Below are 56,866 nucleotides of genomic sequence, written 5' to 3'. Positions count from 1 at the left end.
GCGGGTGGCTGTTTTCCCGTTGCGTTTTTTGGACGCGTAATCTTTGCGTGCAGCCATGGGTTATACCTGCTCCAATGCAGTGTGGATAAGCGGGTGCAGGGGTGCGGTCGCTGTGTTCATTGGGCGTCAGGATACCGGGTTGTTTGTTACGGGAACATCCTGCATACAGCGGAGGCAGCCGGAAGGTGCGTTGCGTATGCGGAGTGTGTAAAGCGGACTCATTATCCCCGGATCGATGGGAATTGTTAAGCCCCTGAGGAGGGGCGGGAGTGGTTGTTGCCAACCACTCCCGCAGGTGTTTGATTCAGACGGAGAAACGCCCCAGCAGTTGCTGCTGTTGCTGGGCGAAGTTGAGCAGTTCGCTGCTGCCGCTGGCGGCTTTATCCGCACCCTGGGCGGTTTCTGCGGCGGCGGTGTTGATCTCGGTGAGAGTCTGGCTCACTTCCTCGACGGCGGAGGTTTGTTGCTGTGCCGCTTCGGCGATCTGGGTATTCAGTTCGCGGATGTAGGCGATGGCATTGTTCATCGCATCCAGCGCTTCCTGCGAAGTGTTAGCGTGTTCCACACACTTCTGGGCCTGTGAATAACTGTCGTTCATCACATGGACCACGCGACCGATGCTGGACTGCATGTTGTCCACCATGGTCTGAATCTCCTGAACGGAGTTCTGGGTGCGGCTGGCCAGTTCGCGCACCTCGTCGGCTACCACGGCAAAACCACGGCCATGCTCACCGGCACGGGCGGCTTCGATCGCTGCGTTCAGTGCCAGCAGGTTGGTGCGTTCGGCGATGTTCTCGATGGTGGTCAGGATCGATTCGATCTCATTGCTGAAACCGGCCAGTTCGTTGCTGGCGCTCTTAGCCTGATCAATCCCTTTTGCCTGGGTTTCGATACTGGTGAGTGTGTTGGAGACCTGCAGATTCACGTTCTTGGTCAGGTCTTCACACTGGCGCACGGCTTCCAGGGTGGTGTTGCTGTGACCGGCGACTTCGGAAACACTGCTTTCCAGCTGAGTGGCTGCCGCCGCCGTCAGATCCAGCTGGGAACTCTGGCTATTCATGGAAGCGGTAGTCTGCTGGCTGATGGTCGCGTTCTGCTGGGCCACATCCGACAGACGTTTGGAGCCGGTGGAGATCTGTTCGAGGATCTCTTTCAGACCCAGGGTTACTGCGTTCAGCGAGGTGCCCAGATCACCAAATTCATCCTTACGCTCCTGATCAAAGCTAACGCGCAGGTCACCCTGCTGCAGCTGTGCCAGGCGGGTGCGGATCTCGTCCAGTGGGCGGCGCAGGGTGTTGATGGTAAACAGGGCGACCATTACCGCAACCACAATGGAGCCGGCCATCAGACCCAGAATCAGCGTGCGGCTGAAGGCGATGGTTTCGTTGGCATCGCTACGTGCGGCTTCGGCGCGGCTGCGAGCGTTCTGGATAAAGCTATCCACGGCGCCGCGGGTCTCGTTGATCAGTGCCGCAGTACGTACCAGATCCTGATCCAGGCGTTTGCCCACGGCTACACGACCGCGGTAGAAGGCCACCAGGCCGCTGTCGCCGTAGAGGTTTTTGTCCAGGTCATCCACCAGCGTCTGTACCTGGCTGGCTTTCTGTTCCTTAGCGACAAACTTCTCATGAGATTTGATCAGGTCACCCTTGGTGCCTTCCAGATCGGTGTTCAGCGCTGGCAGGTCGCGGGTGCGCTGATAGTTGATCAGCTGGAATTTATGGGCACTCAGCGCACGGGTCATCATACGTGCCTGGATCATGCCGTCGAAGTTATCGCTACGGCTTAGGTAACGCTGGGTCCACGAGGTCAGCGCATCGCTCAGACCCTGAAACTTGATCTGGGCTTCGACGATGCGGCGGTCGAGGATAAGGCGCTCTTTCTGCTCTTTGATTACGCTGCTCGCAACTTGGGAGAACTCCTGGCTCAGACTTTCAATCTGCTCGAAGGAGCTGCGCAGTTCCGGATCCTGTTCGATCATCGGGCGCATCTGCTGCAGGTCTTCGTTGAAGCGGGTCATCTGCGCTTCGAACACCTTGCGTTGCTGGTTCAACTGCTTCGCGCTCTGCTGGGCGAGGGCGTTGTACAGCGCCTGGTTGGCTTCCTGCAGGTTGACCATCTGCTCAAAGCTGGCCGACAACGTTGGCAGTGCCTCGTCCGTGACGTTGTATAGACGTTCATAGATGTTGTTGTTGCTCAGTAGCCCGCCACTGCCAACAACGGCGATAAACAGCACCATTACGGCGAAACCCAGAGCGATCTTCTGGGTAATACTCAGCCTCATAGTCTTCCTCGTCATTTTATTATTCTACTTTTGGGTAGAGCCAAGCATAGTTACAGTTTTGAAAAAATGTAAACTAAAGCGTTAAGGACTTACCCCTATCTATGCTCTATCGGTCAATAGGCTGAAAGGTTTAGCGGTCGGCTGATTAAAAAGTATCAACCGGGTCAACGTCGATCGACCAACGTACCTGACGGGCTTCTTTGGAGAGTTCCAGATAGTAGGTCAGGCTATCCAGCAACTGGTGCAAATGACGGCGATTGTCGCCCTGAACCAGCAGTTGCGCCCGATGCATACCTGCCCGCTTCTCCATCGGTGACGGGAACGGTCCCAGCCAGCGCACACCTGCTGGCAGCAGGATGTCACTCTCCAGCTGTTCGCGAATGGCGCGCAAAAATGCTTCGGCACGGCCGTTGCCGTTCGCCTCTGCGCGTACTAACGCGTAGTGGGTGAATGGCGGCAGCTGGGCCTGCTGGCGTTGAATCAACTCCTGCTGGGCAAAGGCGTAATAACCCACCTGAACCAGGTGTTGCAGGGTCGGGTGGTCGGCATGGTGGGTTTGCATGATCACTGTGCCGGGGTGATTCGCCCGACCTGCGCGGCCGGCCACCTGCAGAATCAACTGCGCGGTGCGCTCCATCCCCCTGAAGTCTGCACTAAACAGGCCGCTGTCTGCATTCAAAATTGCGACAAGGGTTACTTTGGGGAAGTGGTGCCCCTTGGCGAGCATCTGGGTGCCGACCAGAATACAGGGCTCGCCGGTGTGGATCTGTTGCATCATCTGCGCCATGGCGTCCTTGCGCTGGGTGGTATCGCGGTCGATACGCAGCACGGGCACGTCTGGGAACAGTTTCTGCAGCGTGTCTTCGGTACGTTCAGTACCCGCACCTACCGGCTTGAGCTGATCGCTGCCGCAGTTGCCACAGCGGGCCGGGATCGGTGTCTGCTTGTCGCAATGGTGACAGTGCAAGTGGGGTGGCGAGCGGTGCAGGGTCATATGCGCATCGCAGCGGTTGCAGTCGGCGATCCAGCCGCAGTCGTGACAGCTCAGCGCGGGGGAAAAACCACGCCGGTTGATAAACACCAGCACTTGGGTGCCCTGTTCCAGGGTATGGCGAATACGTTGCACCAGAGGTGTGGATAATCCCGCCTGTAGTGGAATATTGCGTGTGTCTAGTAGCTCGAACGTCGGTGCCTTGGCATTGCCCGCACGTTGGGTGACACGCATCCATTGATAGCGACCCTGTTGGGCGTTGTGCAGTGTCTCCAAGGATGGCGTGGCGCTGCCCAGTACTACAGCTACATCTTCCTTCTGGGCACGGAAGACGGCCAGATCGCGTGCTGAGTAGCGATAGCCGTCCTGCTGCTTGAAGGATGGGTCGTGCTCTTCGTCGACAATGATGATGCCTGGGTCCTTCATCGGCGTGAAAATCGCCGAGCGGGTGCCGATGATGATACGGGCTTCACCTTCACGGGCATCCAGCCAGGCATCGAGTCGCTGGCGGTCGGTCATATTGGAGTGCAGGGCAACCACCGGCACGTTAAAGCGCTGCTTAAAGCGGGTCACCGTCTGTGGGGTCAGGCCGATCTCGGGCACCAAGACCAACGCCTGTTTGCCCATCCCCAGCTGGCGCTCAATCGCCTGCAGGTAGATCTCGGTTTTTCCGGAGCCGGTGATGCCTTCCAGCAGGATCGGTGCGAAGCCGGAGCTGTCGTTGATCTCATCCAGTGCGCCCTGCTGCTGTTCGTTCAGGGTAAGTGGTGCTTCGTGCAGCAGGTCTTTGGTGCGTTCTGCATTCGCCCGGTGAGGGTGGTGGATAAACCGCTCGGCCAGCCCTTTCTCTTCCAGCGGGCGCAAATATTCCGTCTTATAACCTTCGGCACGGATCGCATCGTTGCTGATGCCGTGGGGATGTTTGATCAGCAACGCTAACAGTGCCTGTTGTTTCTTGGCACGGGAGCCGGCGTCCTCGGGAACCACGCCTTCGCAGGCCCGCCACAGGTGTTCATGCAGGTATTCACAGGCGTTGCCCTTACGCAGCATCACCGGCAGGGCTTGAGCCAGGGCATCGCCAATCGGGTGTTGATAATAGCTGGCCGCCCAGCGCGCCAGATCAAACAGGTGCTGTGGCAAAGGTGGGGTTTGATCGAGCAGCTCCAGTGCCGCCTTGAGTTTGTGTTCCGGAAACTCGGAGTGATCACTCACCTCGATCAACAGGCCAACCAACTGGCGGTTGCCAAACGGTACCCGTAAACGCACACCGGGCTTTAAAAACGTGCAGTCGATACCGGCCGGTGGCAGGTAATCGAACAGGCGGCGCATAGGGGTTGGCAGGGCAAGTCTGAGAACGACCATTGGATCAGTTTTCCCGGTAATGGAGGCGCTGGAATAGACGGCTTAGTCTAGGGGCTTTTGGGGTAAGAATAAATGGTGTGGAAGATTGCGGAGGGTGTTGAGTGTGCGTATAATGCGCGGCCTACTCTCAGCGTAGACCGTGTGTTTACGCTAAAATAACCGGTGCGGTGCTTGGCAAATGTTGACCAAGTGGCGGCACGCCAATTGAGGTTTTTGACAATGAAAGCTGGTATCCACCCAGAATACAAAGATATTTCTGCAACTTGCTCCTGCGGTAACGTAGTGAAAACTCGTTCTACCCTGGGTCAGGACATGCACCTGGACGTATGCTCCGCTTGCCACCCGTTCTACACTGGTAAGCAGAAAGAAGCGACTACTGGTGGTCGTGTTGACCGCTTCAACAAGCGCTTCGGTGCTCGCTCTCTCAAGAAGTAATCAATGCTTCGAGCAAGTTCGAAAAAGGCACTCCACTGGGGTGCCTTTTTGTTTTTGGGCGCGTTGCCTGTTCAGGCTGCCTGTCCGCCACCGACCAATGTAAAGACGGTCCAGGTGGAAAAAGTCTTCGACGGGGATACCGTCCGTCTTCATAGCGGTACGTCGGTACGGCTGATCGGTGTGAATACACCCGAGATGCGCTACGACACCGGCAATCCGGAACCGGGCGCCAAAGAGGCGACCGACTTTCTGGTTCAGCGTGCCGCTCAAATTACCCAATTGCAGCAAGGTGTCGATCCGCGTGATCGATACGGCCGTACGCTGGCACATCTCTATTTCTCAAGCGGCAAGAATGTTGAAGAGGCATTGCTGGAACGCGGCCTTGGCTTCTTTATTTCCATTCCACCCAATACCCAGCTGAGTGGCTGTTTGCGCCAGGCTGAAAACCGGGCTCGTAACGCGCTACGCGGGATCTGGTCCGGGCAACGCTGGCCAGTTGCAGTACAGGCCTTACCGGCGGGGCATACTGGCTTTTCGTTACTGTATGGTGAAATTACCAAGGTCAGCAAAGGGCGTCGTGCCTGGTATGTGGAACTGGATGATCGTGTGGTGTTGCGTATCGATACCAAGGTGCTGGCTCTATTTGATGATGCTGAGCGTATCCGATTACGACCTAAGGACAGGGTCGAAGTGCGTGGTTGGTTGGTGGACCGGAGCGGCAGTAAATCTGTACGTAAAAAAGGCTACAAGCCTTTGATTATCAACATTTCCCACCCGGATCACCTGCGGTTCTTGGCCGACTAATCAAAAAGTCCAATTGTTTATTTATTGACGACAGGTGTAGACCCACTGGTTGTGGGGCTGTGGCCTTTTCTATATGATTCTGAGTTCGTCTTTTGTTAACTATTTGGAACAGCAGCCATGTCTCAAGATATGAAACAAGCCGCACTCGATTATCACGAGTTCCCGCGTCCGGGAAAGATCAGCGTGGAGTTGTCCACTTCTGCTGAATCTGCACGTGATTTGGCGCTGGCATACAGCCCAGGTGTGGCTGAGCCGGTGCGTGAAATCGCTAAGGACCCTGAAAATGCCTACCGTTACACCGCTAAGGGTAACCTGGTAGCAGTCATTTCCAACGGTTCCGCGATTCTGGGTCTGGGTGACCTGGGCCCTCTGGCTTCCAAGCCAGTTATGGAAGGTAAGTCTTTGCTGTTCAAGAAGTTTGCCGGTCTGGATTCCATCGATATCGAAGTTGATGCAGAAAGCCCACAGGCTTTCATCGATACGGTTGCTCGTATTGCTGAAACTTTCGGTGGTATCAACCTGGAAGACATCAAAGCACCTGAGTGTTTTGAAATTGAGCGCGCTCTGATCGAGCGTTGCAACATCCCTGTATTCCACGACGACCAGCACGGTACCGCTATCGTAACCGCGGCTGGCATGATCAACGCGCTGGAAATCGCAGGTAAAGAACTGTCTGAAGCAAGCATTGTTTGCCTGGGCGCTGGTGCAGCGGCTAACGCATGCATGAAGCTGCTGGTAAACATGGGTGCGAAAGTAGAAAACATCTACATGCTGGACCGTAAGGGTGTGATCCACTCTGGTCGTGACGATCTGACACCAGAAAAAGCAGCATTTGCTACTGAAACTGAGAAGCGTACTCTGGATGATGCAATCGACGGTGCTGACGTATTCGTTGGTCTGTCTGGTCCTAACCTGCTGTCTGCTGAGCAGCTGGCTAAAATGGCGCCAAGCCCGGTTGTATTTGCATGTGCAAACCCGGATCCAGAGATCCGTCCTGAGCTGGCTCACGAGACCCGTGATGATGTCATCATGGCGACCGGCCGTTCTGACTTCCCGAACCAGGTAAACAACGTACTGGGCTTCCCGTTCATCTTCCGTGGTGCAATGGATGTTCGTGCATCTGCGATCAACGAAGAGATGAAAGCAGCTGCTGTACGTGCGATCGCTGAGCTGGCGAAAGAGCCTGTTACTCAGGAAGTACTGACCGCGTACGGCCTGGATTCCCTGGAATTCGGTCGTGAGTACATTATCCCTAAGCCAACCGATACTCGCCTGCTGGGTGCTGTATCCGGTGCGGTTGCTCAGGCTGCAATCGACAGCGGTGTAGCGCGTCTGCCTCTGCCAGACCACTACCCACTGGGTACTGCAGCTGACCTGACATAAGTCAGGGGCGGATAAAAGAAAGCCCGGCTTCGGCCGGGCTTTTTTGTGCCTGAAAAACGGGCCGAAAAAAGCCAGCATGACGCTGGCTTTTGGTATCAATTATCGGTATGAACGTTAGAAGATATCTTCTGTCCCGCCGCCGCTTCCGCTTTGAGAGCTCTCAGCCTGAGCGGCCATCTCGGTTGGAGCGTCGTCTTCGCGGAAGTACTCAAACAGTGCGCTTTTCTGCCCTGGGGTCGCCAGCAGGCCGGTTTTGGGGTCGATCTTCACACTGACAATCCCTTCCGGTGGCACCGGGGCGCTCTCTGGTTGGTCTTTCAGGGCAATCCGCATGTAGTCGATCCAGATCGGCAGCGCTGCCGTTCCACCAAACTCGCGGCGACCTAGGGTTTCCGGCTGGTCAAAGCCCACCCAGACCGTGGTGGTCAGATTGCTATTAAAGCCGGAGAACCAGGCGTCTTTCTGATCGTTGGTGGTGCCGGTTTTGCCCGCCAGGTCGTTACGCTTGAGCACCAGCGCGCGACGGCCGGTGCCGCGTTTGATCACGTCCTGCATCATGTTGTAGATCAGGTAGGCGGACTGCTCGTCCACTTTGCGCTCTGCCAGTGGCAGGTTGGTTACCTGCATGCCCTGTGGAATCGCCGCAGGCGGCTGTTCCGGATCTACGTACTGGCAGTTCTCACAAATAGTGGCCGGTTTGGCTGCGAAGATCACATTGCCTTCGCTGTCTTCGATGCGCTTGATAAAGTAAGGCTTGATACCGTAACCGCCGTTTGCCAGGGTGGCGTAACCCTGTGCAACCTGCAGCGGGGTCATATCGGCACTGCCCAGTGACAAGGATAGGTTGTGCGGCAGCTTATCTTTGTCGAAGCCGAAGTTTTCCAGGTACTGTACTGTGTTACGTACGCCGATCTGGCGAAGTATCCGAATCGATACCAGGTTGCGGGACTTGTACAGCGCTTCACGCAGGCGGGTAGGGCCGTAGAACTTCTTACTGTAGTTCTCCGGACGCCAGTTGGCTTCCAGTTGGTCGTCGTGGAACACCACCGGGGCGTCGTTGATCAGTGTGGCCGGTGTAAAGCCGTTCGCCAGCGCAGCCGTATAGATAAACGGCTTGATATTGGAACCCGGCTGGCGGATGGCCTGGGTCACGCGGTTGAACTTGTTGTGGTGGAAGTTGAACCCACCCACCAGTGATATAATTGCCCCGTCGTTCGGGTCAACCGAGATCAGGCCACCCTGTACTTCCGGAATCTGGGTCAGGTGCCAAATCTGTTGTCGCTGTTCGGTGTCGGCAGATTTATTCTTGTCCTTTGCGGTGTCAGCAGTGCGCAGCTGGATGCGTACCACGTCACCAACCTTGAAGGCGTCAGCGGCTGTCTTCAGCTTGCCTCCCATACGGTTCGCCGACTTGTATTCGCGTGCCCAGTTAATCTGTTCCCAGTTTAAGGTCGCTTTCTCGCCGGTCTTGCGCAGGACTTCGATGCTCTTGTTCTGCAGGGCGACGATGACAGCCGGTTCAATGTCACTGACATTGCCAATCTTGGTCAGGGTTTTCAGTAGCTGCTCTTCATCCTGAAGCTCGGCTTCGCTGAACTGTTTTTCCGGGCCGCGGTAGCCGTGGCGTTCCGTGTAGGACAGCAGGCCCTTCTGCAGCGCTGCGTTTGCGGTAGCCTGGAGATCGGACTTAACGGTGGTGAAAACACGATAGCCTTCGGTATACAGGTCGTCGCCGTACTTCTCGTACAGGTCACTACGCACCATCTCAGCGATGTACTGGGCATCAACCTCGATATCAGCGCCGTGGCGTTTTGCGGTCAGCTCTTCAGTGCGGGCTTCCTCGTACTCCTGATCATTGATCATGCTCAGGCTGTGCATACGGCCGAGAATCCAGTTGCGACGAGTCAGGGCGCGGTCCGGGTTGGAGATCGGGTTGTTGGCAGACGGTGCTTTAGGCAGGCCCGCGATCATCGCCAGCTGGGCAATGGTCAGTTTATCCAGGTTCTCGCCGTAGTAAGTGTTGGCCGCCGCCTGAATGCCGTAGGAGCGGTGGCCAAGGTAGATCTTGTTGACGTAAAGCTCGAAGATCTCTTCTTTGCTCAGCTCCTGCTCGATGCGCAGGGCCAGCAGGATTTCACGGAATTTACGGGTGAAGGTACGCTCGCGGGTCAGGAAGAAGTTCTTGGCCAGCTGCATGGTGATGGTGGAGCCACCACTCTTGATTTTACCCGTGGTGGCCAGTTGCACGGCGGCACGCGTCAGGCCCTTGATGTCGATCCCCATGTGCTCGAAGAAGCGACTGTCTTCAGCCGCCAGCAGGGCATTTACAAACTGCGGTGGGATCTGGTCATAAGTGACCGGGGTACGCTTCTTTTCACCGTATTCGGCAATCAGCTTCTCGTCGGCGCTGTAGATACGCAACGGTGTCTGGAATTTAACATCGCGCAGGGTGCTAACCTCTGGCAGGTCTGCAGAGTAGTGTTTGTAGGCCACAAAGCCGACGGCAGCGCCAATAATAACGCCTACAAAGCCGAGTATTGCCAGGTACTTAAACAGTTTTTTTATCACGCGCATGCTACTGTATTTTCAAGAAATTGCGTTGTCTGCCGCTTATTATACTGGTACTGGTTGATCACTCTAGCGACAAATTGATTTATTTCAGTCAATTTGTAGTTAAGTGTAATTAAAATAGAAGGTTCGCTGATCTTTCGTATTGCAGAAGGTATGCTACGCTTTCATACGCTTGTTTGCCGCCTGGATACGACTTGGACGGTGGCTGTTGGCAACATTGTGATCCGAAACGAAACGTTCAGTTCAATGAATTCTGGCAAGGATAAGGATTGACCTAGTGTTTGCTCTTTTTGGAAAAAAAGATTCCGGTCTGATCGGGGTGGATATCGGGTCCTCCTTCGTCAAGCTGGTCGCCCTTACAAACCAGTCTGGCCAATTTACGCTGGATGGTTATGCTGTCGTACCGGTACCGCCTGCAGCGGTGATTGACGGTAATGTACAGGATGTGGGGCAGGTTGCCGACGCAGTCGAACGCGCTGCCAAAGTGGCAGGCACGTCACTGAAAAAAGTGGTTGTAGCCGTTCCTTCCTCCGCTGTTATCACCAAAACCCTCGCCATCAGCGACTCCTTTTCCGAAATCGAACTTGAAGAGCAGGTTAAGCTCGAAGCCGACCAGTTTATCCCTTACCCGCTGGATGAAGTTGCGATCGATTTTGAGGTAAAAGGCGCCTCCCAGCACAACACCGACTTCAACGATATTCTGGTGGTTGCCTGTCGACGCAGTGATGTGGAACTGCGCGAAGATGCAGTTACCGGGGCTGGCCTGAAGTGTGAAGTCGTGGATGTAGACACCTATGCGGTTGAGCGGGCTTTCGCGCAATTGGAAGCAGGCACAGAGTCTCAAGAAAGTGACGAACTGGTCGGTATCGTTGATATCGGCGCGGCGACTCTGACGTTGAACGTGTTCCGTAACGGTCAGATCGTTTACAACCGGGAGCAGGCGTTCGGCGGAAACGAACTCACCAACAGTATTCACCAGCACTTTGGTATTCCACTGGGTGAAGTGGAACAGAAACTGCGCCAGGGTGAATTGAATGCTGAAATCCAGCAGCTGTTTGTGCTGCCGTTTCGCGGCACTATCGCGCAGCAGGTTTCCCGTGCGTTGCAGTTTTTCTACTCCTCCGGTGTACACAGCGAATTGAACCGTTTGTACCTGATGGGCGGCACTGCAGCCATCAAAGAATTGGCACAGCAGATTGAGCAGGAGATCGGGGTTACAACACTGACCGCTGATCCATTCCAGCAGATGAAGATCAACAGCAAGATCAGTCGGGAGCGCCTGTCCGCAGACGCGTCATCGCTGGTAAAAGCCTGTGGTCTGGCAATGCGACCGGTTGAGGGCTAACGCATGGCACTGATTAACCTCCGGCCCTGGCGTGAAGCGCGTAAAGCCGCGCAGCAGAAACAGTTTGTCACCAATGTGGCCGCAGCGGCAATTTTTGCAGCGGTGGTGGTTTTGGGCATCGGCTATTACGTAGATATGCAGATTGAGCGCCAGGAAGCGCGCAACAAATATCTGCAATCCGAGATCGCCAAACTGGATATCCTGCGTAAGGAAATTCAGGAGCTGGATACCAAGCGTACCCGCCTGCTTGATCGACTGCAGGCGATCCACGAACTGCAGGGCAATCGTCCGGTCATCGTACGTAACTTTGATGAGCTGGTGCGGGTCTTGCCGGACGGTATTCACTACACCTCGTTGACTCGTCGTGAGAGTGTGGTGAGCGTGACCGGGCTGGCGAAGGACAACACTGAAGTATCCACGCTGATGCGTAAGCTGGATCAGTCCGACTGGTTTGGCGAGCCGAACCTGAGCCAAGTGGATAGCCAGGACGGTATGAAAAACTTCCGTCTCACCGTAAATCTTGAAAAGCCAGGGGCAGAGGAGGCTGAGCAGTGAATCGGGACAGCCTGAAGAACGCCTTTAAAGGTTTTGATCCAAACAACCTGGATCTGGCGACCGCAGGTAGCTGGCCAATCGGCGTCAAGATCATTACCTACCTGATCGTATTTGCGGCGATCACGGCTGCCGGTTTCCACTTCTACGTGACCGACAAAAACAACCAGCTTGAGCGTACGCAGCGTAAAGAAACCGAGCTGAAGCAGATGTACACCATGAAGGCGCGTGATGTTGCAAACCTTGATGCGTTGCGCAAGCAGATGGCGGATGTGGAAGAGCGCTTTGCCGAAATGTTGCGTCAGTTGCCGACCCAGAACGAGGTGCCGGGTCTGCTGGATGACATCACCCGAATCGGTCGTGAAAGCGGGCTGGATATCGAGCTGATCGAACTGCAGCCTGAGAAAAAGAATAAGTTCTACATCGAGCTGCCGATCAAGATTACTGTGGGTGGTACGTACCACCAGATGGGGCAGTTCGTGAGTGGGGTGGCAGCGATTCCACGTATCGTAACCCTGCACGACTACAAGATTATCCCAGCGGAGAATGGGCGTTTGACCATGAACATCAACGCGCGCACATACCGCTACGATGATACTCAATAGGTGAGCGCAGTATGTTGATTAGGATATTCACTGTCACGATTTTGAGTATGCTGGCCTCCGGTTGTATGGTCTGGGTGGAAGACAAGACCGATCTGGAACGCTTCGTGAGTAAAGAGCGTGCCCGCCCGGCTGGACGCATCGAGCCTTTGCCGGAATACAAACCCTACGAGAGTTTCGTTTACGAAGGCGCCAGTCTGCGCGAACCGTTTGTCGCTCTGCAGCCGATGCAGGCGGTAGGCACCCTGGCGGAAGAGAAACCGGAAGAAAAAAATGCCCTGAAGCCGGACAGCGGTCGGGCGAAAGGGGATCTCGAAGAGTTTTCTCTGGATGATCTGGTGATGGTGGGGACCATCAGTCGCCGTGGCAAAAACACCCTTTGGGCGTTGGTGAGAGATACCGAACGGGCGGTGCACCGGGTGAGTGTGGGTGACTACATGGGCCTGGATCACGGTCAGATTGTAGCAATAGACGAACGAAAAATTGAGCTGGTGGAGATCGTCTCCAACGGTCGTGGCGGATGGATGAAACGCCCTCGCGTAGTTGCTCTGGATGAGCGTGGCTCAGTAGCGAAGAAGAGATAAAGGATCAGGTTGTGGCTAGGTTAATTGTTGAAAATCGGATGCTGAAAAGCGGTTGCGGCCCGTTGGCTGGCTTCTTTCTTTCGCTGCTGATGCTCTGCATCGCGCCACTCGCTTCGGCGGAGATGCTGCTGAAAGACGCTAGGTTTGTTGCATTGCCGGGCAAAAAGGTGGAGTTGCGTTTTGACTTTGATGCCCCGCCACCGCTACCGAAAAGTTACCAGATAGATCAGCCAGCGCGTATTGTGATGGACCTGTTTGGTGTTACCAGCGACCTGGAGAACAAGAACCTGGCGGTTGCCACTGGCGTCGTAGACAGTGTCAGCTTCGCCCAAGTTGAAGGCCGTCTGCGTATCGTGACCAGTTTGTATGAGTCGGCAGGCTACCGTGCCTTTACTGACCAGAACAGTCTGTTTGTTGTGATCGGAGAGGGGGATGCCACGGTTACCGAAAAGCGTAAGCCGAGCAAACTGGAGCAGGCAAAACTGGCGGCAAATCCGAACCAGCCGCTGGAGCCGGAATCCACCCGCATTACCGGTATCGACTTCAAGCGTGTTGAAGAGGGGATGGGGCGCGTGGTAATCAGCCTGTCTGATGACAAAGCCGGTGTGGATATCCAGGAAGAGGGCAACAACGTTGTGGTTAACCTGCTGGGTGCCAGCCTCTCCCGTGCGCTGGAGCAGCGTGTGGATGTGCAGGACTTTGCCACTCCGGTGATGTTTATCGACTCGATGGGCGCAGGTGAAAACACCACCGTACTGGTGAAACCGGGTGCTGAACCCTACAACTACCTGGCGTACCAGACGGGTACTCAGCTGGTGCTGGACTTTAAGCCGGTGACCAGCGAAGAGGCGGAAGAGCGCCAGAAAGAACTGTTCCCGTATAGCGGCGAGCCGATCGACCTGAACTTCCAGGACGTTGAACTGCGCTCCGTATTACAGATCATCGCTGAAGTGGCTGAGCTGAACCTGGTAGTCAGCGACGAAGTCGACGGCAATATCACCCTGCGTCTGAAGAACGTGCCTTGGGATCAGGCGTTGGATATTGTACTGCGCACGGAAGGTCTGGATAAGCGTATCCTCGGCAACGTGCTACTGGTCGCCAAGGCGGATGAGATTGCCAAGCGTGAAGAGCAGGAGCTGGAGAACAGCAAAAAGATCGAAGAGCTGGCGCCACTGCAGACCCAGTACATCCAGGTGGATTTCCGTAAAGCATCCGAAATGAAAACCCACTTGGAAGACGCCAAGCTGATCACCCCGGAGCGTGGCTTTGTGATGGCGGATGACGAAACCAACGTCCTGATGGTGCGTGACACCGAAAAAGCACTGGCCGAAATCCGCAAAACACTGCGCAAATTCGACGTGGAAGTGCAGCAGGTGTTGATTGAGGCGCGTCTGGTAACCGCACGTTCCTCTGTAACTAAGGACCTTGGGGTAAAATGGGGCTTCGGTTACGACAATAACGATGACAACGGTTTTAAACTGAGCAGCGATATCGGTAATGTGGTAGCTGGCGGCAGTGTCGGCCCAACCGCTTCCAGTCTGGCGGTGGATCTGGGCGCGACCGTGACCAACCCGACCTCAATCGCCATCGGCATCAAGCCGGGCAGCAGCTCACTGCTGGCACTGGAGCTTTCCGCTCTGCAGAGTGACGGCCAGGCGGAGATCATCTCCCAGCCGAAGATCGTGACCATGAACGGTAAGACTGCGAGCATCGAATCCGGCCGTGAGATTGCCTTCCAGACAGTGGAAGACCGTGAGGTGAAGATCGAATTTAAGGACGTAGTGCTGCGCCTCGAAGTGACCCCACGGATTAATCCGGGCGACCGAATTGCGATGGATCTGCTGATCAAGCAGGACTCTCTGGGAGAAACCACCTTTAACGGTCAAATCACCATTGATAACAACGAGTTAGAGACTGCGGTAGTGGTACCCGACGGTCAAACCATCGTGTTGGGCGGCGTGTTCCAGAACACCACATCCGAAACTATTAACAAAACGCCACTGCTAGGCGACCTTCCGGTACTTGGCAATCTTTTCAAGAACAAAGAGAATACAGGGGTAAAAACGGAACTCCTGATCTTTATTACGCCAAAACTGATTCGGGAGTCCCTGACTATCAACTAACGGGCTGACCGAATTGAATATCTTTCTCGTGGGGCCTATGGGCGCAGGTAAAAGCACCATAGGCCGTTTGCTTTCTCAGGAACTGAAAATGACCTACATCGATTCCGATCGGGAGATTGAGGAGCGCGCAGGCGCTGATATCCCGTGGATCTTCGATGTGGAGGGTGAAGACGGGTTCCGGGATCGCGAAGAAGCCGTGATCGGCGAACTGTGTCAGCGTGACAATATTGTGCTGGCCACTGGCGGCGGTGCTGTGCAGCGTGATGCCAACCGCGCCAACCTGCAGGGTGGGGGGTATGTCGTTTACCTCTTTACCTCGGTTGAACAGCAACTGGAGCGTACTGCGCGGGACAAAAACCGCCCGCTGCTACAAACAGAGAACCCCAAGCAGGTGCTCACCGATCTGCTGGCGCGACGCGACCCGCTGTATCGGGACGTGTGCGACCTGTTGGTACGCACTGACAAGCGCCATCCCCGTTCCGTTGTGACCGAAATTATCCGAAACTACCAGCAGCGTGTTTAAGTGCTGCCCTATCGAGCCAAATCCACCTATGAGCGAAGCAATGAAAACACTGAACGTTGATCTTGGTGATCGAAGCTACCCGATCTTTATCGGCGAAGGTTTGCTGGATCAGGGGCTGATGCGTGAGCACATCCGCGGCAAGCAGGTGATGATCGTCTCCAACGAAACGGTGGCTCCGCTTTATCTGGAACGTCTGCAGGCCAGCCTGGGTGATGCTTATCAGGTGGATACGGTTATCCTGCCGGATGGTGAGCAGTACAAAAACCTGGATCAGATCAACACGATCTTTGATCAGCTGTTGACCTGTCGCCACAACCGTACCACCACGCTGATTGCATTGGGGGGCGGTGTGATTGGTGACATGACCGGTTTCGCGGCAGCGTGTTACCAGCGTGGTGTGGACTTTGTGCAGGTGCCGACTACCTTGCTGTCCCAGGTAGATTCCTCTGTCGGGGGTAAGACCGGTGTAAACCACCCGCGGGGTAAAAATATGATAGGTGCCTTCCATCAGCCGCGTTGCGTGGTGATCGATACCCAGGTGTTGAATACGCTGCCTGAGCGAGAGCTGGCTGCGGGCCTGGCCGAGGTGATTAAGTACGGCCTGATCTATGACGCGGATTTCCTGAGCTGGCTGGAAGACAGCATGGATGCGCTTAATGCCCGTGCACCACAGGAGATGATTCAGGCGATTTTCCGCTCCTGTGAGGTGAAAGCTGAAGTGGTGGCACAGGATGAGAAAGAATCCGGTATCCGCGCACTGTTGAACCTGGGCCATACCTTTGGCCATGCGATTGAAGCACACCAGGGCTACGGTCAGTGGTTGCACGGTGAAGCGGTGGGGGCAGGCACCATGATGGCGGCTGACCTGTCGCAGCGTCTGGGCTGGATCTCCCAGGCGGATGTGGACCGCGTGCGCACAATTCTGGAGGCGGCCAAGTTGCCGGTGATTGCACCGGACAACATGAGCGAAGACGACTTCAAGAACCTGATGGCTGTGGATAAAAAAGTGATTGATGGCCAACTGCGCCTGGTCCTGCTGAAACAGCTGGGTGAAGCAGTGGTGACGGCTGACTTCCCGGCTGCACTGCTGGAAGAAACGCTGGCAGCCGGTGAGCAGCTAGGCCGCGCTGGCGACGCCTGAGGATCAATTCTGTGAGTGACGGACAGGCCGCAATTTCCACGCTGAGCAGCACCGCCTATTTTGAGCCGGAGTCACGCCTGCAGCTGGTTGATAAAGTCCGTCACCTGATCCGCTTTTCCGATTTTCTCCTGTTGCTGACCGGTGAAAACGGTGTGGGTAAAACGACCCTGTTGAAGCAGATCTCCCCCTCTACCGCAGATAACAGTGTTCACGCCTGCCTGATTTCGGTGGTGGATGACCTGCCACTGGGCACCCTGTTGTCTGGCCTCTTGGCCCAGCTACCGAGCCACGGCAATTTTATCGACAGCGATCAGGGCAAGCTGGAAGCACTGAATGAGCAGATCAAGGTGACCCGCGATCATGGTCAGCGCCTGCTTATTATGGTGGATGATGCCGATCGGTTATCCGACGAAGCGCTGGATCTGCTGATCAATCTGCAGCTCGCGCACGATAATAATGACGGTACCGCACCCCAGTTGTTGCTGGTGGGGCAACCGGAACTGGCTGAACGCCTGGAAAGCAGTCGTTGGCTGGACGCGTTGGCAGGCCGTTACCATCAGCTGCCACTGGAACCGTTTGCCGATGAAGAGATGAAGGAGTTCATCCTGCAGGCGGTGGCGGGTGCACGCATGATGTCTGATAAAGATATCAAAGCGATGGTTAAACGCTCCGGGGGCTATCCAGGGCTACTGAACGGCGATGCTCCGGCGAAAGCCAAGCCGAAGAAAAAACCAAAAGCCAACAACGCCGATAAAGCGCCGAAGGAACTGCCGCCTGCGGCAAAAGAAGAATCTACCGGGCGCCGGGCATTTCCACTCCCTCCTCTGCATATGGGGGGGATTGTGCTGCTGCTGATTATGATTACCGTTGCGGCGGCCTGGACCTTTGCGCCGGATGAGGAGCCTACGGTCACGGTTGATGAAGGCAGCAAGCGGGTTCAGGTGCCGCTACATCTCTCGATTCCCGGTCAGTCTCAAACGCCGAAGGTGTCCGAACTGGACAAACGCCTGGCCGAGCAGGAAGCACGTCTGAAGCAGCCTGCTGTGCCGGATGAGGTTGTGCCGAAACCTCAACCAGAGCCGGTGATAACCGTTCAGGAAGAGAAACCTCAAGTTGAGGCGCCGATCGAGGCCAAGGTTACAACACCATCACAGGTGCCCGAACAAGCGGTTGCATCGATTACGGCGCCGCCGGATACAGGCGCTCCGGCGCCTTCTAAAACTGAGGTGAAATCGGCTGTGGCAACCCCGGTCACACCTGCCAGCGCGAAGGTGGAGCTTCCGCCTGAACAAAAGCCTGTTGATCCGATTGTTGCAACTCCAAAGGTTGCTCCCCAGGAGAAAACGGTAGCGCAAACAGCAGTAGCTCCGGTCTCCTCAGAGGAGAAGGCACCAGAACCGGAAGTGGTTGCGATAGCTGCCCCGAAACCTGCAACAGAAACAACGCCGCAGGTTGTGGATCGTTCCGAGCCGGTCCAGAAACCGGTCGAAGCAGCTCCCGCAAAGTCCGAGCAAAAGCCTGAAAGTGTGTTGGCGGAAGGTCAGGTGCCGCGCAGTGCCCGAATCCTTGCCGATGAGAAGCTACTGCTGGCTGAACCGGCTGGCAATTATACCCTGCAGTTGCTGGGCGCTCGTGAGAAGTCCAGCACAGAACGTTTCCTGAAAGCCTACCCTGATCAGGACGGTCTGCGGGTCTTTGCCACCCTGTTTAAAGGTAAGCCGTGGTATGTGGTTGTGTACGGCTCGTATACTGATCGAAAGCAGGCGACAAACGCGGTTTCAGGTCTCCCGCAAGGGCTCAAAAAGCTGCGCCCATGGGCGCGAAGCATGAAAGGTATTCATAGCGACATCCGCAAACGTTAGTCCTTTATAAACAACTACTTGCCTGTTTTTTGGGATGGTTTTTACGGCCATTTCGAGCCCTCCTGCTTGTCTAAAATTTGTTCTTCTAGAGCTTCGTGTGTAAAATGGCTTCCCCTTTTTGTCTGCACTGCGCAACTGCAGCATAAGGGGCATTACGTAAGATATTGATTATAAAGAATTTTGAGTGAGGGCTTATGAGCAAGGGTCTTTATCGCCCCGGCGAGTTTAAGGATAACTGTGGCTTTGGCCTTATGGCACATATGCAGGGTCAGCCTAGCCACGATCTGCTGGAGAAAGCGATTGAAGCACTGGCCTGCATGACTCACCGAGGCGGTATCGCTGCTGACGGTAAGACAGGTGACGGTTGTGGCCTGTTGATGCAGAAACCTGACGGTTTCCTGCGCACCGTAGCAAAAGAAGAGCTGAATACCGAACTGGGTGAACAGTACGCTGTAGGCATGGTTTTCCTGCCACGTGACGCCGCGTCCGCTCAGACAGCTCGCGATGCTGTAAATGCAGCGCTGGAAGCTGAAGGTCTGGGGGTAACAGGTTGGCGTGTGGTTCCAACTGATGATAGTTGTCTGGGGCCTATCGCCAAAGACACCTTGCCTCAGATTGAGCAGGTATTTATCGCAGACGGTGGCAAAACCGAGCGCGAATTTGGTATTAGCCTGTATGTTGCTCGTCGTAAGGCAGAGATCGCGATGTCTGCCGACGAAGATTTCTACATTGCCAGTCTGTCCGACAAGGTCATCTCCTACAAAGGCCTGACCATGCCGGTTGACCTGCCAGTGTTCTTTAAAGATCTGGCAGACCCACGTCTGGAAACCGCGGTGTGTACTTACCACCAGCGTTTCTCTACCAACACTGCACCACGCTGGCCGCTGGCTCAGCCGTTCCGCTTCCTGGCGCACAACGGTGAGATCAACACGGTTGAAGGTAACCGTAACTGGGCGAAAGCGCGTGCGAGCAAGTTCAAGACCGAGCTGCTGCCAAATCTGGATGAACTGCAGCCGATCGTAAACACCACCGGTTCTGACTCCTCTTCCATGGATAACATGCTGGAGTTCCTGCTGGTCGGTGGCGTGGATATCTACCGTGCGGTACGTATGATCGTGCCACCTGCTTGGCAGAACGTAGATACCATGGACTCTGAACTGCGTGCATTCTACGACTACAACTCCATGCACATGGAGCCGTGGGACGGTCCTGCCGGTATGGTAATGACCGACGGTCGTTACGCCGTATGTATGCTTGACCGTAACGGCCTGCGTCCGTCCCGTTGGGTGATGACCAAGCAGGGTTACATCTGTACTGCATCCGAGATCGGTGTATTCGATTATCAGCCAGAAGATATTGTGGCACAGGGCCGTGTAGGTCCAGGCCAGATCCTGGCTATCGATACGTCCAGCGGTGAAGTGCTGCACACCGAAGATGTGGACAACCGCCTGAAGAAGGCGCAGCCATACAAGAAATGGCTGAAAGAAAATGCCATGCGTCTGGAACAGACCATGAACCTGACTGAGGAGTCCCGCTCCTTCCGTGACATGTCTCCGGAAGAAGTGAAGACCCACATGAAGATGTTCCAGGTGACGTTCGAAGAGCGTGACCAGGTCCTGCGTCCACTGGGTGAAACCGGTATGGAAGCTGTAGGTTCCATGGGTGACGACAAACCAATGGCGGTGCTGTCCAGCCGTGTACGTTCGGTTTACGACTACTTCCGTCAGCAGTTTGCGCAGGTAACCAACCCGCCAATCGATCCGCTGCGTGAAGCGATCGTTATGTCTCTGGAAACCTGTATCGGTGCCGAGCAGAACGTCTTCGAAGAAACGCCTCAGCACGCCCGTCGAGTGATCCTGACCACGCCGGTACTGTCTGCTAGCAAGTTCCGTCGTCTGCGTGACAACGACGTAGAAGGGTTTGACGTTGAGATCATCGATCTGAACTACAACCCGAACGATATCTCTCTGGAAGACGCGATCGTAGCGATCGCTGACAAGGCAGAGCAGGCTGTACGCAACGGCAAAGTGATCCTGGTGCTGTCCGACTCCGCAATCGCCCGTGATTGCCTGCCGGTACATGCTGCGATGGCAACCGGTGCGGTACACCACCGTCTGGTTGAGAAGGGTCTGCGCTGTGACTCCAATATCGTTGTTGAGTCCGGTACCGTGCGTGACCCTCACCACTTCGCTGTACTGTTCGGTTTCGGTGCGACCGCGGTGTATCCATACCTGGCGTACCGTGTCCTGAATGACCTGTGTGCAAGCGGCGAACTGCCGATGGAGCCGCTGGATTCCCACGAGAACTACCGTAAAGGTATCAACAAAGGCCTGATGAAGATCCTGTCCAAGATGGGTATCTCCACTATCGCCTCCTACCGTGGTGCACAGCTGTTCGAAGCGATCGGTCTGAGCAGCGAGATCGTTGATCTCTGCTTCAAGGGCGTAAGCAGCCGTATCGAAGGTGCGCGCTTTGAAGACTTCCAGTACGAGCAGGGTCTGCTGGCGAAAGAAGCCTGGACCGCGCGTAAACCGATCCAGGCCGGTGGTCTGCTGAAGTATAAGCACGACGGTGAATACCACGCCTACAACCCGGATGTGGTACGTACTATCCACGAAGCGGTTGAGTCCGGTAACTACGCGGACTACCAGAAGTACGCTGATCTGGTGAACAAGCGTGGCGTAGCAACTATCCGTGACCTGCTGTCCCTGCGCAAAGACGTTAAGTCCATCTCTATTGATGACGTCGAGCCGGTTGAGAGCATCTTCAAGCGCTTTGACTCCGCAGCGATGTCGCTGGGTGCACTGTCGCCGGAAGCGCACGAAGCGCTGGCGGTAGCGATGAACGAACTGGGCGGCCGCTCCAACTCCGGTGAGGGTGGTGAAGACGAAGCCCGTCACGGCACCATCAAGCGTTCCAAGATCAAGCAGGTGGCATCCGGTCGTTTCGGTGTGACCCCTGAGTATCTGGTTAACGCTGAAGTTATGCAGATCAAGGTTGCCCAGGGCGCGAAGCCGGGTGAAGGTGGTCAGCTGCCGGGCGGTAAGGTCAACAGCCTGATCGCACGTCTGCGTTACTCCGTACCGGGCGTAACCCTGATCTCGCCTCCGCCGCACCACGATATCTACTCTATCGAGGACCTGGCGCAGCTGATCTTCGACCTGAAACAGGTTAACCCTGAAGGTCTGGTATCCGTGAAGCTGGTTTCCCGTCCGGGTGTTGGCACCATCGCGTGTGGTGTTGCTAAAGCCTACGCGGACTTGATCACCATCTCCGGTTACGACGGTGGTACTGCGGCATCCCCGCTCACCTCCATCCACCACGCCGGTTCCCCATGGGAGCTGGGTCTGTCCGATGCACACCAGTCCCTGCGCGGTAACCACCTGCGTGGTAGTGTACGTCTGCAGACAGACGGCGGTCTGAAAACCGGTCTGGATGTGGTGAAAGGTGCCATCCTGGGTGCGGAGAGCTTCGGCTTCGGTACCATGCCGATGGTAGCGCTGGGTTGTAAATACCTGCGTATCTGTCACCTGAACAACTGTGCAACCGGTGTTGCAACCCAGAACGACAAACTGCGTGAAGATTACTTCCGCGGTACCGTTGAGATGGTGAAAAACTTCTTCCGTTTTGTGGCAGAAGAAGCGCGTCAGTGGATGGCGTACCTGGGTGTGCGTTCCATGGAAGAGCTGGTGGGCCGTGTTGACCTGCTGGAGATCCTGGACGGCGAAACCAGCAAACAGAAAAACCTGGACCTGACACCGATCGTTTCCGACGGTGGTGTGCCTGCGGAGTACCCGCAGACCTGTCAGGTTGAGCGTAACGAACCATACGATCCGGCAACTCTGAACCAGCAGATGCTGGAGCTGACTCAGGTGGCGATCGAAGGCAAGCAGGGCGGCGAGTGGTCTCTGACCATCACTAACTGTGACCGCTCTGTAGGTGCGCGTACTTCCGGTGCCATCGCGAAAGCGCATGGCAACAAAGGTATGGCGGACCAGCCGATCACCTTCAACTTCAAGGGGCATGCGGGTCAGTCCTTCGGTGTGTGGAACGCCGGTGGTCAGAACCTGTACCTGGAAGGTGACGCCAACGACTACGTTGGTAAAGGCATGGCGGGCGGTAAGATTGTCCTGCGTCCATTCGACGAGGTGACTTACAAGTCCAACGAAACCTCAATCATGGGTAATACCTGTCTGTACGGTGCAACCGGCGGTAAGCTGTTTGCAGCGGGCTGTGCCGGTGAGCGATTTGCAGTACGTAACTCCGGTGTCCACGCGGTCATCGAAGGTGCCGGCGACCACTGCTGTGAATACATGACTGGCGGTCTGGTAACCGTACTGGGTCCAACAGGCTACAACTTCGGTGCAGGTATGACCGGTGGTTTCGCCTACGTACTGGATCAGGAAAATACCTTTGTGGATAACTACAACCACGAGCTGGTTGAGATCCACCGCGTCCATACTGAACAGATGGAAGCGTACAAGAACCACCTGCGCTCTGTGATCATCGAATTTGTCACAGAGACTGGCAGCGCCTGGGGTCAGGAGATCCTGGATAACTTTGACGACTTTATCGGTCGTTTCTGGCTGGTTAAACCGAAGGCGGCAAGCCTGGGTGACCTGCTGGACAACATGCGCAGCCGTCCTGAATAAGCAGATTCGGGCGATTTAATTAACAGGTGAAAGAGCAACGAGCGCCTGCGTGAGCAGGCGCCCAGATGAGGTGGGAACATGACTCAACGTTTGCAGAACGATTTCCAGTTCCTCGATGTGTCCCGTGAAGGACCGAGCAAGATTGAGGCGGACGTTCGTAAAAAGGAATTTGCCGAGATCTACGAACCGTTCAAAAAAGAAGATGCGGCTGAGCAGTCGCACCGCTGCCTGGAGTGCGGTAACCCTTACTGCTCCTGGAAGTGTCCGGTTCACAACCATATTCCAAACTGGCTGAAGCTGGTTTCCGAAGGCAACATCATTGAAGCGGCTAACCTGAGCCACCAGACCAACTCCCTGCCGGAAGTCTGTGGCCGTGTTTGTCCACAGGACCGTCTGTGTGAAGATGCGTGTACGCTGAATGATGGCTTCGGTGCTGTAACCATCGGTTCAGTAGAGAAGTACATCACCGACACCGCCTTTGCGATGGGCTGGCGTCCGGATATGTCTCACGTGCCTGAGACTGACAAGAAAGTAGCGATCATCGGTGCAGGCCCTGCGGGTCTGGGCTGTGCTGACATCCTGGTACGCAACGGCGTTAAACCGGTTGTCTTCGATCGTAACCCGGAGATCGGCGGTCTGCTGACCTTCGGTATTCCAGAATTTAAACTGGAAAAGAACGTGATGACCCGTCGTCGCGAAGTGTTCGAAGAGATGGGCGTTGAGTTCCGTCTGAGCACTGAAGTGGGTAAAGACGTGACCATGCAGGACCTGATCGATCAGTACGATGCCGTTTTCCTGGGCATGGGTACCTACACCTACATGAAAGGCGGATTCCCGGGTGAAGATCTGGACGGGGTGTTTGATGCGCTGCCATTCCTGATCTCCAACGTGAACAACTGCCTGGGTTACCCACAGGACGAAAACGGCTTTGTGGATATGAAAGGGAAGAAGGTTGTGGTTCTGGGTGGTGGTGACACCGCGATGGACTGTAACCGTACCTCTATCCGTCAGGGTGCTGAGTCCGTTATCTGTGCCTACCGTCGTGACGAAGCGAACATGCCGGGCTCCAAGCGTGAAGTGGAAAACGCACGCGAAGAGGGTGTGCAGTTCATGTTTAACCGTCAGCCGGTTGAGGTTGTGGGTGAAAACGGCAAGGTTACCGGTATCAAGGTGGTATCCACCAAGATGGGTGAGCCGGATGAAAATGGCCGTCGCCGTGCGGAAGTGGTACCGGGTTCTGAAGAGATCCTGCCTGCTGATGCGATTCTGGTGGCGTTTGGTTTCCGTCCAAGCCCGGCACCATGGTTTGCTGACTTCGGTATCGACCTGCACGAAGACGGCCGCGTAAAAGCACCGGAGGCGTCTCAGTTCGCCTTCCAGACCAGCAACCCGAAAGTATTCGCCGGTGGCGATATGGTGCGTGGTTCTGATCTGGTGGTTACCGCGATTGCTGAAGGCCGTAAGGCGGCTGAAGGCATTATGGATTACCTGGAAGTCTGATCCGAAACGACACTGAAAAGGGCCGCTTAGAGCGGCCCTTTTTGTAGTTTGGTTTTTGTGTATCAGTTTCTTGATCTGCTTCAGAAACCAATGCGCAAGTTGCAGCGCAATTCCCGCGCGAACTGAGTAGAATAGGCGCAATCGAATTACTTAACTGTTGGTATGGCTGAAAAAATGGCTGAATTGAAAAACGATCGTTTTCTGCGAGCGCTGCTGGGTGAGCCAGTAGACGTAACCCCGGTTTGGATGATGCGTCAGGCCGGACGTTATCTACCTGAGTACCGCGCAACCCGTGCCCAGGCAGGTGACTTCCTGAGCCTGTGTAAAAACAACGAACTGGCGTGCGAAGTAACCATCCAGCCACTGGAGCGTTACGAGCTGGACGCAGCGATTCTGTTTTCCGATATTCTGACCATTCCTGATGCGATGGGTCTGGGCCTGTACTTTGAAACCGGCGAAGGTCCGCGTTTCAAGAAGATCATCCGTACCGAGCAGGATGTGGCTGATCTGCCGGTACCGAACGCGGCGAGCGATCTGGACTACGTGATGGGTGCGGTTAAGACCATCCGCCGAGAGCTTAACGGTCGTGTACCACTGATCGGTTTCTCCGGCAGCCCTTGGACCCTGGCGACCTACATGGTTGAAGGTGGTTCCAGTAAGGACTTCCGTCACATCAAACAGATGATGTATGCAACGCCTGAGATCTTGCACGAGCTGCTGAACAAGCTGGCACAGTCTGTGACTGACTACCTGAACGAGCAGATCCGTTGTGGTGCGCAGGCGGTGCAGATCTTTGATACCTGGGGTGGTGCGCTGAGCGGTCCGATGTACCGTGAGTTCTCCCTCAAGTACATGGAACAGATCGTATCCGGTCTGATCCGTGAACACGATGGTCGCAAAGTACCGGTGATCCTGTTCACCAAGAACGGTGGTCAGTGGCTGGAGCACATTGCTGATGCCGGTGCGGATGCACTGGGTCTGGACTGGACCACCGACATCGGCAATGCACGTGCCCGCGTGGGTGACCGTGTAGCCCTGCAGGGCAACATGGATCCAAGCGTACTGTACGCACCGGAAGCACGCATCCGCGAAGAGGTTGAGACAATCCTGGCCTCCTACGGCAGCGGCAGCGGTCACGTATTTAACCTGGGTCACGGTATCCACCAGTTCGTGGATCCGGCGGCACCAAAAGTGTTCGTGGACGCGGTTCACGAGCTGAGCGCCAAGTATCACCAGGCGTAAATAACAACAGAAATTAAAGGGACTTTTTAGTCCCTTTTTTGAAGGCGGAGCATACCGCCTGGGCGTACCAAGCCCCTTAATCTGGATAGAGTTAAAGTAATAAGCCTATGAAACCTCTCACGTCTTTACTTGAAAGTAACCGCGAATGGGCTGAGAAGATCAGCCAGAATGACCCGCAATTTTTTGAAACGCTGGCGCAGCAGCAGGCTCCGGAGTACCTCTGGATCGGTTGTTCCGACAGCCGTGTACCTGCAAATGAAATCGTAGGCATGCTGCCGGGTGAACTGTTTGTACACCGTAACGTGGCAAACGTCGTGGTTCACACCGATATGAACTGCCTGTCGGTAGTTCAGTATGCGGTGCAGGTATTGAAGGTGAAGCACATTATGGTTGTTGGCCACTACGGTTGTGGTGGTGTGCAGGCATCCATCGATCCTACGCCGCACGGCATGATCGATAACTGGCTGCGTAACATCCGTAACGTCTACAACAAGCATAAGGATCTGCTGTCCGCATGGTCGGATTCACCGAAGGAGCACCTGGATCGTTTGTGTGAGCTGAACGTAATTGAGCAGGCCCTGAATGTCTGTGAAACCACGATTGTGCAGGAAGCCTGGGCTAGTGGCCAGGAGCTCAGCGTCAACGGTTGGGTGTACGGCCTGAACGACGGTTTGGTGAACGACCTGGAATTCAGTGTCAGCAGTGCCGCTGAGGTGGAAGAGCAGTACCGTGTCGCGCTGCGCAAGATCGAGTTGCTGGGCGATATGATGAAGAAAGATGCAGATGAAGAAACGGACGCTAAAAGCGCCCGTTCCCTATGGGGTAAGTTGAACCAGCTGTTCCGCTGATTACTTAACCGCTGCCAGCGCCTGATCCAGGTCGGCCATCAGATCATCGATGTGCTCGATGCCGATCGACAGGCGCACCATCTCAGGTGATACACCGGCAGAAGCCAGCTCTTCGTCATTCAGCTGACGGTGGGTGGTTTCAGCCGGGATCGATGCCAGGGACTTACAGTCACCGATGTTCACCAGACGGGTGAAGATCTGCAGCGCATCGTAGAACTGACGGGTCGCTTCACGGCCTGCTTTCAGACCAAAGCTCAGAATGCCGGATGCATTGCCGTTCATGTATTTCTGCGCCAGCGCGTAATCCTTGTGGGTCTCCAGACCTGCATATTTCACCCAGCTCACTGCGTCGTGCTGTGCCAGGAACTGCGCGATCTTCTGCGTGTTCTCGTTGATGCGTTCCATACGCAGGGACAGGGTTTCGATGCCCTGGATCAGCAGGAAGGCGTTCATTGGTGACAGCGCCGCACCCATATTACGCAGTGGTACCACACGGCAGCGACCGATAAAGGCAGCAGGACCAAAGGCTTCGGTGTACACCACGCCGTGGTAGGACACATCCGGGGTGTTCAACAGTGGGAAACGCTCGGCGTTGTCAGCCCATGGGAATTTACCGGAATCCACGATCACACCACCGATGGAGTTGCCGTGACCACCAATGTATTTTGTGGCTGCGTGTACAACGATGTCGGCACCGTGTTCGATCGGACGCCACATAGCAGGGCTTGGTACGGTGTTATCGACAACCAACGGGATACCGTTGCGGTGAGCGATCTCAGCCAGCTTTTCGATGTCTGCGATACCGCCGGATGGGTTACCTACGGATTCACAGTACAGCGCTTTAGTTTTTTCGTTGATCTGGTTTTCGATCTCGGCGAAGTCGTCCTTGTTGGCGAAACGCACTTCGATACCCTGACGCGGCAGTGTGTGCGCGAACAGGTTGTAGGTACCGCCGTACAGCTCTGAAGTGGAAACGATGTTGTCACCCACCTCCGCAATGGTCTGGATGGTGTAGGTGATGGCTGCCATACCAGAGGCTACTGCCAGTGCGGCAACACCGCCTTCCATCTCTGCAACACGCTTTTCCAGCACGTCCGTGGTTGGGTTCATGATGCGGGTGTAGATGTTGCCCTGAACCTTCAGGTCAAAAAGGTCTGCACCGTGCTGAGCATCATCAAATGCGTAAGAGGTGGTCTGATAGACAGGCACGGCCACGGCTTTGGTGGTTGGGTCCGGTTCGTAACCACCGTGTACGGCAATAGTTTCCAGTTTCATCGCTTCTATCCTCAGTTCCGATCTCGGGATCGGATTGTCGTTATATAGTTATTCGGTTTATCGATTGTAGTGACTGCAATCCAGAAATAAAGAAGACTTTCAGCCGAAGTCCCGGATTTGTAGAATGACCAGCTTAATCACCTGAGCGGAGAGCGGCATGGCCCGACAAAAAACGGCATACGTATGTAACGATTGCGGCGCGGATTACAGCAAATGGCAGGGGCAGTGTACCGCCTGTCAGGCATGGAATACCTTGACGGAAGTCCGCTTGGCGAGTGCCAGCAGTGCCAGTGCGTCCCGCAATGCTCGTTTTGACGGGTATGCCGGTGGGGCTGGGGCACAGAAGAAGGTGGTCAGTCTCTCTGAGGTGAACCTGGAAGAGATGCCGCGTTTCTCTACCGCATCGGTGGAGCTGGACCGTGTACTGGGTGGTGGCCTTGTGCCAGGCTCGGCGATCCTGATTGGTGGTCACCCGGGTGCCGGTAAAAGTACCCTGCTATTGCAGACAGTGTGTCACTTGGCCGCCAAAATGCCCGCGCTCTATGTGACCGGTGAGGAATCCCTGCAGCAGGTGGCGTTGCGTGCCAACCGGCTGGGCCTGCCAACCGATCAGCTGAAGATGCTGTCGGAAACCTCCGTTGAGCAGATCTGTGCCACTGCCGATCAGGTGAAGCCCAAGATAATGGTGATCGACTCCATTCAGGTGATGCATGTAGCGGATGTCAGTTCGGCTCCGGGTTCGGTGTCTCAGGTGCGTGAGGGGGCGGCCTATCTGACCCGGTACGCTAAGCAGACCGGTACCGTGCTGTTCCTGGTGGGCCATGTAACCAAGGATGGCTCTCTTGCCGGCCCTAAGGTGCTGGAACATATGATTGACTGTTCCCTGCAACTGGAGGGCTCGTCTGATTCGCGTTTCCGCACCCTGCGTTCCCACAAGAACCGCTTTGGTGCGGTGAACGAGCTCGGTGTCTTTGCGATGCTGGAGAATGGCCTGAAAGAGGTGCGTAATCCGAGCTCTATCTTCCTGCAGCAATCTGAAACCCCGAGCCCCGGCAGTGTGGTGATGGTGGTGTGGGAAGGTACCCGGCCGCTGCTGGTGGAGATCCAGGCACTGGTGGACGAATCCCACATGAACAACCCACGGCGTGTTGCGGTAGGTCTGGAGCAGAACCGGCTGGCGATGCTACTGGCGGTGCTGAACCGTCACGGCGGATTGATGACCGGCGATCAGGACGTGTTTGTAAACGTGGTGGGTGGCGTGAAGGTGCTTGAGACCGGCGCTGACCTGGCACTGTTACTGGCAGTTGTTTCCAGCTTCCGCGATAGCGCATTGCCACAGGATCTGATGGCCTTTGGTGAAGTGGGGCTGTCCGGCGAGATCCGGCCGGTACCCAACGGTCAGGAGCGTATCCGCGAAGCGGCGAAGCACGGTTTCCGTCGTGCCATTGTGCCGAAGTCCAATATGCCGAAAGAGCGGATCGATGGTATGGAGGTCGTGGGCGTGACCTGCCTGTCAGAGGCGCTGGACGCCATCTGACGGGCAAGTGTTAAGAGGCTGCGCTGTTATAGGTTGGGCATCAGGTGTTCAAGTTCACGCTTCAGCAGCGTCTCATCGCCCAGATTGAGCTCAACCAAGCGGTGCAGGTGGGTTGCACAGTCGATATCCAGGCGTTCAATATGGAAACCGTAGAAGTTATTGCGGTGGTGGGTCAGTACGGCAGGGATATGCAGAATGTTGTCGCCAATATGGATGCGCGCTTCTATCTCAGTGCCCTGCTGGATCGCCAGAGGTGTCTCGCACTGGATCAGCAATCCGTTGAATGAGATATCCATCAACTGCACCGACTGCTGCTGACCTGCGTGGCAGATCTCCGTCTGTGCATCGAAATGGATACGGGTAAAGCGTCGACGGTCGCCTGATACATCGCTTGCAGTCACAACCTGCTCCTTCTTGTTCTTGGGTGTCATCATATTAGCACCATATTTTCCCCCGAAGGAAACCTGGCCACTGAGAATCTGCCAATGATCAAAATTGCCATATATAAGACTCAACGTGTATTAGATCGAATTGGTATATGGTGAATTCGGGTGTTTCAGGCTCGTTTCAGGGAGCGTCCCTATTATGAGAATCACATTCAACGACACCCGAGGACAACATCATGAAAACTCTAACTTCCGCTATCGCACTTGGTCTGGTTCTGGCTTCCGGTTCTGCTGTTGCTGCGAACGCAATTACCCCAACCAATGATAAGGAAATCAGCTTTGGTGAAGGCATCCAGTTTCAGTCAGCAACTCAATTTATTAGCAATGAAATTGTTGAGCTGGATCAGGCTGCATTTGATGAGCAGATTCGTCTAAACGGCAGTACTTACAATCCAGAGCTTTATTTTGGCAACTAGTAAGAATACTGGTTCCACCTTGGAAAGGCCGCATTCGTCAATGCGGCTTTTACTATTCTGGCCATAGGCTGCGGCTCTGTTTGTTGCGTATCGATGCTTTCAGGTTGGTTTCAGAATGAATACCTAGGCTGAATACATAAGAGCAGACCCTTCAAAACCTCACGCACTTGAGGCATAGATATGAAAGCCAGAATATCTCTATTTTTGTCAGCATTTTCTTTAGCTGTTTTCTGTTCCGAAGCTACGGTTTTTTCTGAAGAGTGGCGCTCAAATACTACGCCATATATGCAATTGGCTACCCATTACCTCGATAGCAAAGAGCTGTATGAGGGGCATGAGGGGGAAGGTATTCCTCTTTATAAACCGGATGACGTTTATGATCCTGAGTTGTACCGGTTCCGTCGCTAAATGAAGTTGCTCTAAAGAATCAGTCAGTCTTGCTACTGATAAGAAAAATGATGTTCTGCAGAGAGTATTGTTTGGAGCGCGAATCTGAGCACAAAAAAGGGCGCATCGAAGTGCGCCCTTTGCGATGTTAAGATCGATTAACGATCCGCCATACGCTTGTACTTGATACGCTCAGGCTGGTGCTCTTTGCCGTGACGACGTTTGTAGTCTTCCTGGAACTCGGTGTAGTTACCTTCGAAGAACTCAACTTTGGAGTCGCCTTCGTACGCCAGCATGTGGGTACAGATACGGTCCAGGAACCAACGGTCGTGCGAGATCACTACCGCACAGCCCGGAAACGCCAGCAGCGCTTCCTCAAGTGCACGCAGGGTTTCTACGTCCAGATCGTTGGTCGGTTCGTCAAGCAGCAGGACGTTGCCGCCCTCTTTCAGCAGCTTCGCCATGTGCAGACGGTTGCGCTCACCACCGGACAGGTCTTTAACAAACTTCTGCTGGTCGCCGCCCTTGAAGTTGAAGCGACCGCAGTACGCGCGGGAGGAGGTGGTGTAGTTACCCACCACGATGTTGTCCTGACCGTCAGAGATCTCTTCGAATACGGTCTTGCTACCGTCCAGTTCGCGGCTCTGGTTCACGTACGCCAGCTGTACGGTGGAACCCAGTTCGATAGAACCGGTATCCGGAGTTTCTTCACCGGAGATCATCTTGAACAGTGTAGATTTACCTGCACCGTTACCACCGATGATACCCACGATCGCACCCTGCGGGATGGAGAAGCTCAGGTCTTCGAACAGGACCTTGTCGCCGAATGCTTTAGAAATACCTTTCGCTTCGATCACTTTCTCGCCCAGACGTGGGCCCGGTGGAATATAGATCTCCTGGGTTTCGTTGCGGGTCTGGAACTCCTTGGACTGCATCTCTTCGAACTGCTTCAGACGCGCTTTGGACTTGGATTGACGGCCTTTCTGGCCCTGCTTAACCCATTCCAACTCGGAAGCTACGGACTTGCGGTGTGCCGCTTCCTGCTTAGCTTCCATCTCCAGACGTTTCTCTTTCTGTTCCAACCAGGAAGAATAGTTGCCTTCGTACGGGATACCGCGGCCACGGTCCAGTTCCAGAATCCAGCCGGCAGCGTTGTCCAGGAAGTAACGGTCGTGGGTAATTGCTACCACGGTGCCCGGGTATTCCTGCAGGAAGCGCTCGATCCAGGCTACGGATTCAGCATCCAGGTGGTTGGTAGGCTCGTCCAGCAGCAGCATGTCTGGTTTGTCCAGCAGCAGGCGGCACAGGGCAACACGGCGGCGCTCACCACCAGAGAGGTGCTCAATTTTCGCATCCCATGCCGGCAGACGCATTGCATCCGCAGCGCGCTCCAGCGCAGTGTCCAGGTTGTGACCGTCTTTTGCCTGAATCAGGTTTTCGAAGTGTGCCTGTTTCTTGGCCAGCTCATCGAAGTCTGCGTCCGGCTCAGCGTATGCAGCGTACACTGCATCCAGGCCTGCCAGCGCTTCTTTTACATCAGCAACCGCTTCTTCAACCACCTCGCGAACGGTTTTGGATTCGTCCAGCTTGGGTTCCTGTTCCAGGTAACCCACGTTGATGCCTGGCATCGGGCGTGCTTCACCGATGTACTCCTGATCAACACCCGCCATGATACGCAGCAGGGTGGATTTACCCGCGCCGTTCAGACCCAGTACACCGATCTTGGCGCCCGGGAAGAAAGAGAGGGAGATGTCTTTAAGGATTTCGCGTTTTGGCGGAACAATTTTGCCAACGCGATTCATGGAATAAACGTACTGTGCCATTCGCTCAGAACCTGTCAGTGAATCAAGATGCGGGAATTTTAAACGATTGCGGCTATTAAACGCCAACTTGATACCGGTCAAATATGCCGATGGCACGATTTTCCTTGCGAACTATGCTCATAACAGAAGTGGTCAATTAATAACCAGATAGTTCGGAGGAACCTCAGATGAAAGAACTGGCTCCTTTTAACAGCCTGTTTGATGATGCGTTTTTCGGTGATTTTTTCCGCGGGCGTCGTGGTAGCGGCGAGATGATGCCTGCCATTGATGTGAAGGAAGACAGCAAGGGGTATCACATCAAAGCGGACCTGCCGGGTGTGGAAAAGGACGACATCAAGGTAACGCTGAATAATGGTGTCTTAAGCGTGACTGCGGAAACCCACAAGGAGGAGTCGGAAGAGAAGGAAGGCAAGGTGATTCGGCGTGAACGTCATGTAGGGCGCTACAGTCGCTCCATGTCTGTGGGACGTGACATTGATCCAGCTTCAATCAAGGCAAGCTTTGAGAACGGCGTGTTGTCACTGGACCTGCCAAAGCTGGAACAGCAGCCACCTGAAAGCACCCATATCCGTATTGAATAACCCTAAATCGTTTCTGTTGCTTAAAGCCCTGCACCCGTTGTGGGGCTTTTTGTATATGAATCCCACTGAAGAATTTTTGAGGTCGTTTCAAGTGATGCAAATGTCGCATTCAGGTATAATGCGCGTTTTCTAAAAAGCTGTATCAGGTTGACCCGGTCAAGCCGGTAGCCGACAACTGCACAGTCGCCCCAACCTGGACACTTCTATACCTACCTTAGGGGACCGCCACACCATGTTTAGCAAAGATATGTCGATCGCTGATTTTGATGCTGACCTGTACGCTGCAATGCAGTCAGAGGCTACACGTCAGGAAGAGCACATCGAGCTTATCGCTTCCGAAAACTACACCAGCCCACGCGTAATGGAAGCGCAGGGTTCCGTACTGACTAACAAATACGCTGAAGGTTACCCGAACAAGCGTTACTACGGTGGTTGTGAGTACGTTGACGTAGTTGAACAGCTGGCTATCGACCGTGCATGTGAACTGTTCGGTGCGACCTACGCAAACGTACAGCCACATTCCGGTTCTCAGGCAAACGCCGCTGTTTACATGGCGCTGTGCCAGCCGGGCGACACTGTTCTGGGTATGAGCCTGGCACACGGTGGTCACCTGACCCACGGTGCAAGCGTGTCTTTCTCCGGTCGTATCTACAACGCGGTACAGTACGGTCTGAACCCGGAAACCGGTGAGATCGATTACGCGGAAGTTGAGCGTCTGGCTGAAGAGCACAAGCCTAAAATGATCGTAGCGGGCTTCTCAGCTTACTCCCGTGTGGTTGACTGGCAGTGTTTCCGTGACATCGCGGATAAAGTAGGCGCATACCTGTTTGTAGACATGGCGCACATCGCGGGTCTGATTGCTGCAGGCGTATACCCAAGCCCACTGCCATTCGCGGATGTTGTAACCACCACTACCCACAAAACACTGGGCGGCCCACGTGGTGGTCTGATCGTGTCTGCTAACGCTGACGAAGATCTGCAGAAGAAACTGAACTTCGCTGTATTCCCTGAATCTCAGGGCGGCCCGCTGATGCACATCATCGCGGCGAAAGCTGTGTGCTTCAAAGAAGCACTGGAAGATGAGTGGAAAGCGTACCAGGCACAGGTTGTTAAGAACGCACAGGCGATGGCTGAAACCTTCATCGCGCGTGGTATCAACATTGTATCCGGCGGTACCGACGATCACCTGTTCCTGGTTGACCTGATCGACAAGGATATCACTGGTAAAGATGCTGACGCAGCCCTGGGCCGTGCCAACATCACCGTGAACAAGAACTCCGTACCAAACGACCCACGTTCTCCGTTTGTGACTTCCGGCCTGCGTATCGGCTCCCCTGCAATCACTCGTCGTGGTTTCAAAGAGGAAGAGTCTGTTCAGCTGACGAACTGGATCTGCGATGTCCTGGAAGATATCAACAACGAAGAGACTATCGCCAAGGTTAAAGAGCAGGTGAAAGACCTGTGTGCACGTTACCCGGTCTACAAGTAATACCGGAAAGCCTGTACAATCCGGGGGCGGCCAATAGGTCGCCCTTTTTATTTGTGGGTAGATAACCGTTTTATCGCTTTTGTTGTCTGCTCTTTCGCTCTTTTTTGACAGGAAACGGCCATGCATTGTCCATTTTGTGCTGCGAACGAAACCAAGGTTGTGGATTCCCGTCTGGTTGCTGAAGGCCAGCAGGTCCGCCGTCGTCGCGAATGCACCCACTGTCACGAGCGATTTACCACCTACGAAGCCGCCGAACTGCTGATGCCGCGCCTGATCAAGGCCGACGGCTCCCGCCAGCCATTTGATGAAGACAAGCTTCGCGCCGGTATTCACCGCGCGCTGGAAAAACGTCCCGTTTCCATGGAAGAGTTTGAAGCGTCCATCAACCGGATCAAGCACCGTTTACGTGCAACCGGTGAGCGTGAGCTGCCATCGCGTCAGGTGGGTGAGGAGGTGATGTCTGAGCTGCGCAAGCTGGATGAGGTGGCGTACGTACGTTTTGCGTCCGTGTATCGCAGCTTCCAGGACATTAACGAGTTTAAAGAAGAGATCGATCGCCTGTCTGCTGATCAGGACGTGGCAGGGGATAAAGGGTGAGCACATTTTCCGTAGCTGACCGCCGCTGGATGGCACGGGCGATTCAGCTCGCTGATCAGGGGCGTTACACCACCCAACCTAATCCGCGTGTAGGTTGTGTCATCGTACGTGATGACGAGCTGGTGGGTGAGGGCTATCACGTGCGGGCCGGAGAAGGGCACGCCGAAGTGAATGCCTTGCGCATGGCTGGAGATCAGGCCCGTGGCGCGACGGCGTACGTCACCCTGGAACCGTGCAGCCACTTCGGCAAGACACCGCCGTGTGCAGAGGCGTTAAAAGGCGCAGGCGTTGCACGGGTTGTATCAGCAATGGTTGATCCGAACCCACGGGTGGCCGGGCGTGGTATCCGTATTTTGCAGGATGCCGGAATCGACGCCTCCCATGGTTTGCTGGAAGCCGAAGCCAAGCTGCTGAATCCGGGTTTTATCAAACGCATGGAGCAGGGCTTGCCCTATGTGCGTGTCAAAACCGCCAGCAGCCTGGACGGTCGTACAGCCATGCAGAGCGGTGAGTCCCAGTGGATCACCGGACCTGCTGCACGCAGTGATGTACAGCGCTTACGTGCGCAGAGCTCCGTCATCGTGACCGGTGTGGATTCCATCCTGCACGACGATTCGTCGCTGACGGTACGCGAACAAGAGCTGCAATTGGACAACGCGGCACTGGTGACCGAGAAACAGCCACTGCGTGTGGTGATGGACAGTCAACTCCGTATGCCGCTGCAGGCTAAAATCCTGACGCAACCAGGACGTACGCTGATTGCCACCCTGAGTGATGATGCGGAGAGAACGGCGCAGCTGGAAACTGCAGGTGCTGAAGTGATTCGCTTCGACGCTGAAAATGGGCGTGTATCCGTTACAAAGCTGCTGCGATATCTGGCAAGTGCAGAACAGTGTAACGAGTTGTTGGTGGAAACCGGTGCAACGTTGGCCGGCGCATTTATCAGTGCCGGAGTGGTCGATGAGCTGGTGGTCTATCAGGCGATGACCCTGATGGGTTCCGATGCCCGACCGATGTATGAACTACCTTATACACAGATGGCGCAGCAGATTCGCATGCAACTGCTGGACAGCCGGATGCTGGGCGATGATCTGAAACTAACCTTGCGCCCGGTGTTGGCTGAGAGTAACGAGAGTAATTAATGTTTACTGGAATTGTTGAAGCTGTAGGTACGATCGCCGCTGTGGAAGAGCAGCAGGGCGACCTTCAGCTTTATATCCGTACCGGTGATCTGGAGCTGGCGGATGTGAAACTGGGTGACAGTATTGCCGTGAACGGTGTCTGCCTGACCGCAATCGATCTGCCGAGTGACGGTTTCTGGGCTGATGTATCCCGTGAAACCCTGACCCATACCCGCTTTCCATCGCTGGCCGTAGGCGAGAAGGTGAACCTGGAAAAGGCGTTGATGCCAACCAGCCGACTGGGTGGCCACATTGTGACCGGCCACGTGGACGGCCTGGGTGAAGTGGTCGATCGCCGCGACGATGCCCGTTCGGTGCGTTTTACTATCAAAGCACCAGCAGCGTTGGGGCGTTATATTGCAGGTAAGGGTTCAATCACCGTGGACGGCACCAGCCTGACCGTAAACGCAGTGAACGGCGACCTGTTCGAGCTGAACATTGTCCCGCACACCGTGCAGGAAACCATTATCGATCACTACGTACCGGGTCGGCAGGTGCACCTGGAAGTGGACATTATTGCTCGCTACCTGGAACGTATGCTGGGCTACCGCAGCGCAGAACCTGAGGAAGAGTCCCAGGAAAGCAGTGGCGGCCTGACACTGGATAAGTTGGCAGAATTCGGATTTACAAACCGCAGAGGCGGATGAGACTAGAGCAATGAAACTGAATACAACTCAGGAAATTATCGACGATATCCGTCAGGGCAAAATGGTTATCCTGATGGACGACGAAGATCGTGAGAATGAAGGTGATCTGGTGATCGCGGCCGAAATGGTGCGCCCGGACGATATCAACTTCATGGCAACCCACGCGCGTGGTCTGATCTGTCTGACACTGACCCGTGAGCACTGTGAAAAGCTGAAATTACCTCTGATGGTTCAGAGCAACGGCGCACAGTTCTCCACCAACTTCACCCTGTCCATCGAAGCGGCAACGGGTGTAACTACGGGTATTTCCGCGGCTGACCGTGCGCACACCGTGCGTGTGGCGGTAAAAGACAGTGTGCAGCCGGAAGATATTGTTCAGCCGGGGCACATCTTCCCGCTGATGGCACAGCCAGGTGGTGTTCTGAGCCGTGCCGGTCACACGGAAGCAGGTTGCGACCTGTCCCGTCTGGCAGGCCTGACCCCAGCGTCCGTGATCGTTGAGATCATGAACGAAGACGGCACCATGGCGCGTCGACCAGATCTGGAAAAGTTTGCGGAAAAGCACAATCTGAAGATCGGCACTATCGCGGATCTGATTCACTACCGCACCACCAACGAACACACGGTTACGCGCGAGAGTGAAGGTGTATTGCCAACTGAGTTTGGCGATTTCAACTACATCACCTACCGTGATGAGATTCAGGATTGTACCCACCTGGCACTGACGCTGGGAGACGTGGAACCGGAGAATCCAACCATGGTCCGTGTACACATCCGTAACGAAGTGATGCGTGATGTCGTGGGTGCTGCGCAGGGTGATGAGCGCAAATGGACGGTGCGTAAAGCGCTGCAGCGTGTTGCCGAAGAGGGCAACGGCGTTGTGCTGCTGCTGGACACCGGTACGCGAATCGATCTGGGTGAAGCGCTGGAAGGCGTGCTGGTCGGTAAGAAGAAATCGAAAGTGGATGTGAGCTCCTCTGGTGCCTACCTGACGGTGGGTACGGGTTCTCAGATCCTGCGTGATCTGGGCGTGCGCAAAATGCGCCTGCTCAGCTCCCCGATGAAGTTTAATGCGATCTCCGGTTTTGATCTGGAGATTGAAGAATACATCCCTTGTGAAGAGTAAGCTGGATAAGAATCATGGCAGTGAAAACGTTTGAAGGCGATTTTATCAGCGGCAACGGCAAGTACGCGATCGTAGTTGGCCGTTTCAACGCATTCGTAGTTGAGAGCCTGCTGGAAGGCGCAATGGACACCCTGAAGCGTCACGGTGTAGATGAAGACAACATTCGCGTAATCCGCGTACCGGGTGCGTTTGAGATCCCTCTGGCAGTGAAAAAAGTTGCTGCGCAGGGCGATGCCGATGCGATCATCGCACTGGGTGCGGTTATTCGTGGTGGTACGCCACACTTTGAGTACGTGTCCGGTGAAGCGTCCAAAGGTGTGGCACAGGTATCTCTGGAATACAGCCTGCCGGTTGCGAATGGCATCCTGACTGTAAACAGCATCGAACAGGCGGTTGAGCGTTCCGGTACCAAGATGGGTAACAAAGGCGAAGAAGCTGCCCTCTCCGCACTGGAGATGGTTAGCCTGCTGCGTAAACTTGAGGTCTGAGTGCAGATGAGCGACAACACTGCGCCTAAACCAAAGAAAAAAGTATCCCTGACTGAACAGCGTCGTGCGGCACGTAGTTTTGCCCTGCAGGCGCTGTACCAGTGGCAGATGGCCGGGCAACCGGTCAACGAGATCGACGCTCAGTTCCGTGTGGACAACGAAGCGGAGATGCGTAACACCGACAAGCGCCTGTTCTCAGAACTGCTGACCGGTGTTGCCAGCCGTAAGAGTGAGCTGGACGAACAGTTCAAGCCGTTCCTGGACCGTGAACTGGACGATCTGGATCCGGTTGAGCTGGCGGTACTGCGCATCGGTTCGTACGAGCTGATCCACCGTCTGGAAGTGCCTTACCGTGTAGCGATCAACGAGAGTGTTGAGCTGGCGAAGATCTTCGGTGCAACCGAAAGTCACCGTTACGTAAACGGCGTGCTGGACAAGCTGGCACAGCGTGTACGTATGGCTGAGGTGAAAGCCCGGTCTTCCCGATAAGTAAGGGTTCGCGATGAGCACTTCCTCCCTCGGCGAGTTCGAGCTGATCCGGCGTTACTTTGCAGAGGCATCTACCGATGCCTCTGTTGCGCTGGGGATCGGCGACGACTGTGCATTGCTGTTACCGGAACCCGGTGAGGCGATGGCCGTATCGATCGATACCCTGGTCGAGGGTACCCACTTTCTGTCGGGCACACCGCCCGCGCATCTCGCCACTCGTCTGCTGGGTGCGTCTGTCAGCGACCTGGCTGCGATGGGCGCCCGTCCTGCCTGGTTTACCCTGGCACTGACAGTACCTGATGCCACTGAAGAATGGCTGGAACCGTTCGCGGTAAGCCTGATTAATACTGCGAAGCAGCTGGATATCCGTCTGGTGGGTGGTGACACAACCCGCGGGCCGCTGAGCCTGTCTGCCCAGGTGCATGGCTTTGTGCCTGTGGATAAGGCCTTGAAACGCCGTGGTGCCCAGGTTGGTGATCTGATCTGTGTCACCGGCACACTGGGTGACAGCCGTGGTGGTCTGGAAACGCTGCTCAAGCACGATACTGAGAGTGATCAGGTGCGTTACCTCCAGCAACGTTTCTATGCACCAACCCCACGTCTGCAAACCGGTATGGCCCTGCGTGGTTTGGCAACCAGTTGTGTGGATATCTCAGACGGTGTTCAGGCTGATCTGGGACACCTGCTGGAAAACTCCGCCTTTGGCGCGGATCTTGAGCTGAGTGCGTTGCCTGTTTCTGCACAGCTGGAAGCCTATGCCGGTCTAGAGCAGGCGCGCCAGTGGGCTTTGAGCGGCGGTGAAGATTTTGAGTTGTGCTTTACGCTGCCAGCCGTTGAACGGGGCGTTATCCAGAAACTGCCCGAACCGGTGACAGTGATCGGTCAGATCAGTGCTGAACCGGGTATTCGTATCGATGGTCAGGTGGCGAGCGGTAGCGGCGGTTATGACCATTTTGCCAAGGATTAATCATGAATGTAGTACCGCCGTCGGTCTGGCGTAATCCTGTCCACTTCCTCGCTTTCGGCCTCGGTAGTGGTGCAGCCCCCTTCGCGCCGGGTACCTTTGGTACGCTGGCCGCCATCATCCCTTATTTCTGGTTTCAGACCCTCTCCCTGCCTGCCTATGCCCTGATGCTGCTGATAACCACCCTGGTGGGGATCTGGTTATGTGACAAGACGTCGTCTGATATTGGCGTTCACGACCACGGTGGCATTGTTTGGGACGAGTTTGTGGGTTTCTGGATCACCATGTTTGCAGCCCCCACAGGATTGATCTGGATCCTGGTGGGTTTTCTCTGGTTCCGCCTGTTCGATATCCTCAAACCCTGGCCCATCCGCTGGGCGGACAAACAGGTTTCAGGCGGCTTAGGCATTATGTTGGACGATATTCTGGCCGGTATCTACGCCTGGATTGCACTGCAGGCCACGTTTTTTGCTTCCGGTATAGCGCTAGGTGAAATAGTTCTAAGCAATACCTGACCTTTCAGCTTGGTTTCAGGTTGCTCCTCTAACTTTATCTTCGAGACTTCTAAACAATCTTGGAGAGCCGTCATGAAAACTATCGCTAAACTGTTCGCTGCTGCATTCGTTAGTGTTGTAATGCTGACCTCTCAGGCATTTGCTGCTGGTTCTTTGTATCCACTGGACGGTTGGGGCCACTCTCAGGAAGGTCACATGTCTGCTGAATTTGAAACCATGGATGACATGGATAAAGGCCAGTAACAGAGACTGAAGTCAGGAGAGTGATCATGAAAACCGTTATGAAACTTGCTTCTGCTACCTTCTTGGGCGCTGCTTTGCTCAGCTCTCAGGCAATGGCTGCATCAGGTGCTTTATACGGCTTGGATGCTTGGGAACACAGCCAGGAAGGCCACATGTCCGCTACAGAATCCGGTATCAAACTTGATACGCTGAGAAGTGCGGGTGGCGGTAACGTTGAAGACCCATGGGGCGTGGATATCAATTCCAACTAAGCGTCACATGAAAACTGCTACAGTATACTGGTGGGTCCTGTTGCAAGGGCCCGCTGCTATATGTAGTTTCAGTATTAAGAAGGAACCACCTGTTCTTGTTGGGGAGGTTTAATGATGAGCCATATAAGACGCATGATGCTGGCAGCCCTAATCACTTTGGGTGGTTTTTCTGCGTTGTCGGCCCAGGGTGTGAGTAGCACACCCGGTACAGGTATTGATTCCTCAATGCCAATAACAAGTATGGAGCGCCTTGACGCTGAAGAGTGTCGCGTACTGGCGGAATCCGGTGAAATCCTGACCATGATGGAGTTGATGGACCGGGTGAAAATGCTCACCGATGGACATATGTTGGATACAGCCCTGATCAAGCAGGGTGATATGTACATCTACGAGATGGAGGTTGCGGGTAAGGACGGCGTGGTACGCATGCTGTTGGTTGATGCCCGTACAGGAGACATGATCAAGGAGAAGTAACTCGCTATGAGGGTACTACTGGTAGAGGATGATCCCCAGCTGGGGCCTGATTTGCGGGAAGAGCTTTTACGCTCAGGTTACGCCGTTGACCTTGCCGACAACGGCGTCGACGGAGAGGCGATGGGGTACGAAGATATCTACGATCTTGTTGTGCTCGATCTGGGTCTCCCCCTGCGCTCTGGACTTGAAGTGCTGCGCAACTGGCGTAAGCGCCGTAACAATATTCCTGTTTTGATTCTGACCGCACGATCTGCCTGGCAGGAACGTGTGGATGGTTTTGAAGCCGGTGCCGACGATTACCTGGGTAAACCTTTCCACACCGAAGAACTTCTGGTGCGTATGACGGCACTGTTGCGCCGTGCGAACCAGCAGATCAGCAGCACTCTGGAAGTTGAAGGGCTGGTGCTGAACGAGAAAACCCAATCCGTTACCCTTAACGGGGCTGAAGAAGTGACGCTCACAGGTACCGAATACCGCCTGCTGCGCTACTTTATGCACAACCCCTCCCGTGTACTTTCAAAACTGCAGTTGGTTGAACACCTCTACGATGACGGCGCTGAAAATGACAGCAACGTGATCGAGGCGTACATCAAGATGCTGCGCAAGAAGATTGGCAAAGAACGTATCCAGACCAAGCGTGGTCAGGGATATGTGTTCGTAGCGAATCTCTGAGCCTCGCTATGCTGAACTCCATCCAGACGCGCCTCAACAGCGGATTCCTATTGGTCTCGATCGTGGCTATCGTGGTGCTCTGGCTGGCCAACAGCTGGTACCTGCGTCAAACCGCCTATGACTTTGTCAGTGCGCGCCTGTCCAGTGATGCATATACGATCCTGCGTGCTGTTGAGATGGACGGTAAAGGCGGCTGGCGGGTAAACAGCGAGCTGATTGACCCGGTATATCTCCAGCCGATGTCCGGGCATTACTTCCAGGTGAAGGTGAACGACAAATGGCTCTATTCTCGTTCGCTCTGGGATGAGATGATCCCCACCACCGAAGGTGAGGATATCGGGCAGGAGTATGTGCGTCGTGTGATAAAGTCGGGGCACCCCTGGCTGGTGCTTGATCAGGCCTTTATGAAGGAGGGGCTGAAGGTACAGCTGGTGCTGGCGGAGGACGTTGAGCGTATTGATCAGTCGTTGCAGAAGCAGGGCTGGGCGGTTGCTGGCACCGGGATGATTTTCCTCTTTGTGCTGTTGGCGGTGCAAGCAATGATTATCCGCAGTGGTTTGCGCTCGCTGGTCAGCGTACGCAGCGATATCGCTCGCCTGAAACAGGGCGAAGTGAGGCAGCTTTCCCATGTGAATACCTCGGAAGTTGATCCGCTGATTACCGAGATTAACTATCTGGTGCAGGCGATGGAGTTACGCTTGCAGCGCTCGCGTAATGCCGTTGGCAATCTGGCCCATGCAGCTAAAACGCCGCTGACAGTGCTGGATCGTCAGATTGAGGCGCTTAAACCAAGGGAACCCGCTTTAGCGGAAGATATGCGTGAGCAGTCGGTACGCCTGCGTGATCTGATGCAGCGTGAGTTGACCCGCGCCCGTATTGCCGGTGCCGCGTTGCCAGGGCAGCGGATCTATCTGCTACCGGAGATGGATAAACTGCTGCGCACGCTGAAGGCGATCTACCGTGACAAAGGCCTCAGCTATCAACAGCGCGTCAGCGACAAAATTTACTTTCCGGGTGAGCGTGATGACCTGATGGAGTTGTTGGGCAACCTGATGGATAACGCCAGCAAGTGGGCGCACTCCAAGGTGTCTGTGTCGGCTGATGCCGATGAAAACTGCATTACCATGGTGATCGAAGATGATGGGCCGGGTATTGCGGAAGACCAGATTGAGCGCCTGCTGACCCGCGGGGAGCGGCTGGATGAATCCACCGATGGTCATGGATTGGGGATGAGTATTGTGACCGATATTGTGCGTCAGTACGGCGGACAATTGGCCCTGGATCGATCCGAGCGTCTGAACGGCTTACGGGTCACCATTATGCTGCCGCTTCACACGAAAGCAGAGTTTCCGATTTCGCAACAATCGGAAGAAGTCGCCTGATTTCTAGCTGAAAATGGCCTGTAATCGACCTGACTACGGGCATTTTTACCAAAATACCCTTCTTATTACACTGCAAGTGGTTGTATTTCCCATATGTGCCACCATTAATGCAGGATGCGCCTGATTGCACAAGTCTGTAGAATATCGGGCTTCGATTCTTGAGGTAAGTTGAGTGACTGTTGAGTATGTGGCTTCCTCCAAGCTGCCGACACCTTGGGGTGTGTTCCAGATGGTGGGCTTTGAGGACCAGGAAACCGGTAAAGAGCACGTGGCTCTGGTATACGGGGAACCTAGCGGAGATGCGCCGGTTCTTGCGCGTGTTCATTCAGAATGTCTGACAGGCGATTCCCTGTTCAGCCTTCGCTGTGACTGTGGATTCCAGTTGCAGGAAGCGTTGAAACGCATCTCTGAAGCTGGTGAAGGTGTGTTGCTTTACCTGCGCCAGGAGGGGCGTGGCATCGGTTTGCTAAACAAGATCAAAGCCTACAACCTGCAGGACGGTGGTGCGGATACGGTGGAAGCCAACGAGCAGTTGGGCTTTGAAGCCGATATGCGTGACTACACCATGTGTCAGCCGATGCTGGACCATATTGGTATCAAGCAGGTGCGCTTGATGACCAACAACCCTCGCAAGGTAAAAGCGTTGGAGAAGTACGGTGTAACGGTGGCGGAACGTGTGCCGCTGCAGGTGGGTAAAAACCGTCACAACGAAGAGTATCTGGCAACCAAGATGGGCAAGCTGGGTCACATGATGACCGAACACCACTTCAAGGATGACGAATAAGTCGTTTAGTCCTTACCGCAGATGAGAAAAAGCCGCTGATTCAGCGGCTTTTTTGTGTCTATTTATATCTTGCAGGTGGGTCTTACCTTCCAAGTCGTTGCTGGATCGCGGTGATAATGCCGTTGGCATCCAGTCCACACTCGGCCAATTGCTCGTTGCGTTTTGCATGCTCAATCCACAGGTCGGGAATCCCTAGTTGCAACAAAGGTGTGGTGATGGCTTGTTGGTGTAGATACTCACCCACCGCAGAACCGGCACCACCCTGCAAAGCATGATCTTCCAAGGTGACCAGTAGCTCGTGTTTAGCGGCTAATTGATCAATGGCGTCATGATCCAGCGGTTTTACAAAACGCATATCGACCAGAGTCAGGTCCAGTGCCTCAGCGGCTTCTTTGGCCGCTGGCAGGAGCGGGCCAAAGTTCAGCAATGCTGCACGCTGACCGCGTCGTAAGGTGTTGCTCTTGCCAAGCTCCAGCGGTGCTGACTCACGGTTGACCTCGATACCCGTGCCGCTGCCGCGTGGGTAACGCACAGCTGCGGCGCCTTCGTAGTGATAACCGAGCGACAGCATGTCGTACAACTCCTGCTCGTCGGACGGGGTCATTACCAGCATGCCGGGCACGCAACGCAGGTAGCTAATATCAAAGATACCCGCATGGGTGGATCCGTCCTCACCAACCAGGCCGGCGCGATCGATCGCCAGCAGGATATCCAGATCCTGAATCGCCACGTCATGCACCAACTGATCGTACGCCCGCTGCAGGAAAGTGGAGTAGATCGCCACCACCGGTTTCATAGTGCGGCACGCCATACCGGCCGCGAGTGTGACTGCGTGCTGCTCGGCAATGGCGACATCAAAGTAACGCTCGGCGAAGCGCTCGGAAAACTCGATCAGGTCGGAGCCTTCGCGCATGGCCGGAGTGATGCCGATTAGTTTGCTGTCTTCTTCAGCGGTATCACACAACCAACGGCCAAAGATGTTGCAGAACTTAGGCTTTTTCAGCGCCGGTGTTTTTTGTCCCTGCGGTTCAATTTTGGTCAGGGCGTGATAGCCCACCGGGTCGGCTTCTGCCGGTGCAAAGTCTTTGCCCTTGCGGGTTACCACGTGCAGGAACTGAGGGCCTGGCCGGTTTAACGCGGCGGTCAGTTCAGGCAGTAATGCGTGGAAGTTGTGACCATCCACCGGGCCTGCATATTCGAAGTCCAATGCCTCAAACAGGGCGGCGGTTGTCTCGCCGTCGGTGCGCTTGGTGAGGTTCTTGGCCAGATAGGTCGCCAGGCCGCCGATGTTGTGGGAGATCGACATCTCGTTGTCGTTCAGTATCACCAACAGATTGGCGTTGGTGTGTGCCGCGTGGTTGAGTGCTTCAAAGGCCATGCCGGCTGTCATTGCGCCGTCACCGATCACTGCCACCGTTTTACGGTCCAGCCCCTGCAGTTGGTCAGCCACCGCCATGCCGAGCGCGGCACTAATCGAGGTGCTGGAGTGCCCGACGCCGAAATCGTCGTAACGGCTCTCGGCGCGTTTCGGGAACGGTGCCAGGCCATCTTTCTTGCGGATGGTCTGCATCGCTTCACGGCGTTCGGTCAGGATCTTGTGTGGATAACACTGGTGGCCCACGTCCCAGATCAGGTGGTCGTCCGGGGTTTGCAGCAGGTAGTGCAGGGCGATAGTCAGTTCCACTACACCCAGGCCGGCACCAAAGTGTCCGCCGGTCTGACCTACGCTGTAGAGCAGATAGGCACGCAGCTCCTCTGCCAGCTGTTCAAGGCTGTCAGCCGAGATACCGCGCAGGGCGGACGGACTGTCTATGCGGTCCAGCAACGGGGTTGCCGGACGCTGTTCGGGGATGGTCTGAAACATCAGTGGTCGCGGTTGACGATAAAGTCGGCCAGCTCAACCAGCGGTTGGGCGGCATCACCAAAGGGTTGTACGGCAGCGACGGCTTCCTGGTGCAGTTGGCGCAGCTTTTCTTTTGCGCCGTCCATGCCGAGCAGGGCGGGATAGGTCGGTTTATCCTGTTCGACGTCAGATCCCTGTGGCTTGCCGATGGTTTCAGTATCGCCTTCGATATCCAGGATGTCATCTTTCACCTGGAAGGCAAGACCAATGGCATCGCCGTAGCGACGCAGTTGCGCGAAGGTATCGTTGTCATTGCAGCCGCTGGATAATGCACCCAGGTCGACCGCTGCGTTGAGCAGGGCGCCAGTCTTATGGGCGTGCATTGCTTCCAACTGTTCCAGTGTCAGGCTTTTGCCGACATTGGCCAGGTCAAAGGCCTGGCCTACGACCATGCCACTGTCTCCGGACGCTTTTGCCAGTACCTTCACCATCTTCAGGTTACGGTTCGGCTGTTCTTCGTCCTGGGTCAGCAGTTCAAAGCCAAAACACTGCAGGGCATCGCCGGCCAGGATTGCCGTGGCTTCATCAAAGGCGATATGGCAGGTGGGTTTGCCGCGACGCAGGTCATCGTCGTCCATCGCCGGCAGGTCATCGTGGACCAGGGAATAGCTGTGAACACACTCGATGGCCGCAGCAGGGGCGTCGGCATCTTCAAGCTTGCCCCCCAGCATCTGATTGACCAGATACACCAGTATCGGACGGACACGCTTGCCACCGTTAAACAGGGCGTAACGCATCGCTTCCTGCAGGCGCGGCTCGATACTGTCTTTCAGAACAGTCTGGTCGAGGTAGGCATCAACACGCTGCTGATACTGTTTGAGTGTGTTTTTGATGGTCAAGATTCAGCTATCCTCGCCGCTATTAAAAGGCTGACTCTGCAGCTCGCCGTTCTTCTCGATCAGTACCTGAACCTTCTGTTCCGCCTGATCCAGAATCGACTGGCATTCACGGGTCAGTTTGACGCCCTGCTCGAACGCACCAAGTGCGTCCTCCAGCGAAAGATCACCTTGTTCGATCTGGTTAACCAGCGTTTCCAGTTCGTTCAGGGATGTCTCGAAATCGGTGGTTTTCTTGGCGCGGGGCATGGGGCTTACCTGTGTGTATAGAAGGCGTACACGTTACCGAAGCCGCAGGTATTTATCAATTAGCATAGATTAATCAAATTCATACGTTCGTTTAGGGGGTTAATGCGCGACTTTTTTTGCTATGATGGGTCGCTCATAAAACCTTGAGAATGCTGTGGTTGTGATCTGGAGACTATAGAGTGGATATAGCAACGCTCGTCGGGTTAATCGGCTCCTTTGGCCTGGTTGTCGCTGCGATGGTCATGGGTGGGGATATTGGCGTATTCGTCAACGTGCCGTCCCTGCTGATCGTAATCGTCGGCACCCTCTTCGTAGTGATGATGAAGTACACCCTGGGGACCTTCCTGGGGGTCGGAAAAGTCATCGGCAAAGCTTTCATGTTCAAATCTATCAGCCCGGATGTGATCATCGCGGAAACGGTAGAGCTGGCTGACGCGGCCCGTAAAGGTGGCCTGCTGTCGCTGGAGGACAAAACAGTTAGCAGTGACTTCATGCAGCGCGGTATTCAGCTGCTGGTGGATGGTCACGATCCAGAGGTTGTTAAGACACTCCTTAATAAAGAAGCCAAACTGGCGGCTGATCGTCACGATAACAGTATCACCATCCTTGGCGCGATGGGTGATGTAGGCCCGGCAATGGGGATGATCGGTACACTGGTGGGTCTGGTACAGATGCTGTCGAATATGTCCGACCCGAAATCGATCGGTCCGGCGATGGCGGTCGCACTGTTGACCACACTGTACGGTGCGATGCTGGCAACCATGTTTGCGCTGCCGGTGGCGGATAAGCTGGGCCAGCGCAAGGATGAAGAAGCGCTCAACCAGGCACTGATTACCGACGGTCTGCTGGCGATTCAGGCGGGACAGAACCCGCGTGTTATCGAGCAGATGTTGAAGAACTACCTGCCAGAAGGCAAGCGTGCGACTGACGGCTAACACAGGGTGGATATGTCATGAGTGACGAAGAACACGAATGCCCCCCCTGCCCCGCGGGGTTACCGGGATGGTTGGCGACCTTTGCTGACCTGATGTCTCTGCTGATGTGCTTCTTCGTACTTCTGCTCTCGTTCTCTGAGATGGATGTACTGAAGTTTAAGCAGTTGGCAGGTTCCATGCGCGAGGCCTTTGGTGTACAGAACCAAATCAAAGTTGAGGATGTACCTAAGGGTACTTCTATCATCGCGCAGGAATTTAGTCCGGGCCGACCTGAGCCTACACCGCTGAACGAAGTTCGCCAGATGACGGTGAACAACGATATGAATACCCTGGATATACGCTCGAAAGAGGGTGAACAGGAGATTCAGGATCAGGAGGCGAGCGATGCCTTCGAAGAGATGCAGAAGGAGATGGAGCAGCAGGCCGAAGAGGAAGCTGTGGAGTTTGCGGCTGCACTAGCGAAGGAAATTGGGCAGGGCAGTATCGAGGTCGAATCCGAAGGACGTAAGATCATTATCCGTCTGAAGGAACAGGGTTCGTTCGATTCAGGTCAGGCGGAACTGAAGTTTGAGGCGATTCCGGTACTCGCGAAGATTCGCGACATGCTGCTTACCGTAAAGGGTAAAGTAGCGATCGAAGGACACACCGACAACATCCCGTACAACGGACGTCGTTTTGAGTCCAACTGGGACCTATCTACCGCCCGTGCCTTGGCTGTAGCGCATGAGCTGTTTGGTGACCCACGCATCGAGCAGAAACGTTTCCGTATTCTGGGATACGCAGAAACCAAGCCGCTGACGCCAAACGAAACCCGTGCCCAGCGTTCGCGCAACCGCCGTGTTGAGATTGTGGTGCAGAAGGGCGATGACAAAGAGCTTCTGAAACGCCTGCAGGCAGGTGATCCGGATGATATTCGTCGGGAGAATGAAGCACCGGGCGAGGTGTTCTGATCTTTCAATTGCGTAATACGAAAAAAACCCGGCGATTGCCGGGTTTTTTGTACGTGCTGGAAACTGCTTACTTGGAGTTGTCCAGCATGTACTGGATCGCGCCTTTCAGCTCGGAGTCGCTGCAGTCCATGCACAGGCCTTTAGGAGGCATCGCACCTTTACCGGACTTAGCTACTGCCAGCATCGCATCAACACCCTGTGCTGCACGTGGAGCCCAAGCGGCTGCGTCGCCCAGCTTAGGAGCGCCTGCTGCGCCGCTTGCGTGACATACCGCACACTTAGTGTTGTAAACTTCCTGGCCTGCGCGTTCTGCCATCGCATTGGTGGACATCAGAACAGCTGCAGCTGCAAATACAATCGCCTTTTTCATTGTGGTCTTACCTCAGTGCTCACAAAAGTAGTTTTAGTAGTAAAAGATTCTACTCACCCGAAATCTGGTAAGGGCGCAGTGTAGTCATATCCCCTTAGTACTGTAAATACACAATTGTACGTTAACTGACGCTGAACAATCGTATGGTGGGAAACTGGTCTAAGGGAGTATATGGAAAGGCGGAGCAGGGCGGGTAGGGTAACGAGACTTAACGTCCGCTACCCAGGTGCATGGCGTATTCGGCCTGTTGGCGCTGAATGTTCAGGTTCTGCTGGTTGAAGTTGCGTTCCTGCTGATACTCAGCAATCACCTGTTCCAGCAGGTTTTTCGGCGCAGTCAGCATTTGACGCACATCGTTGATGGTGTAGCCGCGGCTCAGAAGCTGTTTCAGCTGAGCTTGTAGATGCATTTTATCCATTATCTTATCCTCTTTAATTCACCTTTTAATATTGCTCGATGAATATTTCAGAGGTGTTGCAGAATGGCGTATCTTTTGTTGCGGTACACGTTCATCAGAGAATTTATTCCTTTATCGTCAGTCCCAGCTTCTTCTCGGCAGCCTTGATCATCTTTGGATCAAGTTCGGGAGGTGTGATATCGATTCCTTCCGACAGCTGATCCGCTATTGTCTTTAAAACTTGGATGCGGGCAAACCACTTGTGGTTTCCGGCGATCAGATGCCAGGGCGAAGCTTGGGTGGAGGTATACGTCAGCATGTCGTTGATGGCCTCCGTGTACTGATCCCATTTATCGCGGTTACGGATATCTTCCTCCGTGAGCTTCCAGCGCTTGTAGGGATTGTTGAGGCGCTCATCAAAGCGGTGCAGCTGTTCGTCCGGATCGATGTGCAGGAACAGCTTTACGATCCTTACATCATCGTCGCTGAGCATACGTTCGAATTCGTTGATCTCGTGATAGGCTCGCTGCCAGGCGTGTTCCGGGCAGAGCTCCTCAATTCGTTCAACCAAAACACGCCCATACCAGGAGCGGTCAAAGATGGCCCAACTTTTGGGTTTGGGCAGGCGGGTTTGGAAGCGATAGAGATAGTGGCGTCCCTGCTCGTTGGACGTGGGAACACCAATCGGGTGTACCTTAAATCCCCTTGGATCCAGCCGTTCGGTGAGGCGGCGGATGGCGCCGCCCTTGCCGCTGGCATCCCAGCCTTCAAACACGATAATCGCGCGCCGTCCCTGGTGATGGTAGGCCTGTTGGATCGCAAGTATGCGCTTCTGCAACTTCTTCAACTTACTTTCGTAGCTGTCGCGGTCGGTGATGTAACTGCCGTCCAGATCCACGTCGGACAGCTGAGGTGGTTTCTTCTCGATTACGATCTTGCTTGGCTTCTGCATTGCTTTGAACGTCCTGTACGGCTTGAGCCTTCAGGGTAGCCAGTTCCGGAGGGCACAGCAATGTGGTCGTTAGGCATCTGGCTATACTGGGTAAATCGAAGCGATGTATTGATGACATGATGGCAAAGCGATATCTGAGGACTGGATTGGCCAGGGTGGTTATGTTAGCTGCGCTAATCGGGAGTGCGATTTGGCCCGGTCGACCGGTGGTGGGCGCGAGCTGGTCGTTGCACGAGGGGCAGGATCTTGTCGGGCGTGTGTTGTGGCACCGGGTATCCGAGGCTGACACGCTGGTGGCCATTGCGCGGCGTTATGGTGTGGGGTACGACGAGATAGTGCGTGCAAACCCCATGCTCGATATCTGGTTGCCCGAGGCGCAACGCGATCTGCAGTTGCCGCTGCAGTTTGTCCTGCCGTCCGGTCCACGTCAGGGGTTGGTGCTTAATCTGGCGGAGATGCGTCTCTACCACTATCCAGGCGAGGCGCCCAACAAGGTGTACAGCTATCCTGTTGGCATTGGTCGGGAAGGATGGCAGACGCCGGTCACCACCACCCGAATTGTCAGCAAGGTCAGTGATCCCAACTGGTACCCACCCCAATCAATTCGTGAGGAAGCGCTGGCCGCTGGCATCTCTCTGCCGGACGTGATACCTGCAGGCCCGGAAAACCCGTTGGGCAGCCACGCCCTGCGGCTGGGGTTGAGTGGTTATTTGTTACACGGCACCAATCGACCGGCTGGCGTAGGGATGCGGGTCAGCCATGGCTGCATACGTCTGTATCCGGAAGACATTGTGGCGTTGTTTGCACAGGTGGAGGTCGGGACAAAACTGCGAATTGTCGATGAACCGTTCAAGTTGGGTTGGTTAAATGATCAGCTTTACCTGGAGGTGCATCCTGCAGCTTATGCATCAGGTGAGCAGGGTGAACCTGTGGTACCAGCTGCGCTGGGGCGGCTGTTGACGGAAATATATGAAACTCAAGATTTGCAGCTGAACAGTGCTGCTGTCCAGGCCGCTTTGGATGAGGCGAGTGGTGTACCGGTTAAAATAGGGAGGCGCTTGGTACGCCAGCCCTGAAATGTGGGCTGACGGACCTGAATGCGGAGGTTACTTTTGCATGGACTGCTCAAATGCGCGGTTGATACGACGTGTATTGGCCTGACAGCACGCCTGTGCATCCCGTGCCGCTTCCATTGCCGCGGCAGCATCTTGGGAGGCTGCATCGGCTTTTTGAGACGCCTGCTGAGCCATGGACTCTGCCGCCTGGGCACGATCAAGCGCCTGTTGCGCCATCTCTCTCATAGATTCCATATCCGCTGAATTTGTGCTGGCACAGCCTGCCAGTAATGCTGCGAGTACCAAAGGAATAACTTGAGGTTTCATGGGTGTTTCCTCAAAAGGATTTTTAGGGAGTTATCCTTGGAAATTATAGGTGATCAATCGCTTTGTGCCTGTTTTTTGAGCAATAGTTGGCTTTTTCGGCAAGCAGGCAACCTTTCGGTAATCATATCGATTAGTTCAACGCAAACCGGTAGTGGCAATGGCTTTAGTGGGATATAGTGAGTTGATATGTGGATGTTGAGTAGACAGAAGTTTCTTGTGTTGCAGTTGCTGGTTTACGCGTAACCGGTTGCAGGGAATACAGGAAGTGCAGGAGGCATTGCTGAATGGAATGTGGAAACTCTGTACACCAAAGGGATATGCAAGTGCTCAAGGAAAAGCTGGTCGCCGCTGAGCACGAGGTTGAGCTGTTGCGCGCGACGCAGCGTGACTGTCTGGCCTTGCTCGAAAATACCCCGGACTTTGTTTACATCAAAGACGCCGAACACCGTTTTACCTGTGTGAGTAAAGCGTTTGCATATCTGACGGGTCACCAGTGCTGGCGTGAGCTGGTGGGTAAAACCGACTTCGATATCTTCCCCGCTGAACACGCCGAGCGTTACTACCAGCATGAGAAGGCAGTTATCAGGGAAGGGTGTCCGCTGCTCAACCATGAAGAGCCCTATTACAGTCTGGAAGGTGAACTACGCTGGGTCAGTTCCAGTAAACAGCCTGTCATCAACGATCAGGGCGAAGTGGTTGGTCTGGTTGGCATCAGCAAAGACATCACTGAGATCAAGCGTTATCGCGCCAAGATAGAAGCCTTGGCCCGTTATGATCAGCTGACCGGCCTGCTCAACCGCATGATCTTTCAGGACGTTGGTACGCAGATGCTGGCTGCTGCCAGTCGACAGCAGCACGCCGCGTCCGTCCTCTACATCGATCTGGATAACTTCAAGCAGCTGAATGACGAAGCAGGTCACCTGGCCGGGGATGAACTTCTGTGTGCGTTTGGTGAAATGCTGAAAGAGTGCACGCGGGAGTCGGATGTTGTTGCGCGTCTGGGTGGGGATGAGTTTGTCGTGCTGGCCAGTTGTGGCACCACAGAAGCGCAAGCGCAAGAGTTGGCGGAACGGATCTCCCGGCAGTTTCATCGCTTGGAGGAAGTACAGGGCACGGAGATCGACCTGGGGTGTAGCATCGGCATCGCGCGTTTCCCACAGGATGGGCGCTCACTGGATGAGTTGATGAAGCGGGCGGATGAAGCGATGTATCAGGCAAAACGTGAAGGTAAGCACGGTGTTGTGCGCTACGGCCGCCGCAATACTCAGGCCCGTCAGGTGTTGCCTAAAACCTTTCTCGAATAAATAGCTTATGTTGCGAAAACGGCAACGGCGTCATTGCTCTGCGCCATGGAGCCAATCTTGGGTCTGCTATTCTTAGGTTACATCTGAAGAGCAGATCGGTCAGGAAGCACAGCGTCGCGCCTGACAACCGTCTCAGGGATGGCCCTCTCTGAAGTGAGGCTCCTCAATGTTCGCACCCACCACCGTCATTATCGCCATTGTAATGTACATGACGTTGTTGTTTTTTGGTGGCCCAGTGGGTCGAACATCGCGTTGAAAGGAGCAACCGCAACAATCATCCTCTTATCTATGCACTTTCTTACAATGTCTACAACACATCCTTGCCGAACTTTAGTGCCTCCCTCGGCAACACGAAGCGATGGAAACTGAACACAAATCATCGGTGGATGCATTTGCTGAACAGCGGGCGGTGATCGCCCAACTGCAGCAAAAGGTACACGAGTTGGAAGAGCGTCTCGACACAGAGCGAGAGAAGGACTTTCAGCATCGGCTTGAGATACAACGATTAAAGGCTGACAAGAGGGAGCTGAAGGAGCAGTTGGCTGATCTGCACTATCAGAATGAACGTGAGGATTGGCAGCGCCAGCCCAAAAAAAGGAGCAAGCCAGGTGGCGAAGATGAGCAGTAAGGCCACATGAAGTAGCGCTAATTCCGGATTAGAAAAATTTGCATGTTTTTAAGACTAAAGTTGCATCTTGCTGCAGTAACTAGAGCTATACTCGGAACTGAACATATTTATTAATTTTGAAGTTCGGAGACTCGTCGGACATGGCAACTGAGCAGTTCGAAACCCTGAAGGAAATGGGGATAGAAGATGTACATGACATCGAGAAATACACCTCGCGTATCGAAGGTGATATGGATATCCTCAAAATCTACTTCCACCGCCACCAGGGCGAATGGTTTGCCAAAAGCAAAAAGTTCAAGTTCAAGCGCGTACAGAAGGAGATACTGGTGAATGACGGTCTGGTACCGTATCGCTCGACAACCGAGCCATCGCCATTTTTTCTCCGTGCCGTGGCTGAGCTGGACGCTCTCGTAAAAGAAGAGGTGTCTGCTCAGAATAAGAAAGAACAGCTGCTTGAAGAACTGGAACACTTGGAAAAAGTGGTAGCCCGCAAGATCGAGGATATCCGTCGTCAGATCGACGAGATGTAATGATCTTTCCTACAAGGCGCGGCGAGCCTTATCTTGTCGTGCCCTGCTTTCCTCATCCTCCTATTATCTGATCACGTTGCTGCAATAGCTTGTCTGCGGTCTTTACGCCGCGCCCGGATGAAAAACTCACTCTAACGTCTAGGTTCGACTTTGTTCTGTAACAAATATCTCTTATCGTATGCGTACAAACTGGTATACACCAGATTTAATCATTCAATGACAGTTTGACGAGAGCGAACATGCATCCATTTATCCAGCAGATCATCGATCTGTACGAAGCTGAAGGTCACCACACCTACGGTGAAGGCATCAACCAGACCGAGCACGGCGTTCAGTGCGCGGAGCTTGCACGGCGCGCAGGTGAGTCTGCTGAACTGGTGACTGCAGCCCTGCTGCACGACGTTGGCCACCTGATGGCAACCACCGACATCGCCTTTGGCAACTACAAGCATGACTCCATCGGTGCTGAGTACCTGGCGCCGTATTTCCCGCCTTCGGTGACTGAGCCGATCCGCCTGCATGCTGAAGCTAAGCGTTACCTGTGTGCGGTAGAAAAGGGGTATCTGGAAGGTCTGTCGCCGGCGTCTCTGGACTCTCTGCACCACCAGGGGGGCTTGATGAATGAAGAGGAGCAGCAGGCATTCCTGCATGAAGAGTACGCGGAAGACGCGATCAAGCTGCGTCGCTGGGACGACGAAGGTAAGGTGGAAGAGCTGAGCAACAAAACCGTGGCTCACTACCTGGGTAGCATGAACGCTGCGCTTTCCGCGGACGCAACGGCATAACTCCATAGGTAAGGATCAAACGATGGCTAACAATAGCGACATCTTTAAAAAGCAGGGGTACATCGTTCTGCCTCAGGGCCTGAACCAGGACGACATGAAAACGCTGGAGTCCAGCAGCCAGGCGCTGTCCCAGCGTGCAGGTGAGTTGCTGGCAGAACTCGCCGAAAGTGGTGAAAGTCTCAGCGACTACTACAAGCGCCACGACGATGAACTGATCGTGGTACCGGAGATCGATGATCCGTTGAAAGTGTGCCGATACGAATACATTGACGGTTACAGCGAAGCGATCAACACCCAGATTGTGCCTAAGCTGAAGCAGTACATCGAAGAGCTGACCGGTAGCAAATTCCTGCTGTTCAAGGACAAATGCAACGCGAAAAACCCGGGTGGTGGTGCGTTTGATCCACACCAGGACGTGATCGCGTACGACCAGTTCAAGCCAGCCTACCATGTAACTGCTGCAATCTTCCTGGACGATGCCACCGTAGAAAACGGCTGCCTGCACTTCCCGGAAAACTATCTGGAAGATGTGGCAGAGCTGGATTCTCCGCTGACTGAAACCCCGATAGGTAAGCTGCCTGTGTTGGAGAGCTACGACGGAGGTCCGGATAACGGCAATATCTGTCAGGAGATCTGCGACAAGATCCGCTGGAACCTCGTGCCTGCAAAACGTGGTGACGTTGTACTGTTCGACTCCTACGTGCCGCACTACTCCGAGAAGAACAACTCCGATAAAACCCGCCGTGCAATGTTCTTCACCTTTAATGCTGCCGCGGATGGTAACTACTATCAGGATTACTACGCGATGAAGCGCAACGAGTTCGACAATCCGAAGTTCCACGTGGCCACGCCAACGGCGCATGCCAAGCTGGAAGGTTGAGCAAAAAGGGAAAGAAAAAAGGCTGCCTCAGGGCAGCCTTTTTTGCGGGTATTTGGTGGAGCTGGCGGGTTTCGAACCCGCGTCCGCGAATCCTCTGCCTCTAAATCTACATGTTTAGGCTTCTCTATTGAGTTAACCCGTCGCGACCCGAGAGCCAGGGTGCTATGGGCGAGCCTCTTTAAGTTTTAACCGTT

Annotated in this window: 56 protein-coding genes and 1 other RNA gene (1 of these 57 cut by a window edge); 42 read left to right on the top strand and 15 right to left on the bottom strand. The window is 54.8% G+C overall.

From position 1 onward, the window contains the following. The 3 genes from ACEQ15_RS17510 to ACEQ15_RS17500 all read right to left on the bottom strand — a co-directional run. Positions 1-57: the 5' portion of an SPOR domain-containing protein gene (locus ACEQ15_RS17510; RefSeq protein ID WP_370280543.1), read on the bottom strand. Its footprint begins 600 nt before the window's first position; 57 of the gene's 657 nt are visible here — the first part of the coding sequence; the start codon lies at positions 55-57; its stop codon lies off the left edge, out of view. Positions 58-304: 247 nt separating this feature from the next. Beyond that, the gene (locus tag ACEQ15_RS17505; RefSeq protein ID WP_370280542.1) at positions 305-2,284 is read right to left on the bottom strand and encodes a methyl-accepting chemotaxis protein; all 1,980 of its coding nucleotides are present in this window, start codon (positions 2,282-2,284) and stop codon (positions 305-307) included. Positions 2,285-2,429: 145 nt separating this feature from the next. Next, entirely contained in the window at positions 2,430-4,637 is a 2,208-nt protein-coding gene (locus tag ACEQ15_RS17500) for a primosomal protein N' (RefSeq protein WP_370280541.1), read from the bottom strand. Between the two features lie 219 nt (positions 4,638-4,856). Here ACEQ15_RS17500 and rpmE point away from each other — a divergent pair, with 219 nt between their 5' ends. The 3 genes from rpmE to ACEQ15_RS17485 all read left to right on the top strand — a co-directional run bounded on the left by rpmE (position 4,857) and on the right by ACEQ15_RS17485 (position 7,259). After that, complete coding sequence (gene rpmE / locus ACEQ15_RS17495; protein ID WP_282352730.1) at positions 4,857-5,072, top strand: 50S ribosomal protein L31; 216 nt, start codon at positions 4,857-4,859, stop codon at positions 5,070-5,072. A 114-nt stretch (positions 5,073-5,186) separates the two neighbouring features. Beyond that, positions 5,187-5,876, top strand: a complete 690-nt coding sequence (locus tag ACEQ15_RS17490) for a thermonuclease family protein (protein ID WP_370280540.1) — start codon at positions 5,187-5,189, stop codon at positions 5,874-5,876. A 117-nt stretch (positions 5,877-5,993) separates the two neighbouring features. Further along, positions 5,994-7,259 (top strand): malic enzyme-like NAD(P)-binding protein, encoded by a 1,266-nt coding sequence (locus tag ACEQ15_RS17485; RefSeq protein ID WP_370280539.1) that lies wholly within the window; start codon positions 5,994-5,996, stop codon positions 7,257-7,259. 114 nt (positions 7,260-7,373) lie between these two features. Here the strand turns inward: ACEQ15_RS17485 and ACEQ15_RS17480 are convergent, their stop codons facing one another. Further along, positions 7,374-9,833, bottom strand: coding sequence for a penicillin-binding protein 1A (locus tag ACEQ15_RS17480; RefSeq protein WP_370280538.1), 2,460 nt, complete (start codon positions 9,831-9,833; stop codon positions 7,374-7,376). Positions 9,834-10,107: 274 nt separating this feature from the next. Between ACEQ15_RS17480 and pilM the strand changes: the two genes are divergently transcribed. From pilM to can, 12 genes are all read left to right on the top strand, one after another. Then, a complete protein-coding gene (gene pilM, locus ACEQ15_RS17475) occupies positions 10,108-11,175 on the top strand; it encodes a type IV pilus assembly protein PilM (protein ID WP_370280537.1) in 1,068 nt (355 codons plus the stop codon). Positions 11,176-11,178: 3 nt separating this feature from the next. Beyond that, complete coding sequence (locus ACEQ15_RS17470; RefSeq protein ID WP_370280536.1) at positions 11,179-11,730, top strand: PilN domain-containing protein; 552 nt, start codon at positions 11,179-11,181, stop codon at positions 11,728-11,730. Beyond that, on the top strand, positions 11,727-12,332 hold the full coding sequence (locus ACEQ15_RS17465; protein ID WP_370280535.1) for a type 4a pilus biogenesis protein PilO: 606 nt from the start codon (positions 11,727-11,729) through the stop codon (positions 12,330-12,332). The genes ACEQ15_RS17470 and ACEQ15_RS17465 overlap by 4 nt, the downstream gene beginning before the upstream one ends. 11 nt (positions 12,333-12,343) lie before the next feature. Beyond that, complete coding sequence (locus tag ACEQ15_RS17460; protein ID WP_370280534.1) at positions 12,344-12,913, top strand: pilus assembly protein PilP; 570 nt, start codon at positions 12,344-12,346, stop codon at positions 12,911-12,913. A gap of 11 nt (positions 12,914-12,924) precedes the next feature. Then, a complete protein-coding gene (gene pilQ / locus ACEQ15_RS17455) occupies positions 12,925-15,036 on the top strand; it encodes a type IV pilus secretin PilQ (RefSeq protein ID WP_370280533.1) in 2,112 nt (703 codons plus the stop codon). Positions 15,037-15,040: 4 nt separating this feature from the next. After that, positions 15,041-15,559 (top strand): shikimate kinase AroK, encoded by a 519-nt coding sequence (aroK, locus tag ACEQ15_RS17450; RefSeq protein ID WP_370280566.1) that lies wholly within the window; start codon positions 15,041-15,043, stop codon positions 15,557-15,559. 40 nt (positions 15,560-15,599) lie between these two features. Continuing rightward, positions 15,600-16,700: a 3-dehydroquinate synthase gene (gene aroB, locus ACEQ15_RS17445; RefSeq protein ID WP_370280531.1), complete on the top strand. Its 1,101-nt coding sequence runs from the start codon at positions 15,600-15,602 to the stop codon at positions 16,698-16,700. Positions 16,701-16,711: 11 nt separating this feature from the next. After that, the gene (locus ACEQ15_RS17440) at positions 16,712-18,562 is read left to right on the top strand and encodes an AAA family ATPase (protein WP_370280530.1); all 1,851 of its coding nucleotides are present in this window, start codon (positions 16,712-16,714) and stop codon (positions 18,560-18,562) included. A 194-nt stretch (positions 18,563-18,756) separates the two neighbouring features. Beyond that, a complete protein-coding gene (gltB, locus tag ACEQ15_RS17435) occupies positions 18,757-23,214 on the top strand; it encodes a glutamate synthase large subunit (RefSeq protein ID WP_370280529.1) in 4,458 nt (1,485 codons plus the stop codon). 78 nt (positions 23,215-23,292) lie between these two features. Continuing rightward, positions 23,293-24,714, top strand: coding sequence for an FAD-dependent oxidoreductase (locus tag ACEQ15_RS17430; protein ID WP_370280528.1), 1,422 nt, complete (start codon positions 23,293-23,295; stop codon positions 24,712-24,714). Positions 24,715-24,888: 174 nt separating this feature from the next. Continuing rightward, a complete protein-coding gene (gene hemE, locus ACEQ15_RS17425) occupies positions 24,889-25,956 on the top strand; it encodes a uroporphyrinogen decarboxylase (protein WP_282352745.1) in 1,068 nt (355 codons plus the stop codon). Between the two features lie 107 nt (positions 25,957-26,063). Beyond that, positions 26,064-26,804, top strand: coding sequence for a carbonate dehydratase (gene can, locus ACEQ15_RS17420; protein ID WP_370280527.1), 741 nt, complete (start codon positions 26,064-26,066; stop codon positions 26,802-26,804). On the opposite strand, the gene ACEQ15_RS17415 is transcribed toward can, so the two are convergent. After that, positions 26,805-28,079 (bottom strand): O-acetylhomoserine aminocarboxypropyltransferase/cysteine synthase family protein, encoded by a 1,275-nt coding sequence (locus ACEQ15_RS17415; protein WP_370280526.1) that lies wholly within the window; start codon positions 28,077-28,079, stop codon positions 26,805-26,807. Positions 28,080-28,236: 157 nt separating this feature from the next. On the opposite strand from ACEQ15_RS17415, the gene radA reads away from it, so the two are divergent. Further along, on the top strand, positions 28,237-29,616 hold the full coding sequence (gene radA / locus ACEQ15_RS17410; protein WP_370280525.1) for a DNA repair protein RadA: 1,380 nt from the start codon (positions 28,237-28,239) through the stop codon (positions 29,614-29,616). A 26-nt stretch (positions 29,617-29,642) separates the two neighbouring features. Here the strand turns inward: radA and ACEQ15_RS17405 are convergent, their stop codons facing one another. Further along, positions 29,643-30,050 (bottom strand): PilZ domain-containing protein, encoded by a 408-nt coding sequence (locus tag ACEQ15_RS17405; protein WP_370299030.1) that lies wholly within the window; start codon positions 30,048-30,050, stop codon positions 29,643-29,645. A 188-nt stretch (positions 30,051-30,238) separates the two neighbouring features. Between ACEQ15_RS17405 and ACEQ15_RS17400 the strand changes: the two genes are divergently transcribed. Both ACEQ15_RS17400 and ACEQ15_RS17395 read left to right on the top strand, forming a co-directional pair. After that, positions 30,239-30,478: a hypothetical protein gene (locus ACEQ15_RS17400; protein ID WP_370280523.1), complete on the top strand. Its 240-nt coding sequence runs from the start codon at positions 30,239-30,241 to the stop codon at positions 30,476-30,478. A 180-nt stretch (positions 30,479-30,658) separates the two neighbouring features. Further along, complete coding sequence (locus tag ACEQ15_RS17395; RefSeq protein WP_370280522.1) at positions 30,659-30,886, top strand: hypothetical protein; 228 nt, start codon at positions 30,659-30,661, stop codon at positions 30,884-30,886. A 137-nt stretch (positions 30,887-31,023) separates the two neighbouring features. Here ACEQ15_RS17395 and ettA read toward each other — a convergent pair whose 3' ends face one another. Further along, the gene (ettA, locus tag ACEQ15_RS17390) at positions 31,024-32,688 is read right to left on the bottom strand and encodes an energy-dependent translational throttle protein EttA (RefSeq protein WP_370280521.1); all 1,665 of its coding nucleotides are present in this window, start codon (positions 32,686-32,688) and stop codon (positions 31,024-31,026) included. Positions 32,689-32,855: 167 nt separating this feature from the next. On the opposite strand from ettA, the gene ACEQ15_RS17385 reads away from it, so the two are divergent. From ACEQ15_RS17385 to ribA, 16 genes are all read left to right on the top strand, one after another. Further along, positions 32,856-33,269 (top strand): Hsp20 family protein, encoded by a 414-nt coding sequence (locus tag ACEQ15_RS17385; RefSeq protein WP_370280520.1) that lies wholly within the window; start codon positions 32,856-32,858, stop codon positions 33,267-33,269. A 232-nt stretch (positions 33,270-33,501) separates the two neighbouring features. Continuing rightward, the gene (glyA, locus tag ACEQ15_RS17380) at positions 33,502-34,758 is read left to right on the top strand and encodes a serine hydroxymethyltransferase (RefSeq protein ID WP_370280519.1); all 1,257 of its coding nucleotides are present in this window, start codon (positions 33,502-33,504) and stop codon (positions 34,756-34,758) included. Between the two features lie 120 nt (positions 34,759-34,878). Beyond that, entirely contained in the window at positions 34,879-35,355 is a 477-nt protein-coding gene (nrdR, locus tag ACEQ15_RS17375; protein ID WP_370280518.1) for a transcriptional regulator NrdR, read from the top strand. After that, the gene (ribD, locus tag ACEQ15_RS17370) at positions 35,352-36,497 is read left to right on the top strand and encodes a bifunctional diaminohydroxyphosphoribosylaminopyrimidine deaminase/5-amino-6-(5-phosphoribosylamino)uracil reductase RibD (RefSeq protein WP_370280517.1); all 1,146 of its coding nucleotides are present in this window, start codon (positions 35,352-35,354) and stop codon (positions 36,495-36,497) included. Before nrdR ends, ribD begins: the two co-directional genes overlap by 4 nt. Next, complete coding sequence (locus ACEQ15_RS17365; RefSeq protein WP_370280516.1) at positions 36,497-37,183, top strand: riboflavin synthase; 687 nt, start codon at positions 36,497-36,499, stop codon at positions 37,181-37,183. Before ribD ends, ACEQ15_RS17365 begins: the two co-directional genes overlap by 1 nt. Before the next feature lie 10 nt (positions 37,184-37,193). Next, complete coding sequence (gene ribBA, locus ACEQ15_RS17360; protein ID WP_370280514.1) at positions 37,194-38,309, top strand: bifunctional 3,4-dihydroxy-2-butanone-4-phosphate synthase/GTP cyclohydrolase II; 1,116 nt, start codon at positions 37,194-37,196, stop codon at positions 38,307-38,309. A gap of 14 nt (positions 38,310-38,323) precedes the next feature. Next, on the top strand, positions 38,324-38,797 hold the full coding sequence (gene ribE, locus ACEQ15_RS17355) for a 6,7-dimethyl-8-ribityllumazine synthase (RefSeq protein ID WP_370280513.1): 474 nt from the start codon (positions 38,324-38,326) through the stop codon (positions 38,795-38,797). A 6-nt stretch (positions 38,798-38,803) separates the two neighbouring features. Next, complete coding sequence (gene nusB / locus ACEQ15_RS17350; protein ID WP_370280511.1) at positions 38,804-39,286, top strand: transcription antitermination factor NusB; 483 nt, start codon at positions 38,804-38,806, stop codon at positions 39,284-39,286. Between the two features lie 13 nt (positions 39,287-39,299). Then, positions 39,300-40,253 carry a thiamine-phosphate kinase gene (gene thiL / locus ACEQ15_RS17345; protein WP_370280510.1) on the top strand — a complete coding sequence of 318 codons (954 nt, stop codon included), beginning with the start codon at positions 39,300-39,302 and terminating at the stop codon, positions 40,251-40,253. A gap of 2 nt (positions 40,254-40,255) precedes the next feature. Next, a complete protein-coding gene (locus ACEQ15_RS17340) occupies positions 40,256-40,765 on the top strand; it encodes a phosphatidylglycerophosphatase A (protein ID WP_370280509.1) in 510 nt (169 codons plus the stop codon). 72 nt (positions 40,766-40,837) lie between these two features. Then, positions 40,838-41,008 carry a hypothetical protein gene (locus tag ACEQ15_RS17335; protein WP_370280507.1) on the top strand — a complete coding sequence of 57 codons (171 nt, stop codon included), beginning with the start codon at positions 40,838-40,840 and terminating at the stop codon, positions 41,006-41,008. Between the two features lie 26 nt (positions 41,009-41,034). Further along, the gene (locus tag ACEQ15_RS17330; protein WP_370280506.1) at positions 41,035-41,259 is read left to right on the top strand and encodes a hypothetical protein; all 225 of its coding nucleotides are present in this window, start codon (positions 41,035-41,037) and stop codon (positions 41,257-41,259) included. A 114-nt stretch (positions 41,260-41,373) separates the two neighbouring features. Continuing rightward, the gene (locus tag ACEQ15_RS17325) at positions 41,374-41,733 is read left to right on the top strand and encodes a PepSY domain-containing protein (RefSeq protein WP_370280505.1); all 360 of its coding nucleotides are present in this window, start codon (positions 41,374-41,376) and stop codon (positions 41,731-41,733) included. Positions 41,734-41,739: 6 nt separating this feature from the next. Beyond that, positions 41,740-42,405, top strand: a complete 666-nt coding sequence (locus ACEQ15_RS17320) for a response regulator transcription factor (RefSeq protein WP_370280504.1) — start codon at positions 41,740-41,742, stop codon at positions 42,403-42,405. Positions 42,406-42,413: 8 nt separating this feature from the next. After that, positions 42,414-43,787 (top strand): ATP-binding protein, encoded by a 1,374-nt coding sequence (locus ACEQ15_RS17315; RefSeq protein ID WP_370280503.1) that lies wholly within the window; start codon positions 42,414-42,416, stop codon positions 43,785-43,787. 172 nt (positions 43,788-43,959) lie between these two features. Continuing rightward, positions 43,960-44,571 (top strand): GTP cyclohydrolase II, encoded by a 612-nt coding sequence (gene ribA, locus ACEQ15_RS17310; RefSeq protein ID WP_370280502.1) that lies wholly within the window; start codon positions 43,960-43,962, stop codon positions 44,569-44,571. A gap of 82 nt (positions 44,572-44,653) precedes the next feature. Here the strand turns inward: ribA and dxs are convergent, their stop codons facing one another. From dxs to ACEQ15_RS17295, 3 genes are read right to left on the bottom strand one after another with little or no spacing between them, the layout of a single operon-like run. Continuing rightward, the gene (gene dxs / locus ACEQ15_RS17305) at positions 44,654-46,435 is read right to left on the bottom strand and encodes a 1-deoxy-D-xylulose-5-phosphate synthase (RefSeq protein WP_370280501.1); all 1,782 of its coding nucleotides are present in this window, start codon (positions 46,433-46,435) and stop codon (positions 44,654-44,656) included. Then, the gene (ispA, locus tag ACEQ15_RS17300) at positions 46,435-47,313 is read right to left on the bottom strand and encodes a (2E,6E)-farnesyl diphosphate synthase (protein ID WP_370280500.1); all 879 of its coding nucleotides are present in this window, start codon (positions 47,311-47,313) and stop codon (positions 46,435-46,437) included. Before ispA ends, dxs begins: the two co-directional genes overlap by 1 nt. 3 nt (positions 47,314-47,316) lie before the next feature. Further along, a complete protein-coding gene (locus ACEQ15_RS17295; protein ID WP_282352784.1) occupies positions 47,317-47,559 on the bottom strand; it encodes an exodeoxyribonuclease VII small subunit in 243 nt (80 codons plus the stop codon). Between the two features lie 179 nt (positions 47,560-47,738). Between ACEQ15_RS17295 and pomA the strand changes: the two genes are divergently transcribed. Continuing rightward, entirely contained in the window at positions 47,739-48,494 is a 756-nt protein-coding gene (gene pomA / locus ACEQ15_RS17290; RefSeq protein WP_370280499.1) for a flagellar motor protein PomA, read from the top strand. A 17-nt stretch (positions 48,495-48,511) separates the two neighbouring features. After that, complete coding sequence (locus tag ACEQ15_RS17285; RefSeq protein ID WP_370280498.1) at positions 48,512-49,444, top strand: flagellar motor protein MotB; 933 nt, start codon at positions 48,512-48,514, stop codon at positions 49,442-49,444. Between the two features lie 67 nt (positions 49,445-49,511). On the opposite strand, the gene ACEQ15_RS17280 is transcribed toward ACEQ15_RS17285, so the two are convergent. The 3 genes from ACEQ15_RS17280 to ACEQ15_RS17270 form a co-directional block, all read right to left on the bottom strand. Continuing rightward, positions 49,512-49,814 (bottom strand): cytochrome c5 family protein, encoded by a 303-nt coding sequence (locus ACEQ15_RS17280; protein WP_370280497.1) that lies wholly within the window; start codon positions 49,812-49,814, stop codon positions 49,512-49,514. Between the two features lie 208 nt (positions 49,815-50,022). Then, positions 50,023-50,232, bottom strand: a complete 210-nt coding sequence (locus tag ACEQ15_RS17275; protein WP_370280496.1) for a hypothetical protein — start codon at positions 50,230-50,232, stop codon at positions 50,023-50,025. A gap of 103 nt (positions 50,233-50,335) precedes the next feature. After that, the gene (locus ACEQ15_RS17270) at positions 50,336-51,163 is read right to left on the bottom strand and encodes a polyphosphate kinase 2 family protein (protein ID WP_370280495.1); all 828 of its coding nucleotides are present in this window, start codon (positions 51,161-51,163) and stop codon (positions 50,336-50,338) included. Positions 51,164-51,324: 161 nt separating this feature from the next. Here ACEQ15_RS17270 and ACEQ15_RS17265 point away from each other — a divergent pair, with 161 nt between their 5' ends. Then, the gene (locus ACEQ15_RS17265; RefSeq protein WP_370280494.1) at positions 51,325-52,239 is read left to right on the top strand and encodes a L,D-transpeptidase family protein; all 915 of its coding nucleotides are present in this window, start codon (positions 51,325-51,327) and stop codon (positions 52,237-52,239) included. A 30-nt stretch (positions 52,240-52,269) separates the two neighbouring features. On the opposite strand, the gene ACEQ15_RS17260 is transcribed toward ACEQ15_RS17265, so the two are convergent. After that, positions 52,270-52,545, bottom strand: coding sequence for an Lpp/OprI family alanine-zipper lipoprotein (locus ACEQ15_RS17260; protein ID WP_370280493.1), 276 nt, complete (start codon positions 52,543-52,545; stop codon positions 52,270-52,272). 323 nt (positions 52,546-52,868) lie between these two features. On the opposite strand from ACEQ15_RS17260, the gene ACEQ15_RS17255 reads away from it, so the two are divergent. The 5 genes from ACEQ15_RS17255 (at position 52,869) to ACEQ15_RS17235 (ending at position 56,672) form a co-directional block, all read left to right on the top strand. Then, on the top strand, positions 52,869-53,849 hold the full coding sequence (locus ACEQ15_RS17255) for a diguanylate cyclase domain-containing protein (protein WP_370280492.1): 981 nt from the start codon (positions 52,869-52,871) through the stop codon (positions 53,847-53,849). A gap of 358 nt (positions 53,850-54,207) precedes the next feature. After that, positions 54,208-54,477: a hypothetical protein gene (locus ACEQ15_RS17250; protein ID WP_370280491.1), complete on the top strand. Its 270-nt coding sequence runs from the start codon at positions 54,208-54,210 to the stop codon at positions 54,475-54,477. A gap of 140 nt (positions 54,478-54,617) precedes the next feature. Then, positions 54,618-55,007, top strand: a complete 390-nt coding sequence (locus tag ACEQ15_RS17245; RefSeq protein WP_370280489.1) for a DUF3461 family protein — start codon at positions 54,618-54,620, stop codon at positions 55,005-55,007. A gap of 239 nt (positions 55,008-55,246) precedes the next feature. Continuing rightward, positions 55,247-55,792 (top strand): HD domain-containing protein, encoded by a 546-nt coding sequence (locus tag ACEQ15_RS17240; protein WP_370280488.1) that lies wholly within the window; start codon positions 55,247-55,249, stop codon positions 55,790-55,792. Between the two features lie 22 nt (positions 55,793-55,814). After that, positions 55,815-56,672, top strand: coding sequence for a phytanoyl-CoA dioxygenase family protein (locus ACEQ15_RS17235; RefSeq protein WP_370280487.1), 858 nt, complete (start codon positions 55,815-55,817; stop codon positions 56,670-56,672). Positions 56,673-56,725: 53 nt separating this feature from the next. On the opposite strand, the gene ssrA is transcribed toward ACEQ15_RS17235, so the two are convergent. Further along, positions 56,726-56,866, bottom strand: a transfer-messenger RNA (tmRNA) gene (gene ssrA / locus ACEQ15_RS17230); the annotation flags it as partial.

Source organism: Pontibacterium sp., assembly GCF_964228735.1.
Classification (GTDB): Bacteria; Pseudomonadota; Gammaproteobacteria; order Pseudomonadales; family Balneatricaceae; genus Pontibacterium.
Note: the sequence above shows the minus strand (reverse complement) of the source record. Positions and strands in the feature narration are given on the sequence as shown.

Excerpts from the sequence above, each read along its gene's own strand:
- ACEQ15_RS17505 (WP_370280542.1), bottom strand. The coding sequence starts at position 2,284 with ATGAGGCTGAGTATTACCCAGAAGATCGCTCTGGGTTTCGCCGTAATG.
- ACEQ15_RS17500 (WP_370280541.1), bottom strand. The coding sequence starts at position 4,637 with ATGGTCGTTCTCAGACTTGCCCTGCCAACCCCTATGCGCCGCCTGTTC.
- rpmE (WP_282352730.1), top strand. The coding sequence starts at position 4,857 with ATGAAAGCTGGTATCCACCCAGAATACAAAGATATTTCTGCAACTTGC.
- ACEQ15_RS17485 (WP_370280539.1), top strand. The coding sequence starts at position 5,994 with ATGTCTCAAGATATGAAACAAGCCGCACTCGATTATCACGAGTTCCCG.
- ACEQ15_RS17480 (WP_370280538.1), bottom strand. The coding sequence starts at position 9,833 with ATGCGCGTGATAAAAAAACTGTTTAAGTACCTGGCAATACTCGGCTTT.
- ACEQ15_RS17470 (WP_370280536.1), top strand. The coding sequence starts at position 11,179 with ATGGCACTGATTAACCTCCGGCCCTGGCGTGAAGCGCGTAAAGCCGCG.
- ACEQ15_RS17460 (WP_370280534.1), top strand. The coding sequence starts at position 12,344 with ATGTTGATTAGGATATTCACTGTCACGATTTTGAGTATGCTGGCCTCC.
- aroB (WP_370280531.1), top strand. The coding sequence starts at position 15,600 with ATGAAAACACTGAACGTTGATCTTGGTGATCGAAGCTACCCGATCTTT.
- gltB (WP_370280529.1), top strand. The coding sequence starts at position 18,757 with ATGAGCAAGGGTCTTTATCGCCCCGGCGAGTTTAAGGATAACTGTGGC.
- ACEQ15_RS17430 (WP_370280528.1), top strand. The coding sequence starts at position 23,293 with ATGACTCAACGTTTGCAGAACGATTTCCAGTTCCTCGATGTGTCCCGT.
- hemE (WP_282352745.1), top strand. The coding sequence starts at position 24,889 with ATGGCTGAATTGAAAAACGATCGTTTTCTGCGAGCGCTGCTGGGTGAG.
- can (WP_370280527.1), top strand. The coding sequence starts at position 26,064 with ATGAAACCTCTCACGTCTTTACTTGAAAGTAACCGCGAATGGGCTGAG.
- ACEQ15_RS17415 (WP_370280526.1), bottom strand. The coding sequence starts at position 28,079 with ATGAAACTGGAAACTATTGCCGTACACGGTGGTTACGAACCGGACCCA.
- radA (WP_370280525.1), top strand. The coding sequence starts at position 28,237 with ATGGCCCGACAAAAAACGGCATACGTATGTAACGATTGCGGCGCGGAT.
- ACEQ15_RS17405 (WP_370299030.1), bottom strand. The coding sequence starts at position 30,050 with ATGATGACACCCAAGAACAAGAAGGAGCAGGTTGTGACTGCAAGCGAT.
- ACEQ15_RS17400 (WP_370280523.1), top strand. The coding sequence starts at position 30,239 with ATGAAAACTCTAACTTCCGCTATCGCACTTGGTCTGGTTCTGGCTTCC.
- ACEQ15_RS17395 (WP_370280522.1), top strand. The coding sequence starts at position 30,659 with ATGAAAGCCAGAATATCTCTATTTTTGTCAGCATTTTCTTTAGCTGTT.
- ettA (WP_370280521.1), bottom strand. The coding sequence starts at position 32,688 with ATGGCACAGTACGTTTATTCCATGAATCGCGTTGGCAAAATTGTTCCG.
- ACEQ15_RS17385 (WP_370280520.1), top strand. The coding sequence starts at position 32,856 with ATGAAAGAACTGGCTCCTTTTAACAGCCTGTTTGATGATGCGTTTTTC.
- glyA (WP_370280519.1), top strand. The coding sequence starts at position 33,502 with ATGTTTAGCAAAGATATGTCGATCGCTGATTTTGATGCTGACCTGTAC.
- nrdR (WP_370280518.1), top strand. The coding sequence starts at position 34,879 with ATGCATTGTCCATTTTGTGCTGCGAACGAAACCAAGGTTGTGGATTCC.
- ACEQ15_RS17365 (WP_370280516.1), top strand. The coding sequence starts at position 36,497 with ATGTTTACTGGAATTGTTGAAGCTGTAGGTACGATCGCCGCTGTGGAA.
- ribBA (WP_370280514.1), top strand. The coding sequence starts at position 37,194 with ATGAAACTGAATACAACTCAGGAAATTATCGACGATATCCGTCAGGGC.
- ribE (WP_370280513.1), top strand. The coding sequence starts at position 38,324 with ATGGCAGTGAAAACGTTTGAAGGCGATTTTATCAGCGGCAACGGCAAG.
- nusB (WP_370280511.1), top strand. The coding sequence starts at position 38,804 with ATGAGCGACAACACTGCGCCTAAACCAAAGAAAAAAGTATCCCTGACT.
- thiL (WP_370280510.1), top strand. The coding sequence starts at position 39,300 with ATGAGCACTTCCTCCCTCGGCGAGTTCGAGCTGATCCGGCGTTACTTT.
- ACEQ15_RS17340 (WP_370280509.1), top strand. The coding sequence starts at position 40,256 with ATGAATGTAGTACCGCCGTCGGTCTGGCGTAATCCTGTCCACTTCCTC.
- ACEQ15_RS17335 (WP_370280507.1), top strand. The coding sequence starts at position 40,838 with ATGAAAACTATCGCTAAACTGTTCGCTGCTGCATTCGTTAGTGTTGTA.
- ACEQ15_RS17330 (WP_370280506.1), top strand. The coding sequence starts at position 41,035 with ATGAAAACCGTTATGAAACTTGCTTCTGCTACCTTCTTGGGCGCTGCT.
- ACEQ15_RS17325 (WP_370280505.1), top strand. The coding sequence starts at position 41,374 with ATGAGCCATATAAGACGCATGATGCTGGCAGCCCTAATCACTTTGGGT.
- ACEQ15_RS17320 (WP_370280504.1), top strand. The coding sequence starts at position 41,740 with ATGAGGGTACTACTGGTAGAGGATGATCCCCAGCTGGGGCCTGATTTG.
- ACEQ15_RS17315 (WP_370280503.1), top strand. The coding sequence starts at position 42,414 with ATGCTGAACTCCATCCAGACGCGCCTCAACAGCGGATTCCTATTGGTC.
- dxs (WP_370280501.1), bottom strand. The coding sequence starts at position 46,435 with ATGTTTCAGACCATCCCCGAACAGCGTCCGGCAACCCCGTTGCTGGAC.
- ACEQ15_RS17295 (WP_282352784.1), bottom strand. The coding sequence starts at position 47,559 with ATGCCCCGCGCCAAGAAAACCACCGATTTCGAGACATCCCTGAACGAA.
- ACEQ15_RS17285 (WP_370280498.1), top strand. The coding sequence starts at position 48,512 with ATGAGTGACGAAGAACACGAATGCCCCCCCTGCCCCGCGGGGTTACCG.
- ACEQ15_RS17280 (WP_370280497.1), bottom strand. The coding sequence starts at position 49,814 with ATGAAAAAGGCGATTGTATTTGCAGCTGCAGCTGTTCTGATGTCCACC.
- ACEQ15_RS17275 (WP_370280496.1), bottom strand. The coding sequence starts at position 50,232 with ATGGATAAAATGCATCTACAAGCTCAGCTGAAACAGCTTCTGAGCCGC.
- ACEQ15_RS17270 (WP_370280495.1), bottom strand. The coding sequence starts at position 51,163 with ATGCAGAAGCCAAGCAAGATCGTAATCGAGAAGAAACCACCTCAGCTG.
- ACEQ15_RS17265 (WP_370280494.1), top strand. The coding sequence starts at position 51,325 with ATGTTAGCTGCGCTAATCGGGAGTGCGATTTGGCCCGGTCGACCGGTG.
- ACEQ15_RS17260 (WP_370280493.1), bottom strand. The coding sequence starts at position 52,545 with ATGAAACCTCAAGTTATTCCTTTGGTACTCGCAGCATTACTGGCAGGC.
- ACEQ15_RS17250 (WP_370280491.1), top strand. The coding sequence starts at position 54,208 with ATGGAAACTGAACACAAATCATCGGTGGATGCATTTGCTGAACAGCGG.
- ACEQ15_RS17245 (WP_370280489.1), top strand. The coding sequence starts at position 54,618 with ATGGCAACTGAGCAGTTCGAAACCCTGAAGGAAATGGGGATAGAAGAT.
- ACEQ15_RS17240 (WP_370280488.1), top strand. The coding sequence starts at position 55,247 with ATGCATCCATTTATCCAGCAGATCATCGATCTGTACGAAGCTGAAGGT.
- ACEQ15_RS17235 (WP_370280487.1), top strand. The coding sequence starts at position 55,815 with ATGGCTAACAATAGCGACATCTTTAAAAAGCAGGGGTACATCGTTCTG.